A 51,782-nucleotide genomic window follows, 5' to 3' on the forward strand; every position below is an offset into this window, starting at 1 on the left:
TCGGCGTCCGGCTTCATGGCGTTGACGAACCCGCCGTCGGCGACGAAGTAGTCGACCACCTTGCCGGCCACCGGAGCGCGGTTGACGTGCACGTCCAGCACCGACAGGAAGACCGCGATCCGCAGCCACTCGCCGTCACCGAAGCGCTCGTCCGCCAGCCGCTGCACGGACAGCACCCGACCGTCCGCCGAGGCCACCACCGCCGACGGGTCCTCGGGAACGTCCCGCTCCGGGTCCCGGAAGAACGCGGCCACCGGCGCGGCGGCCAGCGCCGGCAGCAGCCAGAGCTTCGACTTCGGCCGCGCGACCCGGGCCAGGGCGGCCAGGCCGAGCGTGATGCCCGCGGCGGCCACGCCGTTCGAGTCGATGTGCATGCCCCGGGTCAGCGGCACGCTCGACGGCCGGTACGCCGGGGACAGGGAGGCCGCGAGCGCGACCGGCGCCGGGGCGAAGCGCAGGTGGTGCACGCGTACCGGCGGGGTGTTGCGCAGCACCAGGTCGGTGCGTACGCCGTGCAGCACGCCCTGCCGGTCCAGCTCGCCGTCGGCGCCCTCGGTGCGGAACAGCGGCGCGGAGACGCTCAGCACCGCGCCCTCGGCGAGGTACTTCACCAGCCCGTCGACGGCGGCGCGCGCCTCTTCCGCGGTGCCGGTGAACGGCTCGGCGACGATCACCACCGCGGCGGCGTCCGCCTCGGCGAGCGTGTCGGCCACACGTACCCGGTCGGCGACCCAGCGGCCCTGCGCGGTGACGTGTTCGCGCAGCGCCGCCGCCGAGGCGCCCTCCGCCGGCACCACTGTCAGCCGGTCGCCGGGGAGCAGCGCCTCGATCGCGGCGGCCAGCACCGCGGACTCCGGGGTCGCGCCGACCAGCAGGCCGGCCTTCGGGTCGTTGCGCCGGGCGAACTCGCTGACGAGCGTGCGGGCGGCGCGCTCGCCGATGCGGACCGCACCGGAGGGACCGGTGACGCGCACGGCGGGGGACTGGGTCATGTCGGACGGGCTCCTGACGAGATAGCGAACGGACGGGCAGCTCCGGCGACCCGACCGGCGGCTCCGGTGAGTCGAGGGGCGCGGGCCGGCCGGCGGAGGTGAGATCTCCGCCGACCAGCATAGGCCGCGTCCGAAGGGCGCCGCAGTGGCGCGGTCAGGCCGGTTCCCCCGGCGTACGGCGCTGCTGAACCGGTTCGTCGGCCGGTTCGTCGAGCGGCGGCAGTTCGCGGGTGGCCGGCTCGGCGGAGTCGGTGGTCGCCTCGGTAACCCATTCGTCGGCACCGTCGGTCGTCGCCGTGCCGCCGGCCGGGGAGCCGTACGGCGCGGCGACGGTGACCTCCGGTGCGGGCGGGGCGGGCTGCTCCGGGGCGCGGCCCGAGCGCAGCGCGCCGACCAGTCCGAGCAGTCCGATCACCACCAGCCCGCCGGCCAGGAACCAGCCGACCGGCGGTACGGAGAGACCGAGGATCCGGGCCAGCAGCCACCAGACGGACAGGCCGAGGAACAGGAGTCCGAAAGCGAGCGACACGAGGTCGGTACGGTGCGCCTTCACCGGGTCACCTCCAGCTTGCCGGCGTTCACGTGGACGTAGAGGCGCAACTTGCCGCCACCGGGACCGTCGGGGCCGACGTCGGTGGTCTCCCACTGAGGGCCGCCGAGCCCGCCGTTGCGCTGGCCGAAGACCGTGGCGTCACCGGCGTTCACGTCGGCCACCGTGGTCACGTCGACGTTCGGCGGTACGACGACCGTCGCGTTGCCGAGGTTCACGTCGACCGTCACCTGGACGTCCTGCTTGTCGAAGTCGATGCCGCGCAGGTCGAGCGTCGCGTCACCGAGGTTGTTCTCGTACCGGCTGGCCAGGTCGCGCAGGTCGGTCGGCGCCCAGGTGACGTTGCCGTCGATGCCGCGTACCCGGTCGTAGGACTCGGCGACGGTGGCGATGCCGAGCGCCGCCGCGGTCACCAGGCCCAGCGCGATCAGCCAGCGGGCCCGGCCGAACCAGGTGCCGACGAGCAGGCCGAGGCCGATGGTCGCGAGCACTGCGGCGAAGTAGCCGGCGGCGCCGACCGGGAAGACGTCGAGCAGGTCGAGCATGGCCACCACGCCGAGCGCCAGGAAGATCAGCGAGAACGTGATCGCGCCGAGCGGCGAGCGCTCCTTGGGCCGCTTCGGTGGTCGCGGCGGCCGGACCGGTGGCGGGACGGGCGGGACGGGCGGTGACCCGGCGTAGGGGCCGTGCGGGGCGAACGGCGGCCGGTAACCGCGGGGCGGCAGGGGTGCGCCCACCGGCGCGGGCGGCGGCACGGCGGCCGGCTCGTCCAGCCGGGCGCCCGAGTCCCGCGCGCCCGGCCAGGCCGGGTTCCCGCCGTACGCGGGCCAGGAGGCGGTGTCGGCGACCGCGCCGGTCACGTGCCGCATCGCGACGGTTGTCGGCTCGGCCGGGGCCGGCCGGGTGCCCGCAGCAGCGGGCCAGCCCGGCGCGGGCAGCGTCGGGTAGCCGGTCGTGGGCCCGGAGAAGCCCTCCGGCGTCGCCGGGTTGCCCGGCTCACGCTCCGCGCCGGACGTCGCCGGGTCCTCCGGCTCGGCGGCGGACACCGTCGGGTAGCCGGGCTCGGACGCGGACACCGTCGGGTAGCCGGGCTCCGCGTGGGTGGCGGGCAGCGTGCCAGGGCGTGCCGGCGGCACGGCCGGTCCGGCGGGCGCGCCGGTCCACGGCGCCGCGGGGGGAGCCGCGGTCCAGGTACCCGGCGCCGGGGCCTGCGGTGCGGGCCAGGCCACCGGCGGCACCGGACCCGGCGGGGGACCGTGCGGCGGCACCGGCTGAGCCGGGCGCTGCGCCGGTCCGCGCTGATCGCGGTTGAGCAGGAGCGCGCCGCCGATCAGGATCACCGCGCCGAGCAGGATCGCCCGGAACCCGTCGGTCACGACGTAGGCGAAGCCGAGCGCCACCACGATGCTGAGCACGATCACCGTGATCGGGGACATGCTGGACCGGCCCCGGCCGAGCATGGCCTCCAGCGGCGAGGCGGTGTCGCCCTCGCCGGGGACGATCAGCCAGCCGGCGATGTACACGATGATGCCGATGCCGCCGAAGAAGCCGAGCACGGCCAGCAGCACGCGCCACAGCACCGGGTCGGTGTTCGTGGCCCGGCCGATGGCGGCGCACACCCCGGCCAGGTAGCGGCCCTGGCGAGGGCGTACCAGGCCGTACCGGGTGGTGAAGCCGGCGGCGCCGGGCGGTGGGGCGTACCCACCGGGTGGCGGACCGGCGAACGGCGTGCCGCCGGGCGGCGGGGGCGCCTGGTCGGTGGTGGGCGCCGCTCCCGGCGGGGGCGGCGGCGGGGTGTCCTGTGCTGCCGCCCAGGGGCGGGGCGGACGGGCAGCGTCCTCGTTCATGGCTTCGATACTGCTGCCCCGGCCGCCCGAGCAGCCTCCGGACCCGACCCTGACCCCACCCTGAGATCCGGCGCGGGTGAAACTCCGGGGCGTCCCCGTGGTCCGGGGTGTCGCCATCGTGTGACGATCTGAGCGTCGGCGCCGCCGGCACACCCACCTCGACCTGGGAGCCTCCGATCAGCAGCACCCCCGCCCCGCACGCCCCGCGCCTCTACCGCGCCACCGAGCACCGGCTGGCCGCCGGGGTGGCCGCGGGCATCGCCGAGCACCTGGGCATCCCGGTGCTGCGGGTCCGCGTGGCGTTCATGGTGCTGCTCGGGCTGAGCGGTCTCGGGCTGCTGCTCTACGCCGCCTTCTGGGCGGTGGTCCCGCCCCGGCCCGGCGACACCGCCGCCCCGCCCCGCCGCGACCTCGCCCAGTTGCTGCCGTTCGTGGTGATCGGGCTCGGTGTGCTGCTGCTCCAGGTGGTCGCGTTCAACTCGGTGGGCGCGGCCGGCACCGCCGGCTGGCTGGTGGCGATCATCGCGGTCGGCGCGGGCGTCATCTGGCACCAGGCCGCCCCGGAGCGCCGCCGGCAGTGGGGCGACTCGGCGGTGCCCTGGCTGGGCGCGGTGGTGGAGGAGAGCGACAGGCGCGCGTTCGTGCTGCGCTTCATCGGCGGCGGCGTGCTCGTCGCGGTCGGCATCATCGGCGTGGCCGCCGTCTACTCCCCGGCGCAGAACTTCGACGCGGTGCTCAACGGCGTGATCTTCGCGCTGGTCGGGCTGGCCGGCGTGGGTGTGGTCACCGGTCCGGTGCTCTGGCGCACCTGGAACCAGCTCCGGTCCGAGCGGGAGGGGCGCATCCGGGAGCAGGAACGCGCCGAACTGGCCGCGATGGTGCACGACCAGGTGCTGCACACGCTGGCCCTGATCCAGCGCAACGCCAGCGACGTCAAGACGGTGCAGCGGCTGGCCCGTGGTCAGGAACGGTCGCTGCGCAACTGGCTCTACAAGCCGACCGCCTCGCCCACCGAGCGCTTCGCGGCCGCCCTGGAGCAGGCCGCCGCCGAGGTGGAGGACACCTTCGCCATCACCGTCGAGGCGGTGGTGGTCGGCGACCGGGAGACCGACGAGCGGGTGGGCGCGATCGTTGCCGCCGCCCGGGAGGCCCTGGTCAACGCGGCCCGGCACGCCGGTGTGCAGACCGTGTCGCTGTACGCGGAGGTGGAGCCGGAGCAGGTGAGCGTGTTCGTCCGGGACCGGGGCAAGGGCTTCGACCCGGATACGGTGGAGAATCACCGGCACGGCGTCCGGGGCTCGATCATCGGACGGATGAAGCGGCACGGCGGCCGGGCGGAGATCCGGTCCGAGCCGGGGGAAGGGACCGAGGTCCGGCTGATCCTGCCGATCAGCGGCTCCGGCTCCACGGCGGAAAGGGACAAGTGACATGTCCGAGCAGGAACCGGTCGAGGGTACGGCGCCGCGCGGGCCGCTGCGGGTGTTCCTCGTCGACGACCACGCGATGTTCCGGGCCGGCGTCCGCGCCGAACTGGGTGCGCGGGTGGACGTGGTCGGCGAGGCCAGCTCGGTGGCCGAGGCGGTGACCCGGATCGCGGCCAGCGCGCCGGACGTGGTGCTGCTCGACGTGCACATGCCCGACGGCGGTGGCCGCGCGGTGCTGGAGGCGATGCGGCGTACCCACCCGCAGGTGCGGTTCCTGGCGCTGAGCGTCTCCGACGCCGCCGAGGACGTGATCGGCCTGATCCGCGCCGGCGCGCGGGGGTACGTCACGAAGACGATCTCGCCGGAGGAGCTGACCGACGCGATCCGCCGGGTGGCCGACGGCGACGCGGTGTTCAGCCCGCGGCTGGCCGGGTTCGTGCTCGACGCGTTCGCCTCCCGGCCGGACGCGCCGGTGGCCGACCCGGAGCTGGACCAGCTCACCAACCGCGAGCGCGAGGTGCTGCGGCTGCTCGCCCGGGGGTACGCGTACAAGGAGATCGCCAAGGAGCTGTACATCTCGATCAAGACGGTCGAGACGCACGTCTCCAACGTGTTGCGCAAGCTCCAGATGTCGAACCGGTACGAGTTGTCCCGCTGGGCCGCCGACCGCCGGCTGGTCTAGGACCGGCCGCCACCCTGGGCGCGGCCTCGACGGCCTCATCCACCGAGGTGGTCGCGTCGCCCGCTCAGTCGGCATGGCATCATCCGGACGGACAGAAAACGCGACAGTCGTACGCCCACGAGGAACGGCCGCATCGGCGCGGTGAACGTCACAGCTCTCCTGTGGCAGGGACATCTGTCGACCTCTTGCTGCCCGTTCCTCCTGTTCAGGGCCTTGTCGTCCGCACACTTTGTGATCTTTTCTCAAGTATCGGCAACGCGGCGACCAACTAACGGCTTGATAACGGCACCTTCACGGAAAGGGCCGGTTGGTGTCACAGTGGCAGCACCTCACCCCCCGGTGTGAGGCACTTCGTCGGGCCTGTCGAACACGCGACGCCGTCTTTTGCGTCGTCGCGCGGTCGCCGACCCTGCGCGGTGTCTCGTCCAGGGTGTGGCGCCCGGCGGATCGGTACCCCTGGGGTGTCCCGAATTCCTCTGCGGTAACCGGTGTCCTGTGGTTCGGGCCGCCGGTGGTGTCACCCCCCAAAGACGTGCGTGAAACTCACGACGGAACCAGGTTAGAAAGAGGAGGCCCCTCGTAATGAGAGTCTCGAAGCGGGCGAGCGGCGCGCTCGCGGTGGGCGCGGCATTCGCGCTCGTCGCGTCCGGCTGCTCCAGCGGGAACAACGACGGTGGCGACGCCGGCGCCAACAAGGACGGCGCGATCGTCATCGACGGCACCCAGCCGGAGAACCCCCTGGTTCCGGCGAACACCACCGAGACCGGTGGTGGCAAGGTCATCGACTGGCTGTGGAGCGGCCTGGTCGAGTACCCCAACAACGGTGGGGCGCCGCAGAACCTGCTGGCCGAGTCGATCGACACGACCGACTCGAAGGTCTTCAAGATCAAGATCAAGCAGAACACCAAGTTCCACGACGGCACCACCGTCAAGGCCGAGAGCTTCGTCAAGGCCTGGAACTGGGCGGCGTACGGCCCGAACGGCGCGCAGAACGCCTCCTTCTTCGCCGACATCCAGGGCTTCGACGACGTCTACACCGAGGACCCGGACGGCCCGGACGGCCCGAAGAAGGCTCCGGAGCCCAAGGCCAAGGACATGTCCGGCCTGAAGGTCGTCGACGACTGGAACTTCGAGGTCACGCTCTCCGCGCCGACCTCCGTGTTCCCGACCAAGCTCGGCTACAGCGCCTTCATGCCGCTGCCGGACGCGTTCTTCTCCGCCGCCCCGGCCGACTTCGGTAAGAAGCCGATCGGTAACGGCCCGGTCAAGCTCGTCTCGTGGCAGGACGACGTCGAGATCAAGCTGTCCCGCTTCGACGACTACAGCCTGCGCGACAAGATGAAGATCAAGGACGTCACCGTCAAGATCTACCAGGACGACACGGCGGCGTACAACGACCTGCTCGCCGGCAACCTGGACTTCCAGCAGCAGGTTCCGGTCTCCGCGCTGGCCGGTGAGAAGTGGAAGACCGACCTGGGTGAGCGGGCCATGCCCACGACCACCCCGTCGACCGGCATCATCGCCTTCCCGATCTACGACAAGCGCTTCCAGAACCCGAAGCTGCGCAAGGCGATCTCGCTGTCCGTCGACCGGCAGTCGATCACCGACAAGATCTTCTTCGGTAACCGCAAGCCGGCCGACAGCTGGGCCAACCCGCTGACCCCGGGCGCCGAGCCGGGCAACTGCACCGCTTGCAAGTTCGACGTGGACCAGGCCAAGCAGCTCCTCGCCGAGGCCGGTGGCTTCCAGGGCAAGCTGACCCTGTCGTACAACGCGGACGCCAGCCACAAGGAGTGGATGGAGGCCGTCGCCCAGCAGATCAAGACCAACCTGGGCATCGACGCGGTCGCCGTCGGCGTGCCGACCTTCGCGGTCTTCCGCGCCAACATCAACGCCTACAAGATGACCGGCGCCTACCGGGCCGGCTGGCAGCAGGACTACCCGGACGTCGAGAACTGGATCAACCCGCTCTACGTCACCGGTGGTTCCTCGAACGACGGCAAGTACAGCAACCCCGAGGTGGACCGTCTCGCCAAGGAGGCCTCCGCGGCCCCCAGCCTCGAGGAGGCCCACAAGAAGTTCGCTGAGGCCGTCAAGCTGATCGACCAGGACGTCCCCACCATGCCGATCTACTTCGGTGGCCAGCAGTCCGGCTACTCGGAGAAGATCAAGAAGCTGGAGCTGTCCAACGTCGGTGAGCTCGACATCACCTCGGTCGAGCTCTGATCCGAACGGTCTGACCCCGGGTCGGGCTCGCCTACCGGTGAGCCCGGCCCGGGGCCGTTCCGCGAGGGGGTGTACAACGAACCCCTCGCACGTTGTCGCCGTCGCGTCGGCCTACCCGGCGCTCCCTGTCTGGAGGACCACCCCATGGGCCGTTATCTCTTGAGACGGCTGCTGCAACTCGTGCCGGTGTTCATCGGTACGACGTTCCTGATCTATTGGCTCGTCTGGTCCGTGCCCGGTGACCCCTTCGCCGGCAAGTGCGGTGACCGAGGTTGCCCGCCGAACTACCGGGCCATGATGACCGAGAAGTACCATCTCGACGACTCGATCTGGGTGCAGTACGCCAGCTACATGAAGAACCTTCTCCAGGGTGACTTCGGTATCACGTTCGGCGGTCGCGAAATCAGCGACATCATCGCCACGTCGTACCCGAACACCCTGAAGCTGGCGGTGGTCGCCCTCACCATCGAGGCCGTGATCGGTCTCGGCGCGGGCATCCTGACCGGTCTGCGTCGCAACGGCTTCCTGGACAACCTGGTCCTGGTCTCCACGCTCTTCCTGATCGCCCTGCCGGTCTTCGTCATCGGCTTCGTGCTTCAGTGGCTGCTCGGCGTCAAGTGGGGCATCATCAACCCGACCGTCTCCAACGAGATGCGGTTCAGCGAACTGATCGTGCCCGGTTTCGTGCTCGGCAGCGCCTCGATGGCGTACGTGGCGCGTGTCGCCCGGACGAGCATCGCCGAGAACCGGCGTGCCGACTACGTCCGTACCGCGATCGCCAAGGGCCTGCCCATGCGCCGCGTGGTCGGCGTGCACCTGCTGCGCAATTCGCTCATCCCGGTGGTCACCCTGCTCGGCACCGATCTCGGTGCGCTGATGGGTGGCGCGATCGTGACCGAGGGCATCTTCGGCATCAACGGCATCGGCCGCCAGGTGCTCCGCTCGATCGTCACGAAGGAGAGCGCTACCGTTGTGGGCATCGTGGTGGTGTTGGTGCTCGTCTATCTCATCATGAACCTGGTGGTCGACCTGCTCTACGCCGCCCTCGACCCGAGGATCCGCTATGAGTGACCGCCGCAGCGAACGAATCGTCCCAGCAGTCTGCGCGGGTAACCACGCCCGCGCCGAGCGCAACGAGGTGCGGGCATGAGTGACCCGAGTACCGCGTCGATCGTGACGACGCCGCCCGCGACCATGCCCACCGAGGCCGGGTCGGGCGCGCCCACAAACGCCGGCCTGCCGGAGAGCGCGAAGCAGCACAAGCCCCGCGGTCTGCTCGGCGACGCCTGGATCGACCTGCGCCGCAAGCCGCTGTTCTGGATCTCGGCGTCGTTCATCCTGCTGTTCATCCTGATGGCCGCCTTCCCGTCGTTGTTCACCTCCGGCGACGCGGTGAACGGCACGCTGGAGCGCAGCCGGGTCGAACCGTCCTCCTCCGCCTGGTTCGGCTACGACGTGCAGGGTCGCGACGTCTACGCCCGGGTCATCTACGGCGCCCGCGCCTCGATCGTGGTCGCGGTGGTCTCCACCCTCCTGACGCTGTTCGTCGGTGGCGCGATGGGCATCATCGCCGGCTACCGCGGCGGCTGGGTGGACGCGCTGCTGTCCCGGATCGCGGACATCTTCTTCGGTCTGCCGTTCGTGCTCGGCTCGATCGTCATCCTGACCACGTTCAACGGGTCCGGCACCGACAACGGCGAGTGGACGATCATGGGCCTGGTGATCATGTCCCTGAGCGTGCTGACCTGGCCGGTGGTGATGCGGCTCATGCGCTCCTCGGTGCTCTCCACCAAGGAGGCCGACTACATCGTCGCGGCCCGCGCCCTGGGCGCGGGCACCGGCCGGATCATCCTCAAGCACCTGCTGCCGAACTGCCTGGCACCGCTGCTGGTCTACGGCACGATCCTGGTGGGCTCGTTCATCGGCGCGGAGGCCACGCTCTCGTTCCTCGGCATCGGCCTGAAGAACCCGGTGGTTTCCTGGGGCATCATGATCAGCGAGGCGCAGAACTACATCCGGGTCTCGCCGTTCCTGCTGTTCTTCCCCGCCGCGTTCCTCGTCACCGCCGTGCTGAGCTTCGTCATGCTCGGCGAGGCGGTCCGCGAGGCCCTCGACCCGAAGCTCCGATAGGGGAACTGAGTTGTCCGACATTCTCGTGTCCGAGCAGTCCGCGCCGGGCGCCGACGGATCCGGCCGCCCCTCGGGCCGCCTGCTCGAGGTCGACGACCTTCGGGTGGAGTTCCGCACCCGGGACGGCGTCGCCAAGGTCATCAACGGAGTCACGTACCACGTCGACGCGGGGGAGACCCTCGCCGTGCTCGGCGAGTCCGGCTCCGGCAAGAGCGTCACGGCGCAGACCATCATGGGCATCCTGGACACCCCGCCCGGGTTCGTCACCGGCGGCGAGGTCCGCTTCCACGGCAAGGACATGCTCAAGCAGTCCGCCGAGCAGCGGCGACGGATCCGTGGCGAGGGCATCGCCATGATCTTCCAGGACTCGCTCTCGGCTCTCAACCCGGTTTTCACCGTCGGCTTCCAGATCGCCGAGCAGTTCCGCATCCGGCGCGGCATGAGCCGCTCGGACGCCAAGAAGCGCGCGATCGAGATGCTCGACCAGGTGAAGATCCCCAACGCCAAGGGCCGGTTCAGCAACTACCCGCACCAGTTCTCCGGTGGTATGCGGCAGCGCGCCATGATCGCCATGTCGCTGGCGCTGGACCCCGAGGTGCTCATCGCCGACGAGCCGACCACAGCGCTGGACGTGACAGTGCAGGCCCAGATCATGGACCTGCTCGGCGAGCTGCAGCGGGAACGGCAGATGGGCATGATCCTGATCACCCACGACCTCGGCGTGGTCGCCGACGTCGCGGACCGGATCGCGGTCATGTACGCCGGCCGGATCGTCGAGGAAGCCGACGTCTACGAGCTGTACCGCAAGCCTGCGCACCCGTACACGCTGGGCCTGCTCGACTCGATCCCCCGGATGGACGAGAAGGGCCAGGAGCTCCGCACCATCAAGGGCCTCCCGCCGAACCTGATGAACATCCCGCCGGGCTGCGCGTTCAACCCGCGTTGCCCGATGGCGCAGCCGGTGTGCCGGGAGAAGGTCCCGCCGCTGCTGCAACTGGGTAACGGCCGGGCCAGCGCCTGCCACTTCGCCGAGGAGCTGGTGAACCGTGACTGAGCACATCATCGAGGTTCGTGACCTGGTCAAGCACTACCCGGTGACCCGGGGTGTGGTGTTCAAGAAGACCATCGGCCAGGTCAAGGCCGTCGACGGCGTCTCGTTCGATCTCAAGGCCGGCGAGACGCTCGGAGTGGTCGGCGAGTCCGGCTGCGGTAAGTCGACGCTCGCCCGGGTGCTGATGAACCTGGAGAAGCCGACCTCCGGTTCGGTCCTCTACAAGGGCCAGGACATCTCGAAGCTCTCCGGCGGTGCGCTGCGGCGACTGCGCCGGCAGATCCAGCTCGTGATGCAGGACCCGTACACCTCGCTGAACCCCCGGATGACCGTGGGTGACCTGATCGGCGAGCCGTTCGAGATCCACCCCGAGGTGGCCCCGCGCGGCAGCCGGCGTGGCAAGGTCAAGGAGCTGCTCGACCTGGTCGGCCTCAACCCGGAGCACATCAACCGGTACCCGCACCAGTTCTCCGGCGGCCAGCGGCAGCGCATCGGCATCGCCCGGGCGCTGGCGCTGCGGCCCGAGGTGATCGTCTGCGACGAGCCGGTGTCGGCCCTGGACGTCTCGATCCAGGCCCAGGTGATGAACCTGCTGGAGAAGCTCCAGGCCGAGTTCGGGCTGTCCTACGTCTTCATCGCCCACGACCTGTCCGTGGTGCGGCACCTGTCCGACCGGGTCGCCGTGATGTACCTGGGCAAGATGGTGGAGATCGGCACCGAGGACGAGATCTACGAGCGGCCGACCCACCCGTACACCCAGGCTCTGCTGTCGGCGGTGCCGGTGCCGGACCCGACCGTACGGGAGAGCAAGGCGATCATCCGGCTCCAGGGCGACGTGCCCTCGCCGGTCAGCCCGCCCTCGGGCTGCCGGTTCCGCACGCGGTGCTGGAAGGCGCAGGACATCTGCGCCCAGGAGGCGCCGCTGCTGGAGATCCGGCCGGGCTCGGATCACCCGAGCGCCTGCCACTTCGCGGAGAAGCGGGAGATCGTCGTCACCCACGAGGTGGCCTGATCCGAACCGGACCGCCTGCCGGCGTCAACTACGACGCAGGCAGGCGGTTCGTCGTCTCCACAGCCGTCACAGCGGGCCGCGGCCGGCGCGCAGCAGCAGGAGCGCGAGCTGGGTGCCGTCGGCGCCGAGCTCGGCCCGGAACCGCTCCAGGATCTCCCGCTCGCGGGAGAGCACCAGCCGGGTTCCACCGGACGCCATCCGGGTCGCGCCGACCTCCTGGGAGAGCGCGGCCCGCTCCTGCCAGAGCGCGATGAGCGTACGGTCGATCTCGTCGATCCGCCGCCGGATCTCGCCGATCCGCTCCGCCGCCGCCGCGTCGTCGGTGCCGGTCCGGGCAGCGGCGGCCCCGGTCGGGGCGCCGTCGGCCGGCCGGTCGTGCCGCGCCAGGCTGCCGCTGGGCTCCACCACGTCAGTCATCATCGTCGTCCCTCTCGGGGCTCGGGCCCGGTACCCGGATCCCGGAACGAAAACGCCCCGGGCTCTGGGGAGCCCGGGGCGTTTCGCAGGTCAGTGATCAGGCGCGACCCACGGCTGCCGGACTCCCGGTGCCGTAGTAAAAGTAGAAGCGCTGATCGAACACGCGTCGAGTATGCCGACCACCCGGGCGCGCGCGCAAGAAGACGCACCAACAGGTGAGACGTGCCGGTGCGCCGACCGGCGGCGCGGGCGGGGAAGTGTCCGCCGGGCGGCATAGACTCGGGCTGCGATGCATCCTCTCTTCGACATTCCCGCGTCCCCGCCCGCGCCGGAGTCCCGGCCGACCCCGCCGCGCCGCCCCGGACGCCCTGGGCCGGACCCGGGTGCCCTCCTCGACGGCCTGAACGGCCCCCAGCGGGACGCCGTGACCCACGCCGGCTCCCCGCTGCTGATCGTGGCCGGCGCCGGCTCCGGCAAGACCCGGGTGCTCACCAACCGGATCGCCTACCTGCTCGCCGCCCGCGACGTGCATCCCGGCGAGATCATCGCGATCACGTTCACGAACAAGGCCGCCGGTGAGATGAAGGAGCGGGTGGCCGCGCTGGTCGGCCCGCGCGCCCGGCTCATGTGGGTCTCGACGTTCCACTCGGCCTGCGTACGCATCCTGCGGGCCGAGCACGAGCACGCCGGCCTGAAGTCGACGTTCTCGATCTACGACGCGGACGACTCGCGCCGGTTGATGCAGATGGTCGTCCGCGAGCTGGATCTGGACCCGAAGCGCTACCCGGCCCGGGGCCTGGCCGCCCAGGTGTCGAACCTGAAGAACGAGCTGGTCGACCCGGAGGAGTTCGCCTGCCGGGCCAAGGGGCCCAACGAGCGGGCGCTGGCCGAGGCGTACACGCTCTACCAGCGGCGGCTGCGCGAGGCGCACGCGCTGGACTTCGACGACCTGATCATGACGACGGTGCATCTGCTCCAGTCGCACCCGCACGTGGCGGAGAGCTACCGGCGCCGGTTCCGGCACGTGCTCGTCGACGAGTACCAGGACACCAACCACGCCCAGTACGTGCTGATCAAGGAGCTGGTCTCCGGGACCGAGGGGATCCCGCCGGCCGAGCTGTGCGTGGTCGGCGACGCCGACCAGTCGATCTACGCGTTCCGCGGCGCGACCATCCGCAACATCCTGGAGTTCGAGCGGGACTTCACCGACGCCCGCACGATCCTGCTGGAGCAGAACTACCGCTCGACCCAGACCATCCTCAACGCGGCGAACGCGGTGATCGACCGCAACACCTCCCGCAAGCCGAAGCGGCTGTGGAGCGACGCCGGGTCCGGTGAGCAGATCGTCGGGTACGTCGCCGACACCGAGCACGCCGAGGCCGACTGGGTGGCCCGGGAGATCGACCGGCTGGTCGACGACGGCGAGACCCGCCCGGGCGACGTGGCGGTGTTCTACCGCACCAACGCCATGTCCCGGGTGTTCGAGGAGGTGTTCATCCGGGTCGGCCTGCCCTACAAGGTGGTCGGCGGGGTGCGCTTCTACGAGCGCAAGGAGGTCCGCGACGCGCTCGCCTACCTGCGCGCCGTGGTGAACGACGACGACACGGTCAGCCTGCGCCGGATTCTCAACACCCCCCGCCGGGGCATCGGCGAGCGGGCCGAGGCGTGCGTGGAGGCGCTGGCCGCGCGGGACCGCATCTCCTTCGGCGCCGCGCTGCGCCGGGCCAAGGACGCGCCGGGCATCTCCACCCGGGCGGCGAACGGCATCGCCGAGTTCGTCGCGCTGCTCGACGCGGCGCGGGAGATGGCCGACACCGGCACGCCGGAGGAGGTGCTGGAGGCGGTGCTGACCCGCTCGGGCTACCTGGCCGAGCTGGAGGAGAGCCTCGACCCGCAGGACGCCGGCCGGGTGGACAACCTCCAGGAACTGGTGAGCGTCGCCCGGGAGTACACCGAGCGGATCGAGGCGCTCGGCGCCGACGACGAGCGGGCCACCCTGGCCGGCTTCCTGGAGCAGGTGGCGCTCGTCGCCGACGCCGACCAGCTCCCGTCCGACGATCCGGACCACCAGGGCGTGGTCACCCTGATGACTCTGCACACCGCGAAGGGCCTGGAGTTCCCGGTGGTCTTCCTGACCGGCTTGGAGGACGGCGTCTTCCCGCACCTGCGCTCGCTCGGCGACACCCGTGAGCTGGAGGAGGAGCGGCGGCTGGCGTACGTGGGCATCACCCGGGCCCGCCAGCGCCTCTACCTGTCCCGCGCGGTGACCCGGTCGGCCTGGGGCGCGCCCGCGTACAACCCGCCGTCGCGGTTCCTGGAGGAGCTGCCGCCGGAGCTGGTCCGCTGGGAGCGCACCGAGGGGTCGTACACCTCGTGGGGTGGCGGAGGCGGCGGCGTCGGCGGCCGGGCGGACCGGCTGGGCCGCGGCGGCTTCGCCGGCGGCACGCCCAAGGCGACCGAGCTGGCCAAGCGGCTGGGCGTGGACGCCAGCCGGCTGTCCACCGCGAGCGAGCTGAAGCAGGCCCCGAAGGTCTCGGCCGGCGACCGGGTCAACCACCAGCGGTACGGCCTGGGCCGGGTGCTGGCGGTGGAGGGGGCCGGGCCGGGCGCCCGTGCGCAGATCGACTTCGGCGACCAGACCATGTGGCTGGTGCTGCGGCACGCCCCGATCGACAAGCTGTGAGCGTCGGGCGGTCCTGACCGGCCCACTCAACCCCCGGACGCGGCCGGGCCGCCCGGCGGCGGCTCGGCCACGCCGACGGACCACCTCGCGTCAGCAGGCCACGCCGACGCCCCGTGCGCGCAGGAACGGCGCCGGGTCGATCTGGCTCCACATCGCGCCCTGGTGCACCTCGAAGTGCAGGTGCGGGCCGGTGGAGTCGCCGGTGGAGCCCTCGTAGCCGATGACCTGACCGGCGGTGACCTTGTCGCCCACGCCGACGGCGAGCCGGCTCTGGTGGGCGTAGTGGGTCAGGTAGCCGTTGTGGTGGTCGATGAAGACGGAGATGCCGTACCCGTCGCCCACGTCACCGGCCTTGACCACGGTGCCCGCCGCGGCGGCGTGGATCGGCGTGCCGGCCGGCATGGCGAAGTCGATGCCGGCGTGCTGGGTGCCCCAGCGGGGCCCGTAGCAGGAGGTGATGCCGGCGCCCTTCATCGGGATGACCCAGGCCGGCTTCTTCGCCGCTGTCGTCCTCTTGGGCTTCGGCTTGGGTTTCGCGGTCGCCGTCTTCTTCGGCTTCCTCGGCGCCGGGGTGGTCGCGCTCGCGCTCGGCGAAGGGCTGGCCGGAACGGCGGACGGGGTGACCGGCTCGCGGGCCGAGCGGTCGGCGCGGGCGGCGTCGTCGGCGCGGGCCGCTACGCCGAGGTCGACGGCGGCCGGCGTCGGGGCGGTGGTGACGACCACGCCGCCGATGCCGAGGCCGAGCAGGGCCACCGCGCCGGTGACCACGTAGACGGTACGCCGGGCGGGGCGCGGGCGCCGGGGCCGGGCGGGGGCGTTGTCCGGGGTGGGGCTGCTGTGCTGCACGGGATCCTTCATCGGTTCGAGGGGCACGTGACCTCGAAATACTGGTGTCGGCGCAGCTCGCAGCGGGTATCGGGGGTGCGGAGGCGGCGGCGTGGGCCGTCACGGCGCGTCCGGTTTCCCGCCGCGCGACCGCTTCGGTCGAAGAGTCGATCTTCGACCACCGTGGTCCCACTCACACTCGCGGATGTGACGTGGGATACATCGGCACAGACGAAACCGCCCGGACCGTGCGGTCCGGGCGGTTAAGAGGCGTTACGGAGCGTCAGGAAGCGGCTGCGTCGCTGTAGAACTCTTCGAGTTCGAGCTGGATGTTCACGCCGCGGTCCTTGAGGTATGCCACCGGGTCCTGCGGCTGGCCCTTGACATGGATCTCGAGGTGCAGGTGGGAGCCGTAGGAGTGGCCGGTGTTGCCGACCAGGCCGAGCTGGTCGCCGGCCTTCACCTCCTGGCCTTCCTTGACCGTCACGGCGGAGGAGTGGCCGTAGATGGCCTCGCTGCCGTCGGCGTGCTTGACGATGACGGCGTAGCCGTAGCCGCCGAACCAGCCGGCCTTGGTGACCGTGCCGGCGTGGATCGCCTTGTAGGGCGTGCCTTCCGAGGCGACCAGGTCGACGCCGGTGTGCAGCTTGCCCCAGCGCATGCCGTAGGGGGACTTGAAGTCGTAGCCGTGCAGCGGCAGGAGCCACGGGTCCTGCTCGGCGGCCTTGCTGTCGGAGCGGTCGGAGCGGGAGGCGGCGTCCGCGCTCTTGCCACGGTCGGCGGCGTCCTGGCTGGCGACCGAGGCCTGCCGGAGCTCGTCGAGGACCGACGGGTTGACGCTCTTGGCGTCGGGGAGGGCGTTCGCGCCGATGGCGACGATGCCGGCGCCGACGAACGCGGTGGTGACCACCGCCGCGTAGCGGCTCCGCGGTGGGGTGGGTACGCGGCGGCGGCCGCGATAGCGATCGGGCTCAGACGACAGGCGCTGGCGCACGCACACCCTCCGTTGTCGGGGATCCGATGCGACTCCGGACCGTTCGGTGGAGCTCGGTGGAAACTCCGGTGTCGCGTCGTCACCCGTCCGTGGACCTGATGACAACCGTGGTCACGTTAGCCAACAGCCACTCCTGTCACAAGCCGAAGCGCCGAACTGCTGATTCGTTATGTCCAATTCTATCCGATCTTGTTATATCTCGTGTCGCCGGTCGGATGCCTGTTGACTGCCCATTCGTCGCGGACAGTGACCGAACGGCGGAGGTGTCCGGCTTTCCGCGTGGGGGCATGGGCGGTAGAGGGACGGGCCCGGTTGTGGGACGGTTCCGGCCCGGCTTCCCGCCTCCCGTCCGGCCGGGTTACCGTTCGTTCAGGTCAGGAGTGCCGGTGAAAGGTGTGCGCAGATGAGCTCTCGTATCCGGGTCGTCGTCGCGAAGCCCGGCCTTGACGGCCACGACCGGGGGGCCAAGGTGGTCGCCCGCGCCCTGCGCGACGGGGGCATGGAGGTCATCTACACGGGCCTGCACCAGACGCCCGAGCAGATCGTCGAGACCGCCATCCAGGAGGACGCGGACGCAGTCGGCCTGTCGGTGCTCTCCGGCGCGCACATGACGCTGTTCAAGCGCGTCGTCGAACTGCTCGGCGAGCGCGACGCCACCGACATCGTGGTGTTCGGCGGCGGCATCATCCCCGACGCCGACATCCCGGAGCTGGAGCGGCTCGGCGTCGCGAAGATCTTCACCCCGGGCGCGACCACCGGCTCGATCGTCGAGTGGGTCCGGGAGAACGTCGCCCAGCCGGTCGGCTGACCCGCCGCGTCTGCGGCCTCGCGTTCCCTCCCCCGGGCACGGGGGAGGGGCCGGACGCACCCCTCACACGCCCGGCCCCTCTATGCACGATGCCCCGCCGCCACCCCTCGACCGACAGGGCATCGGCCGCTCCCGTCGTCGCGCTTGACCAGCGCGCCGACATCACACTCAACGAGGCCCCCGACGGGCGGTTACGCCCCGGGCCGGACATCCCCCGGACGGCTGACGCCCGCCCGCGCCGACGCGGCGGTGACCGGGCCGGCCGAGCCCGGCCTGTGCATTACCGCACACCGCGCACCCGCTCGGTTGCCGCCCGTTCCCATCTCGTTAGGCTGCGGCAAATGGCCTGTCTCATCTGATGACAGGCGTCAAACTGATTTCCGAAGCTGGTGGCGGCGCGACGGCGCGCCGCGGAGACGGGACGGGACGCGCAATCGTGGACCTGTACGAGTACCAGGGGCGGGACCTCTTCGAGCGGCACGGCTTGCCCGTGCTCGCCGGCGGCGTCGCCACTACCCCGGAAGAGGCCCGCGCGATCGCCGAACGCCTCGGCGGCCGGGTGGTCGTCAAGGCGCAGGTGAAGGTCGGTGGCCGCGGCAAGGCCGGCGGCGTGAAGCTGGCCGAGGGCGCGGAGGAGACGGTGGCCCGGGCCACCGACATCCTCGGCATGGACATCAAGGGTCACACCGTCCACAAGGTCATGATCACCGTGACCGCGGACGTGGCCGAGGAGTACTACTTCTCCTATCTGCTCGACCGGGCGAACCGCACCTTCCTCTGCATCGCCAGCGTGGCCGGCGGCATGGACATCGAGCAGGTCGCGGCCGAGACCCCGGACCGGGTCGTGAAGGCGCCGATCGACGCCAACACCGGCGTGGACGAGGCCAAGGCCCGGGAGATCGTCACCGCGGCCGGTTTCCCGGCCGAGATCGCCGACCAGGTGGTCGACGTCGCGGTCAAGCTCTGGCAGGCGTTCGTGGCCGAGGACGCCACGCTCGTCGAGGTGAACCCGCTGGCCACCACCAAGGACGGCAAGCTGCTGCTCCTGGACGCCAAGATCACCCTGGACGAGAACGCCGCGTTCCGGCACCCGGACCACGAGGCCCTGGTCGACCAGGCGTCGGTGGACCCGCTGGAGCAGGCCGCGAAGGCCAAGGACCTCAACTACGTCAAGCTCGACGGCGAGGTCGGCATCATCGGCAACGGCGCGGGCCTGGTCATGTCCACGCTCGACGTGGTCGCGTACGCGGGCGAGCGGCACGGCGGCGTGAAGCCGGCCAACTTCCTCGACATCGGCGGCGGCGCGAGCGCCGAGGTGATGGCGAACGGCCTGGAGATCGTCCTGTCCGACCCGTCGGTCAAGAGCGTCTTCGTCAACGTGTTCGGCGGCATCACCGCCTGTGACGCGGTGGCGAACGGCATCGTGCAGGCGCTGGCGCTGCTGGAGCAGCGGGGCGAGAAGGCCACCAAGCCGCTCGTCGTGCGCCTCGACGGCAACAACGCCGAGGCCGGTCGGGCCATCCTCGACGGCGCGGCCAACCCGCTGATCCAGCGGGTCGACACCATGGACGGCGCGGCCGAGCGGGCCGCCGAGCTGGCAGCTGCGGGGGTCTGACAATGGCTATCTGGCTGACCAAGGACTCCAAGGTCATCGTGCAGGGGATGACCGGTTCCGAGGGTTCCAAGCACACCCGGCGGATGCTCGCCGCCGGCACCAACGTGGTCGGCGGCGTCAACCCGCGCAAGGCCGGCACCACTGTCGACTTCGACGGCACCGAGCTGCCCGTCTTCGCCTCCGTCGCGGACGCGATGAAGGACACCGGCGCGGACGTCACCGTCATCTTCGTGCCGCCGCAGTTCACCAAGGCCGCTGTGGTCGAGGCGATCGACGCCGGCATCGACCTGGCCGTGGTGATCACCGAGGGCGTGCCGGTGCACGACACCGCCGCCTTCTGGGCGTACAACCAGTCCAAGGGCGAGCGGACCCGGATCATCGGCCCGAACTGCCCGGGCATCGCCTCGCCGGGCGCGTCCAACGCCGGCATCATCCCGGCCGACATCACCGGCTCCGGCCGGATCGGCCTGGTCAGCAAGAGCGGCACGCTGACCTACCAGATGATGTACGAGCTGCGCGACATCGGCTTCTCCACCTGCGTCGGCATCGGCGGTGACCCGATCATCGGCACCACCCACATCGACGCCCTGGCCGCCTTCGAGGCGGACCCGGAGACCGACGCGATCGTCATGATCGGTGAGATCGGTGGCGACGCCGAGGAGCGGGCGGCCGAGTTCATCAAGGCCAACGTCACCAAGCCGGTGGTCGGCTACATCGCCGGCTTCACCGCCCCGCCCGGCAAGACGATGGGCCACGCCGGCGCCATCATCTCGGGCTCGGCGGGCACCGCCGACGCGAAGAAGGCAGCGCTGGAGGCGGTGGGCGTCAAGGTCGGCAAGACCCCGACCGAGACCGCCAACCTGATGCGGGAGCTCATGTCCGGCCGCTGAGCGGTCGAGTGACGCGCCGAGGGGGCCGACCGGGTTACCGGTCGGCCCCCTCGCGCTCAGCGGTACCAGTACGGGTAGTACGAGTTGCCCCGGGCGCGCACGACGGCGCTGGCGATGATGTTGATCACGCCGAACGCGACGCCCAGCCAGCCGAGCAACTGCGACCTGCGGTTGCGCCGGGCGTCACGGATCGACAGCGCGCCGAAGACGATGCCCAGGATGCCGCAGCAGAACAGGCCGAAGACGATGCCGAGGACGCCCCAGAGCGTGGTCCGGTCGCGGCCGGCGGCCGGTGGCGGCGGTGGCGGCGGATACGGAGCGTGCACGGCTTCCTCCGGACGGTCGGCGCCGCGACGGGAACGGTCGCGTCTGAGGCCGAGGCTAGACCGGATCACCGCCGCCGGGCCGGGGTTCGGCGAACTCGCCGCGCTGCCGACCCGGTATCGGACTGCCGTCCTTCGCGCGGCGTGCCAGAGTAGACACGATGTCACGCGTCACCCCTGATCAGCCCCGCCGTCCGGCCACCGGTCCTTCGGCCGGCGTCCGGCCGCCCGGCCGCGCCCGTCCGGCCGCGCGGGTGCCCGCGCCCCGATCGGGTGAGGAGCCGCGCAGCCGGGCTCCGCTACCGGTCGCCGCCGGGGTGGCCGCGCTCTGGGCGGCGCTGACCTCCTGGCTGCCGGTCTCCGCCGTGCTCGGCCTCGCCCAGCTCAGCGAGGACGCCGGGTCGTTCGGCGGCGCGTTGCGCGCCGGCCTGGTCGGCTGGCTGCTCGGCCACGGGGTCCCGTTGCAGACCACCGCCGGGCCGCTGGGCCTGGCGCCGCTCGCGCTCAGCGCGCTCGCCGTCTGGCGGCTCACCCGCGCCGGGGTGCACGTCAGCCGGGCCGTCGGGGCACGCGGGGTGGGCTCGCCCCGCCAGGCGCTCACCGTCGCGGTCGCCGTCGGCATCGGGTACGCGCTGCTCGGTGCGCTCGCCGCGCTCGCTGTCGACGCGGGTGGCCTGCGGGTCTCCCCGGTCACCGCCGCGCTCACGTTCGCCGCGTTCGGCGTACCGGCCGCCCTGGTCGGCGCGCTGCGCACCACAGGCGTCTGGGCGCTGCTGGCCACGCGCTGCCCCCCACCGGTGCGCGACGGCCTGCGTACCGGACTGGTCGCGGCGCTGCTCCTGTGCGGCGCGGGCGCCGGTGCGGCCGGGCTGGCGGTGGCCACCGGCGGCGGCGACGCGGCCGACATGATCGGGGCGTACCGGACCGGGGTGGCCGGTCAGGCGGGCATCACGCTGGTCAGCCTCGCCTACGCGCCGAACGCCGTCGCCTGGTCGGCCAGCTACCTGCTCGGTCCCGGGTTCGCGGTCGGCACCGACAGCGCCGTACGCACGAGCGAGGTCTCCGTCGGCGCGCTGCCGGCCGTACCGCTGCTGGCCGGCCTGCCGCGCGGGCCGATGGACGGGCTGGGTGGCGCGTTGCTGGCCGTGCCGGTGCTGGCCGCGATGGCGGCCGGCTGGCTGCTGGCCCGGCGGCTGCTGCGCACGGCGGCCGAGGAGCGGGCCGAGGTGGGCTGGCCGGCGCTGCTGCTGCCGGCAGCGCTCGCCGGGCCGGTCGCCGGCGCGCTGCTCGGACTGTTCGCGGCGGCCTCCGGCGGGCCGCTCGGCGGCGGCCGGCTGGCCGAGATCGGCCCGTCGCCGTGGGCGGTGGCCGCGGTGGCCACGCTCGTGATCGGCGTGGGCGCGGTGCTCGGCGCCGCCGCCACCCGCACGCTCGCCCGCGCCCGCTGACGCGCGGCGCCTGGCGGGGCCGGAATACGCGTCAGGGGCGCCCACCGGTCGGCGGACGCCCCTGAACGGGGACGATCAGGGCTGGGTCGGCAGGCCGATGTTGGCGACCACGCCCAGGATGATCAGGATGATGCCCAGGCCGGCGCCGATCGCGCCGCAGATCAGACCGGTCTTGGCCTGACCGTCGTTGTTGGCGAGCCCCTGCGCGGCCTTCTGGCGGCCCAGGTAGCCGGTGATGACCGCGGCGATACCGAGCGGGATGCCCAGGTAGAAGCAGCAGACCATCGGGATCGAGGCGATACCGAGGATCATCGAGACGAGACCCAGCGTGTTGCTCGGGGCCTGGCCCGGCCCGGCCGGGTAGCCGGTGCCCGGGTACTGCGGCGCGGCGCCGTACGGCTGCTTCTGCGCGTACGGGTCCTGGCCGTAGGCGGGCTGACCCGAGGTGGGCTGGCCGTACGGCTGGCCCGAGATGGGCTGCTGTCCGTACTCCGGCTGCTGTCCGTACTCCGGCTGCTGCCCGTACTGCGGCTGCTGGCCGTACTGCGGGGCCTGCGGCGGCGGGGCGTACGGGTCATGCGGCTGACTGGTCGGATCCTGGTTCGGCTGCTGGCCGTACGGGTCCTGTCCGGGGTAACCGGGCTGCATGTCTGGGTGCTCCTCAGATCGGTTCGGGTTGTCGGTCAGTTCGTGCTGCTGCCACCGACGAGACCGGCCAGGCCGCCGAAGAGGCAACACACCACGATGATGCCGATCCAGATCAGGCCGACGATGAGGGCCCACTTGGACCACTTCTTGGACTCGGCGGCGGCGGCCTGGGCGCCGGCGTAGTCACCCTGCTGGATCAGCGGGTTGACCTTCGACGCGTTGATGATGGCCGGGATCGCGAGCGGCCAGAACAGGAAGATCGCGACGATGGACATCGTCATGTTGTTGTCGATCTGCTGCGGCTGCTGCGGGGGGTATCCGGGCTGCATGCGAAGACTCCTCGGTCCGACGGCACGCGGCGTGCCGGGTTCTACGTGGGGGTGCGGGCCGGGCGCGAGACCGGACACCGAGCGACCGGCAGCGTACCGCGATCGTGCCATCGGCGAGGTCAGCCGATGGGCTGCCGCCCCGTAACCGAGCCGCCTGACCTGCCCGATAGGGTTGCCCGGTGACCGAGCCCGCGTCCGTCGCCCGCCTCGTCGTCCTCATCTCCGGCTCCGGCAGCAACCTCCAGGCGCTGCTGGACGCCACCGCCGACCCCGGGTACGGCGCCCGGGTGGTCGCCGTCGGCGCCGACCGGGACGGGATCGCCGGCCTGGACCGGGCCGCCAACGCGGGTGTGCCGTCCTTCGTCGAGCGCGTCAAGGACCACCCCACCCGCGTCGACTGGGACAAGGCGCTCACCGCGCGGGTCGCCGAGCACCGGCCCGACCTGGTCATCAGCGCCGGTTTCCTCAAGCTGGTCGGCCCGGAGTTCCTGGCCGCGTTCGGCGACCGCTACCTCAACACGCACAACACGCTGCTGCCGGCGTTCCCCGGCATCCACGGCCCCCGCGACGCGCTGGCGTACGGCGTGAAGGTCACCGGGGCCACCCTGTTCTTCGTCGACGCCGGCATGGACACCGGGCCGATCGTGGCCCAGGTCGCCGTGCCGGTGCACGACGACGACGACGAGGACGCGCTCACCGAGCGCATCAAGTCCGCCGAGCGGCGCCAGCTCGTCGAGCAGGTCGGCCGCCTGGTTCGTGAAGGTTGGACGATCACCGGCAGAAAGGTCACCATCCCGTGAACGCCACTGAGGACGCCGGCCGCCGCCCGATCCGGCGCGCGCTGGTCAGCGTCTACGACAAGACCGGCCTGGCCGAGCTGGCCCGCGCTCTGCACGAGGCCGGCGTGGAGATCGTGTCGACCGGGAGCACCGCGTCGACGATCTCCGGCGCCGGGGTGCCGGTGACGCCGGTCGAGCAGGTCACCGGCTTCCCGGAGATCCTCGACGGGCGGGTCAAGACGCTGCACCCGACGATCCACGGCGGCCTCCTCGCCGACCTGCGCAAGGACGCGCACGCCGCCCAGCTCGACGAGCACGGCATCGCCGGCATCGACCTGCTGGTCTCCAACCTCTACCCGTTCCAGGCCACCGTCGCCTCCGGCGCCGACGCCGACGAGTGCGTGGAGCAGATCGACATCGGCGGCCCGGCGATGGTGCGGGCCGCGGCGAAGAACCACGCCTCGGTGGCGGTGGTGACCGACCCGGCGGCGTACCCGGCGGTGGTCGCCGCGCTCGCCGACGGCGGCTTCACGCTGGCCCAGCGCCGGGCGCTCGCCGCCCGCGCGTTCGCCGACATCGCCGACTACGACGTCGCGGTGGCCGACTGGTTCGCCACCACAGTGGCGCCGGCGCAGGACGGCTGGCCGCAGTTCGCCGGGCTGGCGCTGCGCCGCCAGGCGGTGCTGCGGTACGGCGAGAACCCGCACCAGGCGGCAGCGCTCTACACCGACCCGGGCGCGCCGGCCGGGCTGGCCCAGGCCGAGCAGTTGCACGGCAAGGAGATGTCCTACAACAACTACGTCGACGCGGACGCCGCCTGGCGGGCCGCCAACGACTTCCCGGACCAGCCGGCGGTGGCGATCATCAAGCACGCCAACCCGTGCGGCATCGCGGTCGGCGCGGACGTGGCCGAGGCGCACCGCAAGGCGCACGCCTGCGACCCGGTCTCCGCGTTCGGCGGCGTGATCGCGGTGAACCGGCCGGTCGGCGCGGCGATGGCCGGTCAGGTCGCGGAGATCTTCACCGAGGTGCTGGTGGCGCCCGGCTTCGACGAGGCCGCGCTGGAGTTGCTGCGGGCCAAGAAGAACCTCCGCCTGCTGCGGGCGCCCGCGTTCGCCGTACGGCCGGCGGAGTGGCGGCAGGTCAGCGGCGGCGTGCTGGTGCAGACGCGGGACGCGGTCGACGCGCCCGGCGACGACCCGTCCGGCTGGACGCTGGCCACCGGCGACCCGGCCGACGAGGCGACGCTGCGCGACCTGGCGTTCGCCTGGCGGGCGGTCCGCGCGGTGAAGAGCAACGCCATCCTGCTGGCCCGCGACGGCGCCACCGTCGGCGTCGGCATGGGCCAGGTGAACCGGGTGGACTCGGCGCGGCTGGCGGTCAGCCGGGCCGGTGACGAGCGGGCCCGTGGCTCGGTCTGCGCCTCGGACGCGTTCTTCCCGTTCGCCGACGGTCCGCAGATCCTCATCGACGCCGGGGTACGGGCGATCGTGCAGCCCGGCGGCTCGATCCGCGACGAGGAGACCATCGCGGCCTGCAAGGCGGCCGGCGTGACCATGTACCTCACCGGCACCCGGCACTTCTTCCACTGACCGGTCGGGCCCTGCCCGTCCGGGTGCGTCAGTCGTCCACACGGCGGACGCACCCGGACGCCGGGCCGTTGCCCGCCGACGGAGGCGGTTGCTAGCGTGTGCGCGGCGACGATCGATCGTCTCCGCTGTCTGTGAGCCCGGCAGGTGTGCCATGCGCGTTCGCGACCGGTTGATCGCCGTCGTCGTCACGCTGGCGTTCGTCCTGGCCGGGCTGGGAGCGGCGGCCGCGCCCGCCGTCACCGCACCGATCGTCGCAGCGCTCGCCGACGCGCCGCCCGCCGCGGCCGCCGCCTCGGCGAGCGGAACGAGCCCTGTCGCGCTGCGTGGCACGTACCCCGGAATCTCCCGGCCGGAGCTCGTCGCCGGGCCGTGGCACGAGCACGGCGGCGGCCTCGGCTACACCGACGGCCCGGACGACCCGGCCCCGGCCGCGCTCCCGCGCGTGGCCGGCCCGGTCGTGCCGGAGCCGGTCGCGCCCGCGCCCCGACCGCCGGTCGTGCCGCTGCCGCCGCGCGGCCCGCTCGCCGCGCGCGCCCCGCCGGCCGCCTGAGCGCACCGAACCCGCAGCCCGCGCCGGGACGCCGCGCTCGCGCCGTACCGGAACCGCCGCGTCGACCCGGCGGTTCCGCCGCGAGCTGCCGTGCGCCGGTACGGCGGCGCGCCTCACGCCGCCGGGCCCTCTCGGGTTCGTCCGGGTCCGCCGTCCGCACGCGTGCCCGCATCGGAGGCCCCGCCCCCTCTTCCTCCGGGGGACGGGGCCTCCGTCGTCACGCCTCGGCGCGTACCTCGGCGAAGTGGCAGGCGCTGGGGTGCGGGTCCGCCGCGCGGGGCACCGCCTGCGGATCCTGCGTCGCGCAGACCTCCTCGGCCTTCCAGCAGCGGGTCCGGAAGTGACAGCCGGACGGCGGCTCGGCCGGGCTGGGCACGTCGCCGGTGAGCCGGATGATGGTCCGCCGGTCGCGGGCCTCCGGGTCCGGCACCGGCACCGCCGACAGCAGCGCCTGGGTGTACGGGTGGGTAGCGCGCTGGTAGATCTGCTCCTCGGTGCCGATCTCCACGATCCGGCCCAGGTACATCACCGCCACCCGGTCGGAGATGTGCCGCACCACCGACAGGTCGTGGGCGATGAAGATGTACGACAGCCCCAGCTCGTCCTGGAGCTGCCCCAACAGGTTGATCACCTGGGCCTGGATGGACACGTCGAGGGCCGACACCGGCTCGTCGCAGACGATGATCTCGGGCCGCAGCGCCAGCGCCCGGGCGATGCCGATGCGCTGCCGCTGGCCGCCGGAGAACTGGTGCGGGTAGCGGTTGACGTGCTCCGGGTTGAGCCCGACCACCTCCAGCAGCTCCTGCACCCGCTGCCGCCGGCTGCGCTTCGGCGCGACCTCCGGGTGGATCTCGAACGGCTCGCCGACGATGTCGCCGACCGTCATTCGCGGGTTCAGCGAGGTGTACGGATCCTGCATCACCATCTGCATGTTGCGGCGCAGCCGGCGCAGGTCCGCCCCGGTGGCCCGGAGCAGGTCGCGTCCCTCCAGCGTGACCCGCCCGGCGGTGGGCGTCTCCAGGCGCATGAGCAGCCGGGCCAGCGTCGACTTGCCGCAGCCGGACTCGCCCACCACGCCGAGCGTCTCGCCGCGCCGCAGCTCGAACGAGACGCCGTCGACGGCCTTGACCTGGCCGATGGTCTTCTTGAACAGCACGCCCTGGCTGATCGGAAAGTGCTTGACCAGGTGGTCGACGGCGAGGAGCGTCTCGCCGCGCACCTTGGCGGGTTCAGCCGTCGCGGTCATCGTGCACCTCCTGGGCGAAGTGACACGCGCTGGTCCGCCCGTCGCCGAGCACCAGGTCGTGCGGCACCTCGTCCACGCAGACCGGCTGGACGTACGGGCACCGGGGGTGGAACGGGCAGCCGGACGGGATCGCCATCAGGTTCGGCGGCAGCCCGCGGATGCTGGACAGTGCCTGGCCGCGCACGTCCAGGCGCGGGATCGACTCCAGCAACCCCTTCGTGTACGGGTGAGCCGGCGCCCGGTACAGCGCGTGCACGCCGGCGTGCTCGATGATCCGGCCCGCGTACATGACCGCGATCCGGTCCGCCACGCCGGCGACCACGCCCAGGTCGTGGGTGATCAGGATGAGCGCCATGCCGAGATCCCGGCGCAGGTCGGCCAGGAGGTCCATGATCTGCGCCTGCACCGTGACGTCCAGCGCGGTGGTCGGCTCGTCGGCGATCAGCACCTTCGGGTCGAGCGCCAGCGCCATGGCGATCATGACGCGTTGCCGCATGCCGCCGGAGAACTGGTGCGGGTAGTCGCCGAGCCGCTTCGCCGCCGCCGGGATCCGGACCAGGTCCATCAGCTCGACGGTGCGCCTGCGCGCGTCGGCGCGGGACATGCCGGCCCGCTCGCGCAGCGACTCGCCGATCTGCCAGCCGACGGGAAAGACCGGGTTCAACGCCGACAGCGCGTCCTGGAAGATCATCGCGATCTCGGCGCCGCGGACCTGCCGGCGCTCCTCCTCCGGGCGGGTGAGCAGGTCCCGCCCCTGGTAGAGGATCTGCCCGCCGCGCACGTACGCGGGCGGAGTGTCCAGGATGCCCATGATCGCCTGCGCGGTGACGGACTTGCCGGAGCCGGACTCGCCGAGCACCGCGAGCGTCTCACCGGCGTCCAGGTGGTACGTCACCCCGTTGATCACCCGGGCCACGCCCTCCCGGGTACGGAACTCGACGTGCAGGTCCCGTACCTCAAGCAGGTGCCCGCCCGGCGGGGTGGGTGAGGCCGGCGTGGGCCGGACCGCGTTCTGAGACATGAACGGTCACCGCAGCTTCGGGTCGAAGGCGTCGCGGATCGCGTCGCCGAGCATGATGAAGGCGAGCACGGTCAGGGCGAGGAACGTCGACGGCACGATCAGCGGGGTGGCCGACTCGCGCATGTGCACCCGGCCGGCGTCGATGTCGATGCCCCAGGAGATGGTCGGCGCCTTGAGGCCGATGCCGAGGAAGCTCAGCGTCGCCTCGGCCGCGATGAAGGACCCGAGCGCGATGGTGAGGACCACGATGGCCGGGGCGAGCGCGTTCGGCAGGATGTGCCGCCACATGATCCGGCCGTTACCGGCCCCGAGCATCCGGGCGGCCGCCACGTAGTCCTGCTCCCGGGCGGTGATCACCGAGGAGCGGACCACCCGGGCCGCCGTGGTCCACCCGAGCAGCGCCAGGACGAGGATCACCGCGAACAGCCGTACCGTGTCGCCGCTGGTGCTCACGCGCTTGAGCAGCACGATCGCGGCCAGCAGCAGCGGGATGCCGAGCACGATGTCGATCACCCGGGACAGCACCGCGTCGACCCAGCCGCCGAAGTAGCCGGCGAGCATGCCGACGACCAGCGCGATGACGCCGGTGATCAGCGCGGAGAACGCGCCGACGAGCAGCGAGGCGCGAGCGCCGTAGACCGCCCGGGCGAACGTGTCGCAGCCCTGGAAGTCGTACCCGAAGATGGCCCCGCCGGACGGTCCGGCGTGCTGCCGGGACAGCACGCAGTCACGCGGGTCGTTGGCGGCGAACAGCCCGGGTGCGACGGCCATCGCGGCGACCAGCACCACCAGCAGCAGGCTGATCCAGAAGACCGGGTTGCGGCGCAGGTCCCGCCAGGCGTCCCCGGCCAGGCTGCGGGCCCGGTCCGGCCGCCCGGCGCGGCCGGGCGTGCCCGGTTCGCCGGAGACGCCGCGCCGCGCGGCCTGGTTCTCGGTCGCCGCCACCGTCTCGAAGTCGCTCACGGCCGCACCTCGCTGCGCTCACTCATAGCGGATCCTCGGGTCGAGGACGGCGTAGAGCACGTCCACCACCAGGTTGGACAGCAGGTAGACCACGACGAGCACGCTGACGATGCCGACCACCAGCGGGCCGTCCTCGGTGCGGATGCCGCGGAACAGGTTGAAGCCGACGCCGGGGACGTTGAACACGCCCTCGGTGATGATCGCGCCGCCCATCAGGTTGCCCAGCTCGACGCCGAGGAAGGTGATCACCGGGATGAGTGAGTTGCGCAGCACGTGCACGCCGACGATGCGGCGCCGCCGCAGCCCTTTGGAGCGGGCGGTGCGGACGTAGTCGGCGCGCAGGTTCTCGGTCACCGAGGTACGGGTCAGCCGCAGCGCGGTGGCCAGGGACAGCGAGCCGAGCACGATGCCGGGCAGCAGCAGCGCGTAGAAGGACGGCTGGGCCCCGGCGGTGGGCGGGAAGACCGGCCACCGTACGCCGAGGAAGTACTGGGCCAGCGGAGCCAGCACGATGGTGGGGATGCCGAGCACCAGCAGCGTGAGCACGAGCGTGGCGTGGTCGAACACGCCGGAGCGGCGGATGGCCGCGATCACGCCGGCGGTGACCCCGAAGATCACCGTCACGGCCATCGCGATCACGGCCAGCTTCACGGTGACCGGCCAGGCGGCGGCGAGGATGTCGCTGATCTGCCGCCCGGTCAGCGACTGCCCGAGGTCCCCCTGGACCAGGCCGCCCAGGTAGTCGAAGTAGCGGTAGAAGAAGCCGCCGACCCCCGTCGCGTCCAGGTGGTACTTCTCGGTCAGGTAGGCCCGCTGCGCCGCGGTCACCGGCCGCTCTCCGGCGAGGGCCTGGATCGGGTCGCCCTGCCCGGCGAACATCAGCGCGTAGACGATCAACGTGGTCCCGAAGAACGCGAGGACCATCTGGAGGAGTCGCCGCAGGATGAAGCGGAGCATGCTGGCAAGTCTGCCGAAAACAGGGTAAATGCGGGCCAATGCCAGGGCCGGGCCACCCGGTGGGGGTGGCCCGGCCCGTCAGCGGGGTGTCAGGCGATTTCGATCTTCAGCAGGTCCACCCGGTCGAACAGGTCCACGTGGACGTTCTTGACCTTGGTCGAGTGGCCGAAGTTGTTCTGCCCGTACCGCAGCGGGATCACCGGCATGTCCTGCGCCAGCAGGTCCTCCGCCGCCTGGTACTTCTTGATCGCCTCGTCCTCGGTGGCCGCGCGGGCGCCCTCGGCGAGCAGCTTGTCGAACTCCGGGTTGCTGTAGCCGTAGTAGTTCGACGAGCCGGTGCTGCTGTACAGCGGGCCGAGGTAGTTCTCCATGGACGGGTAGTCCATGACCCAGCCCATCCGGAACAGGCCGACCGGCTGCTTCTGCTTGACCTTGGTCAGCAGGTCCGCGAACTTCGGCTCGGCGGTGCCGACGCAATCCACGCCCAGGTTGGCCTTGAGCTGGTTGCAGGTGGCGTCGACCCAGTCCTTGTGGCCGCCGTCGCCGTTGTAGGACAGCTCGATCTTCTTCGGGCCGCCCGCGGCCTCGTACGCCGCCTTGGCCTTGACCGGGTCGAACGCGCCGGCCGTGCCGATGGTGTTCTCCCGGTAACCCGCGACGACCGGCGAGACGAACGAGCGGGCCGGCTGCTGCGAGTCCTTGAAGATCGACTTGGTGATCTCGTCCCGGTCGATCGCCATCGAGATCGCCTTGCGCACCTCGGGCTTGCTGAACTCCTCCTGGAACGTCGGGAAGGCCAGCACCTGCAGCGACGAGGCCGGGCTCTGCAGGAAGCGGTCGCCCAGGTCGGTCCCGGCGGTGGACAGGTTCTCGGTCGGGATCGTCTTGATCACGTCGAGGTTGTCCGACAGCACGTCCGCGTACGCGGCGGTCGGCTGCTGGTAGATGCGGAACTCGACGCCGCCGACCTTGGGCTGCTGACCCGGGAACGCGTCGTAGCGCTCCACCTCGACCTTGGCGTCGTGCTGCCAGGTGCCCTTCATCTTGAACGGGCCCTGGCCGATCGGCGCCTGCTCGTAGCCCTCGGCCAGCACGCCCGGCGCGGAGAAGGCCGCCTCGGGCAGCGGGTAGAAGGCGGTGTAGCCGAGCATGGACCTGAAGTCCACGTACGGCTCGGTGAGCGTCACGGTGAAGGTCAGGTCGTCGACCTTCTTCAGGCCGCTGAGCGTCTTGGCCTTCGGGCTTTCGCCCTGCAGGTCGTCGTAACCGGCCACCTTCTCGAAGAAGTAGCTGGAGTTCTGGCCGTTCGGCGCGTACGCGCCGTAGTTCCAGGCGTCGATGTAGTTGTCGGCGGTGACCTGCTCGCCGTTGTGGAACGTGTAGCCGGGCTTCAGCTTGATCGTCCAGACCTTGTTGTCCGACGTCGTCACCGAGTCGGCCGCCACCTCGTGCGGCTTGTTCGCGTCGTCGTAGTCGACGAGCGGGCTGAAAAGGGCCGACAGGACCTGGGAGCCGCTCGTCTCGTTGGTGTTTGTGGGCACCAGGTGCTGCGGCTCGGCGATCTCGATCCGCACGGCCGCGTCGGAGTCGCCGGTGCCGCCGCCGCTGCCGCCCGAGCCGCAGGCCGTCAGGCCGAGCGTCACCGCGAGCGGGAGCGCGGCCCAGGCCGCGAGCCTACGAACACGCATGGGGGTCTCCTCATCTCCTCGCGCTGCGCGGTCGTCCCGACGCTGGGTGACTCTGCGCAACGAGTCGTAACGGTAGGTCGCGATTCGGCCGGTCGACAACATTGGCGTGGTCAATCGATGACAGATCGTGCTCGCCGCGCGTGGCCGAAGGTCGCCTCAGCGTGCTAGATAGGCCACTAGCTGGCCGTATGTTCGTCCTCGGCTGGTCGGGTGGGGTGTTGCCCGGGGCGTCTGGGGTGGTTGTCTCGTCCGTCCCGTGCATGCCCGCCGGGGTGCGGCAGGGCCTCCCTGTCGCCGTGACTAGTTACCCTCCGTGACGTACGGCACGTTGCGGAACGTGATCGTGGGCCGTGGTCGTCCGGCACCGGCGGCGGACGTGAGACGATCACGACGTGACGGCGACGATCCTGGACGGCAAGGCCACCGCGGCGGAGATCAAGGACGAGCTACGAGACCGGGTCAAGGCGCTGGCGGAACGCGGCATCACCCCGGGCCTCGGCACGGTGCTGGTCGGCGAGGACCCCGGCTCCCAGGCGTACGTCAACGGCAAGCACCGCGACTGCGCCGAGGTCGGCATCGCCTCGCTGCGCGTCGCGCTGCCGGCGGATGCCACCCAGGAGCAGCTCGACACGGCACTGGCCGAGCTGAACGCCGACCCGGCCTGCCACGGCTACATCGTCCAGCTCCCGCTCCCCGGGCACCTCGACACCCAGCGCGCGCTGGAGTCGATCGACCCGGACAAGGACGCCGACGGGCTGCATCCGGTCAACCTGGGCCGGCTCGTCCTCGGGTACGACGCGCCGCTGCCCTGCACCCCGCGCGGCATCGTGGAGCTGCTGCGCCGGCACGACGTGCCGCTGCGCGGCGCGAACGTCGCGGTCGTCGGCCGGGGCAACACGGTCGGCCGCCCGCTGGGCCTGCTGCTGACCCGGCGCAGCGAGAACGCGACGGTGACGCTCTGCCACACCGGCACGCTCGACCTGGCCGCGCACACCCGTGCCGCCGACGTCGTCATCGTCGCGGCGGGCGTGCCGGGCCTGCTCACCGCCGACATGGTCAACCCGGGTGCGACGGTGGTGGACGTCGGCATCACGCGGGTGATCGGCGAGGACGGCAAGGGCCGCTACACCGGCGACGTCGACCCGGAGGTCGCCGAGGTCGCCGGCAAGCTGGTGCCGATGCCCGGCGGCGTCGGGCCGATGACCCGGGCGATGCTGCTGACGAACGTGGTGGAACGGGCCGAGCGGGCGGGCTGACACCCAGGCAGGTCATAACCGTCCGCCCCTGACCCGATCGGTGCCAGGATGGCTGATACGGTCCGGAAAACCGACTGGGATCAGGGAGTGGGACGACCATGGGTAAGAAGGTCACTGTCGTCGGCGCCGGCTTCTACGGCTCGACCACCGCACAGCGCCTGGCCGAGTACGACGTCTTCGACACCGTCGTGATCACCGACATCGTGGAGGGCAAGCCGGCGGGCCTCGCGCTGGACCTCAACCAGTCCCGCGCGGTCGAGGGCTTCGAGACCAAGGTCGTCGGCGTCACCACCGGCCCGAACGGCGAGGGCTACGACGCCATCGAGGGCTCGGACGTCGTCGTCATCACCGCCGGCCTGCCGCGCAAGCCGGGCATGAGCCGGATGGACCTGCTGGAGACCAACGCCAAGATCGTCCGGCAGGTCGCCGAGAACGTCGCCAAGTACGCCCCGAACGCCGTCGTCATCGTGGTGTCCAACCCGCTCGACGAGATGACCGCGCTGGCCCAGCTCGCCACCCAGTTCCCGAAGAACCGGGTGCTCGGCCAGGCCGGCATGCTGGACACCGCCCGCTTCACCAACTTCGTCGCCGAGGCGCTGAGCGTACCGGTGAAGTCGGTACGGACCCTGACGCTCGGCTCGCACGGCGACACCATGGTCCCGGTGCCGTCCAAGAGCACCGTGAACGGCAAGCCGCTGCGTGACGTCATGCCGGCCGAGCAGATCGAGGAGCTGGTCGTCAAGACCCGCAACGGTGGCGCCGAGGTCGTCGCGCTGCTCAAGACCGGCTCGGCGTACTACGCCCCGTCCGCCGCCGCGGCCCGGATGGCGAAGGCCGTGGCCGAGGACTCCGGCGCCGTCATGCCGGTCTGCGCCTGGGTCGACGGCGAGTACGGCATCTCCGGCGTCTACCTGGGCGTCGAGGCCGAGATCGGTGCCGAGGGCGTGAAGCGGGTCGTCGAGACCGACCTGGACGCCGACGAGCTGGCCGCGCTGAAGGAGGCCGCCGAGGCGGTCCGCGCCAAGCAGGGCGACGTCGCCAGCATGTGACACCCGAACACTGCGCCTGAAGGCCCGCCGGCTCCCGCCGTCGGGCCTTCACCGTCCCGTCCGCGGCGGCGGGTGGGGGGTGAAGGGGGCGGTCAGGTGGGGAGTGGCCAGGACGGCGGGGGAGAGGGTTGCCAGCAGGTTCTGCCGGGAGTGGCGGGCCCTGTCCGGGTCCACCTCGTGGGCGTACGCCAGGTCCGGTTCCACCAACTGGATGGCGTGCACGAGCAGGTCGCCGGTGATCAGGAGACGGTCGTCGTCCGCCTCGACCAGCACCGACTGGTGACCCGGCGTGTGCCCGGGCGTGTGCAGCAGCCGTACCCCGGGGGTGAGTGACGTCGCACCGTCGACCACCCGCAGCCGGCCGGCGGCGCGCAACGGCGCCAGCAGCCGGGCCGGCAGGTCCGGGTGGAACAGCTCCAGCGCGTCCACCTCGGCGCGCTGGACCAGGTGGTCCGCGTTCGGGAAGAGCGGACCGGCCCAGCCCACGTGGTCGGTGTGCAGGTGGGTGAGGACCACGGTGCGGACGTCGGCCGGATCGATCCCGGCGGCGGCCAGCTCGGCGGGGAGCCGGCCCGGCACCGGCGCCCAACTCGCGGCGAGCGAGTCGGCCGGGCCGATCCCGGCGTCGACGAGCGTGACCGGCCCGTCGCCGACCCGCACGGCGAACGCGCGGAACCGCAGCCACCACCGGCCGTCGTCGGTGACCGCGCCCAGGTCGAGCCGGTCGGCCGCCTGCCAGTGCGTCTCGGTGGCGTCGGGAAAGGCCTCGCCGCGGGGCTGGAAGAAGGGCCCCTCGCCGTCGGAGAGCGCGGTGACCGTGATAGACCCGAGGGTGCGGTTGTGCGGCATCGGCAGATGATGCCAGCGGGTCGCGGTGCGACGCAGCCCGCTTTTCCGGCGGTCCACCCGGGCCGCCTGGGGACTGCCGGCCAGTTTCCAGTACGCTCGTACTGCTTGAGCACGTGTCCCCCGAGAGGAGCGCCGGCCGATGGCGAAGATCAAGGTAAACAACCCGGTCGTGGAGATCGACGGCGACGAGATGACCCGGATCATCTGGAAGCAGATCCGGGAGCAGCTGATCCTGCCCTACCTCGACGTCGACCTGCACTACTACGACCTGTCGATCCAGCACCGTGACGCCACCGACGACCAGGTCACGGTCGACGCCGCCAACGCCATCAAGGAGCACGGCGTCGGCGTCAAGTGCGCCACCATCACCCCGGACGAGGCCCGGGTGGAGGAGTTCGGCCTGAAGAAGATGTGGCGGTCGCCGAACGGCACCATCCGCAACATCCTCGGCGGCGTGGTCTTCCGCGAGCCGATCATCATGTCGAACGTGCCGCGGCTCGTCCCGGGCTGGACCAAGCCGATCATCATCGGCCGGCACGCGCACGGCGACCAGTACAAGGCCACCGACTTCGTCGTTCCCGGCCCGGGCAAGGTGACCATCACCTACACCCCGGCCGACGGCAGCGCCCCGATGGAGATGGAGGTCGCCAACTTCCCCGGCAGCGGCATCGCCATGGGCATGTACAACTACGACGAGTCGATCCGGGACTTCGCCCGCGCCTCGTTCCGGTACGGCCTGGACCGCAAGTACCCGGTCTACCTGTCGACCAAGAACACCATCCTCAAGGCGTACGACGGCCGGTTCAAGGACCTCTTCGCCGAGGTCTTCGAGAACGAGTTCAAGGCCGAGTTCGACGCCGCCGGCATCACCTACGAGCACCGGCTGATCGACGACATGGTCGCCGCCGCGCTCAAGTGGGAGGGTGGCTACGTCTGGGCCTGCAAGAACTACGACGGTGACGTGCAGTCCGACACCGTCGCGCAGGGCTTCGGCTCGCTGGGCCTGATGACCTCGGTGCTGCTCTCCCCGGACGGCCGCACCGTCGAGGCCGAGGCCGCGCACGGCACCGTCACCCGGCACTACCGGCAGTACCAGAAGGGCGAGAAGACCTCGACCAACCCGATCGCCTCGATCTACGCCTGGACCCGGGGCCTGGCCCACCGGGGCAAGCTGGACGGCACCCCGGCGGTCACCGAGTTCGCCGACACGCTGGAGAAGGTCATCGTGGACACCGTCGAGGGCGGCCAGATGACCAAGGACCTCGCGCTGCTCATCTCGCGGGACGCCCCGTGGCTGACCACCGACGAGTTCATGAACGCGCTCGACGAGAACCTGGCCCGCAAGCTCGCCGCCTGAGTGTAAGGAAGGGCCCCTTCTTAACGCCTCGCGTTGTAGAAGGGGCCCTTCCTCTACCGCAGGCGTTAAGAAGGGCCCTTCCTTTCACGCGGCGCGCAGCAGCTCGGCGGCGCGTTCCGGGGCGATGTCGTTGATGAACACGCCCATGCCGGACTCCGACCCGGCCAGGTACTTCAGCTTGTCCTTGGCCCGCCGGATGCTGAACAGCTGCAGGTGCAGGTGGCCCAGCTCCCGGTCGATCCGTACCGGCGCCTGGTGCCAGGCCGCGATGTACGGCATGGGCATGTCGAACAGCCCGTCGAAGCGGCGCAGCAGGTCCAGGTAGAGCGGCCCGAACGCGTCGCGCTCGGCGTCGTCGAGCGCCGGGATGTCCGGCACCGGCCGGTGCGGCGCCACGTGCACCTCGAACGGCCAGCGCGCCGCCGCCGGGACGTACGCCGTCCAGTGCTCGTTGCTCGTCACCACCCGCTCCCCGGCGGCCCGTTCGGCGGCCAGCACGTCGGCGTAGAGGTTGCCCCCGGTGCGCTCGGCGTGCCGCCGGGCGGCGGCAAGCATGGTGCGGGTGCGCGGCGTGACGAACGGGTACGCGTAGACCTGCCCGTGCGGGTGGTGCAGCGTCACCCCGATCTCCACGCCCCGGTTCTCGAACGGGAAGACCTGCTCCACGCCGGGCAGCGCGCTCAGCGCCGTGGTGCGGTCGGCGAGCGCGTCGAGCACCGTCCGCACCCGGTGCGGGGAGAGCCGGGCGAACGAGGCGTTGTGGTCGTCGGTGAAGCAGACCACCTCGCACCTGCCGAGTCCGGGGCGTACCGGGGTGAACGGCGTGATCTCGGCCGGTTCGTCGGCTACCCGCTGGCTCAGCGACGGGAACCGGTTCTCGAAGACCACCACGTCGTAGTCGGGTGCCGGGATCTCGCTGTGCCGCTCGCCCCGGGACGGGCAGAGCGGGCACTGGTCGGCCGGGGGCAGGAACGTGCGGGTCTGCCGGTGTACCGCCACCGCCACCCACTCGTCGGTCAGCGGGTCGTACCGCAGCTGTGAGGCGGGCGGGGGCGGGGGCAGGTCCCGCCGGTCCGGCTGGTCGCGGACCGCGTCGTCCCGCTCGTCGAAGTAGATCAGCTCGCGGCCGTCGGCCAGCGCGATCTGCGTACGCTTCACTCCGCCCCCCTCGTCGTGGGCACCGTCACCAGCTCGCCCACCCTGTCGTCGAGTACCCGTCGGGCCCCGGGTGCCAACCGGTCGTCGGTGACCAGCACGTCCGCCGCGTCCAGGGGCACGATCGACGAGATGCCGACGGTGCCCCACTTGGTGTGGTCGGCGAGCACCACGAGCCGGTCCGCCGCTGCCACGAGCGCCCGGTTCGTGTCCGCCTCCATCAGATTGGGCGTGGTGAAGCCGGCCCGTTCGCTGATCCCGTGTACGCCGAGAAACAGCAGGTCCAGGTGGAGCGCGGCGATCGCGGCCACGGCGAGCGGGCCGACGAGCGCGTCCGACGGCGTGCGTACGCCGCCGGTGAGCACCACCGTCTGGTCCGGCCGGCCGCCGACGTGCAGGACCTCCGCCACCGGCAGCGAGTTGGTGACCACTGTGAGGCCGGGCACGTCCACCAGCCGCCGGGCCAGTTCGGCCGTGGTGGTGCCGGCGGAGAGCGCGATCGCGGCGCCGGGCCGGACCAGCCGCGCGGCGTGCTCGGCGATCGTGGCCTTCTCGGCGGACTGGCGGACGGACTTGGCGTGGAAGCCGGGCTCGTCGGTGGAACCGGGACCGGCCGGCGTCGCGCCCCCGTGCACCTTGGCGAGCAGGCCCTGCTCGTGCAGCGTGTCCAGGTCGCGCCGGATCGTCATGTCGGAGACGCCGAACTCGGCCGCCAGCTCGGTGACCTGGACGCCGCCGGCGCGGCGCAGTCGTTCCAGGATCGCCGTCTGCCGCTGCCGCGCCAGCATCCCCGGCTCACCTCCGCGTCTCACCGACCGCGCGGACACTCGACGCGGTCGAACGTGTTCCAACAAAGACGAACACTACCGCGCAGCGAGGGGTGAGGCGAAACCGCCGCCGTCCGGAAGGCCGGACGGCGGCGGTCGACGTGCTGGGTGCCGGAACACGGCCGGCGATCAGGCGATCAGGCGGACTGGAGGCGGGGCTCCACCCAGCCCGTCTCGGTGAGGTGCTCCATCACCTTCCCGACGGCCTCCTCGACGCTGAGCTCCGAGGTGTCGACCACCAGGTCGGCGTCGGTGGGTTCCTCGTACGGGTCGTCGATGCCGGTCATCCCGGTGATCAGGCCGGCCCGGGCGCGGGCGTACAGGCCCTTGCGGTCGCGCTGCTCACAGACCGCCAGCGGCGTCGCCACGTGGACCAGCAGGAAGCCCGCCCCGGCCGTCTCCGCCATCTCCCGGGCGGTGGCGCGAGCCGCCGCGTACGGCGCGATCGGGCAGCAGATGCCGACGCCCCGGTGCCGGGCGATCTCCGCGGCCACCCAGCCGATCCGGCGCACGTTGAGATCCCGGTCGGCCTTGCTGAACCCCAGCCCGGCGGAGAGTTCCCGCCGCACCACGTCGCCGTCGAGCAGCGTGATCGTGCGGTCGCCCTGCTCGCGGAGCACGTCGGCGAGCCCTCTGGCGATCGTCGACTTGCCCGAGCCGGACAGGCCGGTCAGGAAGATCACCAGGCCCCGGTGCCGCCGCGGCGGACGGGCCCGGGTCAGTTCCTTCGCCACCGCCGGCGGGGTGTGCCACTCGGGCAGCGGGAAACCCCGGTCCAGCAGGTCGTCGATCTCCCGTGTGCTCAGCGCCAGCCGGCGGTTGCGCGGCGGGATGTCCTCGCGCCAGCGCCACTGGCCGTCCCGGTTGTCGTAGGCCAGCTCGCGGGGCACCAGCACGCGCAGGCCGGCGCCGGAGAGCATGCCCTCGGTGGAGAGCAGGTGGGTAACCCCGTACGCGCCGGCGACCCGGGCCCGCAGCAGCGCGTCGCTGATCTCGTCGCGCCGCCGGACCAGCGGCGCCGCCACGAGCGTCGCCGGGGGCATCCGGTCGCGGGCGGCGAACACGCTGCGCACCAGCGCCTCGGCCGGCAGGCCGCCGATCGACTCCTCACCCACCGGGATCATCACCAGCAGGTGCGCGCCGAGCGTACGGGCCGCGTGCGCGATCTGCGCGAGCTGCGGCCGGTGCAACGGGCGGTCGGCGAACACGCCGAGCACCCGGCCCGGCGGCAGCAACCCGCGTACCTCGTCGGGGCCGCGCCGCAGCCGCTGGAACGGCCCGTGGCCGCCGTCGCCCAGGCGGCGCACCGCGCCACCGACCCCCACCATGCCCTCACGGCCCGGCCAGACGTCGGTCACGTCCATCGCCGCCACCGGCGCGCCCTCACCGTCGGTGAGCACCACCGCCCGGCGTGCCGGGTCCGCCGGGTCCAGCCCGTCGGCGAGCGCCGCCGGAACCTGGAGCGTCACCGGCACCGGCCACGACGTGCCGTCGGCCAGCCGGCCGCGCCGCTTCAGCGAGGCCAGGTCGGCCCGGCTCATGAAACCGGTGAGCGGCGCGTACGCGCCACTCAGCAACAACTGGAGATCGGCCAGCTCAGCGGGTCTGGGCGCGTACGACGGCGCATCCCGCAGAACGTCCTCGGGCAGCAGCCACCCGTTGCTCATCGAACCCCCAACTCACCGGCCGGCACACAGTTTCGCAGCCCACCGGCGATCGGTCGAGAGCGCCACCCGGCCTCCCGGTGATCGCGTGTCCGGCGACAGTGCCGAGGACGAGCCGGGTCACCGAATCCTTACCGGCCGGCCCCGGCCGGTCGATCGTGCGAACGGCTGCCGGCGCGCGCCGACCGGCCGACCGCGCGGTCCCGCAGTCGCCGGACCGCGTGGCGGATCCGGGACCGCAGCCGGCGCGCGTCCTCCACCCGGGGCGGGCCGCCGTCGGCCGCGCAACGCACCACCAGCGGCAGGCGGGTGTCGAGCGCCCAGCCGGCCTGGACCACCCGGGCCCGCACCTCCCAGGTGCCCCGGGTCCGGCCGCCGGCGAGCGCCGCGAAGTCGACGGTCGCGGTGCTGCGGTGCCGTATCCGGCCGTCGTCGACCCGCTCGGTGCTGGTGCCGACCGGCAGGAAGAACTCCTCCCGGGTCTCCCGGCGGCGGACGACGAGGTCGGTCCTCGCCCCGCCGGCCCGCAGCACGGCCCCGGCCGGCGCCGTGTTCGCCAGCGGAAGCACCGGCAGCCCCTGGTCGTCGAAGCGCAGCGGCTCGTCCCCCGCGGCCAGGTGGGCGGAGACGGAGACGGCCAGCGCCCGCCCCCGCACCCGCCACGTGTCGACTGTGGCGTGCGCCCGGACGCTGGCCTCCCACTCCGCCAGCCGGCGCAGATCCGCCATCCGCCCCTGCCCGGCGAGGTGTGCGATCACCTGGAAGATCGGCGGCAGCCCGGCGACCGCCTCCGGCGCGAAGCGCTCCTTGAGGAGCTGACCCACCTCGCCGGCCACCTGGTCCGCCCACTGCTGCGGCGCGCTCAGCAGGGCCTGCCCGCGCAGCCGGCTCAGCATCTCCTTGCGCAGCCAGCGCCGGTGCAGCCGGAGGCGGGCCGTGGCGGCCGGCCGGTGCTCGTCGACGATGTCCAGCGCCGAGCGCAACGCCGCGTAGTACTCGGCCGGGTCCATCCGGGTGGCGGTGACGTTGCCCGCGTCCACCCGGCGGACGTGGTGGTAGCAGGGGTGGTCGGCCAGCACGCAGACGTGCCCCGCGAGCAGGTAGGCCGCCGCCATCAGCCGGTGGTCCTCCAGGCGGCGGGGGTGACCCTCCGGGAACCGCAGCCCGTGCTGCTCCAGGAAGGACCGCCGGAACAGTTTGTGACAGGTCATGCTGTCGGCCAGCGGCGCGTCGGCGAGCGTGGCGGCGAACCGGTTCTCCCGGAACAGTTCCCGCGGGACGCCCCGCCGGTGCCCGACCATCCGGCCGATGACGATGTCCGCGTCGTGGTCCCGGGCGCAGGCGTGCAGGCGGGCCAGCGCCTCGTCGCCGAACCAGTCGTCGTCGTCGGCGAAGAAGACGTACTCGCCGCGCGCCTGCTCCAGGCCGCAGTTGCGCGGGTGCGACGGCCAGCCCGAGTGCTCCAGGTGCAGCACCCGCACGTGCGGGTCGGCGGCGGCCAGCTCGTCCAGCCGCTGCGGCGTACCGTCCGTCGACCCGTCGTCGGCGAAAACCACCTCGTATTCACCGGGCGGCAGGCCCTGCCGCGTCAGCGAGGCGACGAGCGGATCGATGTTGGCGCCGCAGTTGTACGTGGGCACCACCACGCTCACCGCCGGCCGGTCCGTGCCGTCGCTCATGCCGCCCCCCGTCGATTCGCCCACATACGGTGGCAGCTTCCCCGCCCGGCCGCTACCCCGTCCCCGCCACCTAGGGGAGCGAGCGGTCGAGGATCAGGGGATCGCCGGGGTCCGGACGGGCTCGGGCGCAGCTCCGGAGTTCTACGCTGAACGGCGTGACACTGCTCGCGACCGAGTCGCTGACCAAGACGTACGGAGGCCGGGTCACCGCGTTGACCGACCTCACTGTGTCGGTCGAGCCGGGGATCATCGGGCTGGTGGGCGCGAACGGCGCCGGCAAGTCCACTCTGATCAAGATCCTGCTGGGTCTGCTCCCGCCGACCAGCGGTCGGGTGCAGGTGCTCGGCCTCGACCCCACCACCGACCCGGCCGCGGTCCGCGCCCGCGTCGGCTACATGCCCGAGCACGACGCCCTCCCGCCCGACCTGTCCGCCGCCGAGCTGGTGACCCACCTGGGCCGGATCAGCGGTCTGCCGCGCACCGTCGCCCGGGAACGGGCCTCCGAGGCGCTGCGCCACGTCGGTCTGCACGAGGAACGGCACCGGGCTGTCGGTGGCTACTCCACCGGCATGAAGCAGCGGGTCAAGCTCGCCCAGGCGCTCGTACACGATCCCGACCTGTTGCTGCTCGACGAGCCGACGAACGGCCTCGACCCGGCCGGCCGGGACGCCATGCTCGCGCTGATCCACCGGATCGGCACCGAGTTCGGCATCTCGGTGATGGTCTGCTCGCACCTGCTCGGTGAGGTCGAGCGGATCTGCGACACGCTCGTCGCCATCGACGGCGGCCGGCTGCTGCGCGCCGACCGGGTGGCCGCCATGACCACCGCCACCGACGTGCTCGCCGTCGAGGTGAGCGAGGGCACCGAGGAACTGGCCGCCCGGCTCGCCGCGCTCGACCTGCCGGTGAGCCGCGACGGGCGGCTGCTGCTCGTCCCGCTCGCCGACGACGCCACCTACGACCAGATTCTCGGCGCGGTCGCCGAGCTGGACCTGCCGCTGCACCGGCTGGACCAGCGGCGGCACCGGGTGGCCGAGCTCTTCGCCACGAGGGAGCCCAGCCATGTCTGACGCGACCGGGGTCATCCACGACATCGGCTACCAGCGCTACACCGGTCCGCGGCTCGGCCGCCGGCAGGTCTTCGGCGCGCTCTACCTGCACGGGGTGCGTACCGTCTTCGGGCTGGGCCGCAGCGCCAAGGCCAAGATCTTCCCGTGGCTGGTGGTCTCCGTGGTCACCGTGGTGGCCGCCGGGGTGACCGCGGTGCGCAGCCAGATCGGCGAGGTGGTGATGACGTACGCCCAGTTCGCCGACGCGATGAGCTGGCTGGTCATCTTCTTCACCGCGGTGGCCGCGCCCGAGCTGGTCTCCCGCGACCTGCGCAGCGGCGTGCTGCCGCTGTACTTCTCCCGCCCGCTGCCGCGCGGCGACTACGCCCTGTCGAAGCTGCTGGCGCTGGTGACCGCGCTCTGGCTGCTGCTCGGCGGCCCGCAACTGGTGATGTTCCTCGGCGCCGCGTTCACCACGAACCGGGGCGTACGCGGGGTGTGGGACGAACTGCTCGACCTGCTGCCCGGCCTGCTCTACGCCGGGCTCTGGGCAGTGGTGTTCGCCTCGATCGCCCTGCTCGTCGCCTCGCTCACCGGCAAGCGCGCGTTCGCCGCCGGTGGCATCGTGGCGGTCTTCCTGATGACCACGCCGGTGGTCGGCGTGCTGTCCATCCTCCCGTCGGCCACCGTGAACGAGCTGGCCTTCCTCGTCTCCCCGCCGACGCTCGTCGGTGGCGTGGGCGCCTGGGCGCTCGGCGACGCGCTGACCCAGGGCCAGGGCGGGGGCATGCCGATCGGTGACTTCGGGCCGGTCTACGCCGCGGTCGCCGTGCTGCTGGTCGCCGTCTGCGTCAGCCTGCTGCTCCTGCGATACCGGAAGGTGGCCGCCCGATGACGGCGATCAGCACCCAGCCGGCGGCCGGCACGCCCGGCGCCACGACGAGCACGCTCGACCTGGCGGGCGTCTCCCGCTGGTACGGCAACGTGGTGGCCGTCAACGACGTCACCATGCGGCTCGGCCCCGGCGTGACCGGCCTGCTCGGCCCCAACGGCGCCGGCAAGACCACGCTGCTGCACATGATGGCCGGCTTCCTGTCCGCGTCCCGGGGCACCGTGACGCTGGACGGCGAGCCGACCTGGCGCAACCCCGCCGTCTACCGGCGGCTGGGTCTGGTCAGCGAGCGCGAGGCGGTGCACACGTTCCTCAGCGCGTACGAGTTCGTGCTCGCCAGCGCGAAGCTGCACGGGCTGCCCGACCCGGAGACGGCGACGCGGCGGGCGATCGAGCTGGTCGAGATGGAGGACGCGCAGACCCGCCGGATCGGCACCTACTCCAAGGGCATGCGGCAGCGCACCCGGGTCGCCGCCGCGCTGGTGCACGATCCGCAGGTGCTGCTGCTCGACGAGCCGTTCAACGGGATGGACCCACGCCAGCGGCTGCACATGATGGCGCTGCTGCACCGGCTCGGCGACGCGGGACGGACCATCCTGTTCAGCTCGCACATCCTGGAGGAGGTCGAGCAGGTCTCCGGCACGGTCCAGGTGATGGTCGCCGGCCGGCTGGCCGCCTCCGGCGACTACCGCACCATCCGCCGCCTGATGACCAACCGGCCGCACGTGTTCGCGGTCCGCTCCACCGACGACCGGGCGCTGGCGGTGGCGCTGATGGCCGAGGCGTCGGTATCCGGCGTCGAGCTGGGCCGTAGCGGTCTGACCGTCAAGGCCGGTGACTACGGCGCGTTCACCCGGGCCCTGCCCCGGATCGCGCTCCGGCACGGCATCCGGGTCCGGCAGCTCCTGCCGGAGGACGAGTCGCTGGAGAGCGTCTTCTCGTATCTGGTGGAGGCATGATGTCGACAGTCACCTGGATCACCGCGCGCGGCCTGTTCGGCCGGAGCCGGTTCCTCATGCTCCTGCCGCTGCCGCTGGTCCTCATCGGCCTGGCGGTGCTCTGCCGGTCGCTCGGCGTCGACCCGGGTCAGTGGGGTCCGCCGGTGCTCGTCGGCCTCGGCCTGGCGGTGGTGCTGCCGGTGGTCTCCCTGATCGTGGGCACCGGCGTGCTGGGCGCGGAGATCGACGACGGGACCATCGTGCACATCCTCACCAAGCCGCTGCCGCGCTGGCAGATCGTGCTGCCGAAGCTGGCGGTCGCGGCCGGGGTCAGCGCGGTCACCGTGGGCGTCCCGATCTACGTCGCGGGCGTGCTTGCCGATTCGGTACGCCTCGGACTCGCCCTGGTCGCCGCCTCGGCGGCGGGCGCGCTGGCGTACTCGGCGCTGTTCCTGGCGCTGAGCCTGGTGACCCGGCGGCCGGTGCTGCTCGGCCTGGTCTACGTGCTGATCTGGGAAGGGCTGCTGGGCCGGTTCGTCGGCGGTACCCGGGTGCTGTCGATCCAGCAGTGGGTGATCGCCCTGGCCGACCGGATGGCGCCGACGCCGTTGCTCGGCACCAGCGTCTCGGTGCCGGTCGCGGCCGTCCTCACCGCCCTGGTGGCGGTCGGGTTCACGGTGCTGGCGATCGACCGCCTGCGCTCGTTCAGCGTGGCCGGCGAGACGAGCTGACCTCGGACGGGGCGGCCGGCATGACGCCGGCCGCCCCGCACGGTCAGAACGCGCAGGCGATGACCAGTTCGGTGGTGCGGTCGGGCAGCAGGTCCAGTTTGGCGATCCGGCCCGCCGAGCGTAGGTCGTCGGCGACGGCGCCGAGCTGGTCGAGCACTGCCGCCGGTCCGAGCGCCTCGGCCAGCGGCACGTCCGCCTTCATCGACAGCTTCCGTTCCGACTTGGCGCGGCGCACCTGACCCAGCGCGTCCGCGGCCAGCCGCAGCAGCTCCGGGTCACCCGGCGCGGCCATCGCGCGGCTCACCTCGTACGTGGTCGGCCACGGCGAGCGGTGCACCGAGCCGTACCGCCACCACGACCAGACCTCCTCGGTGACGAACGGCAGCACCGGCGCGAACAGGCGCAACTGCACCGACAGCGCGGTCGCCAGCGCCGCCCGGGCCGAGTCCGCGGCCGGCCCGGCGCCGTAGGCGCGCTCCTTCACCAACTCGATGTAGTCGTCGCAGAACCGCCAGAAGAACGCCTCGGTGGCCATCAGGGCGGCGGTGTGGTCGTACCCGTCGAAGGCGGACGTCGCCGTCCCGACCACGCCGGACAGTTCGGCGAGCATCGCGGTGTCCAGCGGTTGGGTCACCGGGGCCCGCAGCGCGTCGGCGGCGCCCAGCCCGAGCGCGAACCGGGACGCGTTGAGCAGCTTGGTGGCCAGCCGGCGGCCCACCTTGACCTGGGCCGGGTCGTACGCCAGGTCCGTGCCCGGCTTGCCGCTGGCGGCCCAGTAGCGGACCGCGTCGGATCCGTTCTGCTCCAGCAGCGCCATCGGCGTGACCACGTTGCCCTTGGACTTGGACATCTTCTTGCGGTCCGGGTCGAGGATCCAGCCGGAGAGCACAGCGGTGTGCCAGGGCAGCGCGCCGTGTTCCAGGTGGGACCGGGTCACCGTGGCGAACAGCCAGGTCCGGATGATGTCGTGCCCCTGCGGGCGCAGGTCCATCGGGAAGACCCGGCCGAACAGGTCCGGATCGGTCTCCCAGCCGCCGACGATCTGCGGGGTCAGCGACGAGGTGGCCCAGGTGTCCAGCACGTCCGGGTCGCCGGTGAAACCACCCGGCTCGCCACGCTGCGACTCGTCGTATCCGGGCGGCGGCTCGCTCGTCGGGTCGATCGGGAGCATCGCCTCGTCCGGTGTGAGAGGGTGGGACCAGTCCGGCTCGACAGCGTCGTCGAGCCGGTACCACACTGGCACCGGCACGCCGAAGAACCGCTGTCGGCTGACCAGCCAGTCGCCGGTGAGGCCGCCCACCCAGTGCTCGTACCGGTGCCGCATGTGCTCCGGCACCCAGCGCAGCTCCCGCCCCCGGGCCAGCAACTCCTCACGCAGGCCGGCGTCCCGGCCGCCGTTGCGCAGATACCACTGCCGGGTCGACACGATCTCCAGCGGCCGGTCGCCGCGCTCGTAGAACTTCACCGGATGGGTGATCGGCCGCGGCTCGCCGACCAGGTCGCCCGCGTCGGCAAGCAGCTCCACCAGCGTCCGCCGGGCGCCGTTGACGCTCTGCCCGGCCAGCGCCGCGTAGGGCTCCGCCGGCACGCCGGCCGGCGGCTCCGGCAGCAGCCGCCCGTCCCGGCCGATCACCACCCGGGTGTCCAGCCGCAGCTCCCGCCACCAGGTCACGTCGGTCAGGTCACCGAACGTGCAGACCATCGCGATGCCCGTGCCCTTGGCCGGGTCCGCCAGCGGGTGCGCGCGCACCGGCACCTCGACCCCGAACACCGGGGTACGCACGGACGCGCCGACCAGGTCCGCGTACCGCTCGTCGTCGGGGTGGCAGACCAGCGCCACGCAGGCCGGCAGCAGCTCCGGCCGGGTGGTGTCGATCAGGACCTCGCGCCCGGCCGGGCCGGTGAACCGCAGCCGGTGGTACGCGCCGGGCCGCTCCCGGTCCTCCAGTTCCGCCTGCGCGACAGCGGTGCCGTACCCGACGTCCCAGAGCGTCGGCGCCTCGGCCTGGTACGCCTCGCCCCGGGCCAGGTTGCGCAGGAACGCGCGCTGGCTGGCCGCGCGGGCCGCCGACCCGATGGTCGTGTACGTCAGCGACCAGTCCACCGACAGCCCGAGCCGCCGCCACAGCGTCTCGAACGCCTTCTCGTCCTCGACAGTGAGCAGCTCGCACAGCTCGATGAAGTTGCGCCGGGAGATCGCCGTCGGGTTCTTCCGGGCCGCGTCGTCCACCGGCGCGCCCGGCGGGCGCCAGTCCCTGTCGTACGGCAGCGCCGGGTCGGGGCGCACGCCGTAGACGTTCTGCACCCGTCGCTCGGTGGGCAGCCCGTTGTCGTCCCAGCCCATCGGGTAGAAGACGGTCCGCCCGCGCATCCGCTGGAACCGGGCCACCGTGTCGGTGTGGGTGTACGAGAAGACGTGCCCCATGTGCAGTTCGCCCGACACGGTCGGCGGGGGAGTGTCGATCGCGTATACGTCCGAGCGCTCCTTCGTACGGTCGAACGCGTACGTGCCGTCGGACTGCCAGCGGCGAGCCCAGGTCTCCTCGAGGCCGTCCAGGCTCGGACGCTCGGGGACGCCGCCGCGGGCGCTGATCGTCGTGTCGGTCATCAGCCGATGGTAGGGATTCGGGCCGTGCCGCTCCACGGCTTTGCCGTGCTGAGCGGCGTGCGGCCCTTGACGGGTCGTGTAGGCATCGCACCGTCCACGATGCCGAAAAGGCGCCATGATCGCAGCCATCGGCGCCGGCCTGGCGATCGGCGCCGGTCTGGTACTGGTCGCCGCCGACCCGTCGGACGCCCTCGATCCGGAGCCCGGCCGGGCGGCCGCCGTGCTGGCGTCCGGCGCGGCCGCGATGACGGTGTCCGCCGTGGCTGGCCCCGGCCATGCCGCTGCTCCGCAGTGTCACCCGGGGCATGGCCGTACCGGCGCCGGATGCCTGTCAGCGCAGGGAGTCGCGCCACTGCCGGTGCAGGGCGGCGTAGCGGCCGCCGGCCGTGACGAGCCGGGCCGGCGGGCCGTCTTCCACGACCCGTCCGCCGTCGAGCACCAGCACCCGGTCAGCGGTTTCCACAGTGGACAGCCGGTGGGCGATGACGAGCGCGGTCCGGTCGCGCAACACCTGGTGCAGCGCCCGCTGCACCAGGCGTTCCGTCGGCACGTCGAGCGACGAGGTCGCCTCGTCGAGGATCAGCACCCGGGGGTCGGCCAGGAACGCCCGGGCGAACGCCACGAGCTGCCGCTGCCCCGCCGAGAGCCGCCCGCCGCGCCGGTGCACGTCGGTCGCGTACCCGTCGGGCAGCGCGGCGATGAACTCGTGCGCGCCGATCGCCCGGGCCGCCGCCACCACCGCCTCGTCGTCGGCGTCGGGGCGGCCGAACCTGACGTTGTCGGCCACGGAACCGCTGAACAGGTGGGTCTCCTGGGTCACCAGCACCACCGCCCGGCGCAGCTCGGCGTCGGCCAGGTCGCACAGATCCACCCCGTCCAGGCACACCGACCCGGCGTCCGGGTCGTGGAAGCGGGCCAGCAGCTTGGCGACTGTGGACTTCCCGGCGCCGGTCGGCCCGATCAACGCCACGGTCTGCCCGGCCGGCACGGTCAGGTCCAGGCCGGACAGGATCGGCGTCTGCCGGCGGTAGCCGAAGGAGACCGACCGAAAGGTCACCGCGCCGCGCGGCGGCCCGGCGGGCAGCGGCACCGGCCGGACCGGTTCGGGCACCGCCGGGCGTTCGTCGAGCACCCCGGCCAGCTTCTCCAGCGCCGCGGTCGCCGACTGGAGCGAGTTGTAGAACTGGCTCAGCTCCTCCATCGGCTCGAAGAAGCGGCGCAGGTAGAGCAGGAACGCGGCGAGCACGCCCACCTCCACGTCGCCGCCCAGCACCCGCCACCCGCCGTACCCGAGCACCACCGCCGCGGTCAGGTTGCCGATCAGCCGGATGCCCGGCGAGTAGATCGCGATCAGCCGGAACGCGCGCAGGCTGGAGCGCCGGTAGTCGTCGTTCACCCCGCCGAAGATGTGCTCGTTGCGCTCCTCCCGCCGGTACGCCTGCACGGCCCGGATCCCGCGCAGCGACTCGACGAAGTGCACGATGACCAGCGCCACCGCCTCCCGGGTGCGCCGGTACGCCCCGGCCGACGCGTGGGCGAACCAGCGCGACAGCACGAACAGGAACGGGAACGCGAGCAGCGTCACCGCCGCCAGCGGCAGGTCCAGCCAGAGCAGGATGCCCGCCACCGACAGCACGGAGAGCCCGGCCATCGCCAGCTTGTCGATGCCGCCGTCGACCAGCTCGGCGATCGACTCCAGGTCGCTGGTCAGCCGGGACACCATCCGGCCGGACGTGTAGCGCTCGTGGAACCCGACGTCGAGGCGGAGGAAGTGCCCGTACACCCGGCGGCGCAGGTCGAGCAGGACGGCCTGGCCGATCCGGGCGGCGAGGGTGAGGAACGCGCGCCGGGCCGCGTACTCGACAGCGGTCGCGGCCACGAACGCGGCGGCCACGGCGATCAGCGGGCCGGGACCACCGGACCGCAGCGGCCCGATGCCCCGGTCGATGCCGAGCATGACCAGGTACGGCCCGGACATCGCGGCGGCGTTCTGGGCCAGCAGCAACGCCACCGCCAGGCCGAGCGTCCGCCGGTGCGGGCGCAGCAGCCGCCGCAGCAGCAGCCGGCTGCGGGCGCGCAGCCGGGCCACCGCCTCCGGGGAGGAGTCCTCGGCCCGGCTGCGGTCGGCGTCCGGATCGCTGGCCCGCCCTCGCCAGTGGGACAGGTCGTCATCGTCGCCGTGGCGTTCGCCGGTCGCACCGTCACCGTTCGGCGCGTCGCGCGGCCGGGGCACCCGCGGCACACGGCCGGTCACGAGCGCACCAGTCCGACGCCGCCGGTCCGGCGCTCCGGCTCGGCGGACAGCACCGCCCGGTACGCGGGCACCCGGGCCAGCAGATCCGAGTGGGTGCCGACGGCGGCGATCCGGCCGTCGTCGAGCAACGCCACCCGATCCGCCAGCGCCACTGTCGAGGGGCGGTGCGCCACCAGCAGGGTGGTGGTCGCGGTCTCCCGCAGCACCCGGCGCAGGGCCGTCTCGACGAGCGCCTCGGTGTGCACGTCGAGCGCGGAGAGCGGGTCGTCGAGCACCAGCACCGCGGGCCGGCCGAGCACCGCACGCGCCAGCGCGAGCCGCTGCCGCTGCCCGCCGGACAACGACAGCCCCTGCTCACCGACCCGGGTGGCCAGCCCCCACGGCAGCCCGTACGCGAACTCCGCCTGGGCCAGCGCCAGCGCGGCCCGGACCTCGTCCTCGCTCGCGTCCGGCCGGCCCAGGGTGAGGTTCTCCCAGACCGACATGGAGAACAGCGTCGGCTCCTCGAACGCCACGGCGACCAGTCGGCGCAACGAATCCAACCGCAGGTCACGCACGTCGTTCCCGTCGAGTGTGAGCCGGCCGCCGGTCGCCTCGTGCAGCCGGGGGACGAGCGACAGCAGCGTGCTCTTGCCGCAGCCGGTGACGCCGACCAGCGCCATCGTCTCGCCCGGTTCGACGGTCAGGTCCAGGTCGCGCAGCACCGGCGCGGACGTGCCGGGATAGCGGAAGCGGACCCCCTCGAAGCGGAGCCGGCCGCGTACCTCGCTCCGGTCGAGCGGCCGGGCCTGCGGGCCGTCCACGATGGTCGGCGGCGTGTCCAGCACCTCCTGGATCCGGTCGGCGGCGGTCGCGGCCTCCTGACCGTTTGCGATGATCCAGCCCAGCGACTGTACCGGCCAGATCAGCATGAGCTGGAGGCTGACGAACGCGACCAGCTCGCCGATGGACAGGGCGCCGTCGGCGACCGCCGCGGCGCCGGCCACCAGGACGGCGCCGAGCGTCAGGTTGGGCACCAGGTCGAACAGCGCGGACGTACGGGCCAGCAGCCGGGCCTTACCGATCCCGGTGTCGTGCAGCCGGCGCGCGCCGACGGCGAACCGGGCCGCCAGTTCCGGCCCGCGCCCGTACGCCCGCATGGTGCGTAGCCCCAGCGCCGTCTCCTCGACCAGTGTGGCGACGTCGCCCTGCTGGTCCTGCATCCGGCGCGACGCCGCGTGGTAGTGGCGCGCGAAACGGCGGCTGATCAGGAACAGCGGTACGGCGCTGGCCGCGACCAGCAGTCCCAGCCACGGGTGCAGCCGGATCAGCAGCGCCACCACTGCCGCGTAGGTGACCAGGTTGAGCACCAGGAACAGCAGCCCGAAGGAGAGGAACCGCCGGATCACCGACAGGTCGCTGGTGATCCGGGACAGCAACTGACCGGACTGCCAGCGGTCGTGGAAGGAGGCCGGAAGCCGCTGCAGGTGGGCGTAGATCTCGGCGCGGATGGCGGCCTCCATGCCCACCGAGGACGACGACTGCGTCCAGCGGCGAATGAAGATCAGGACCGCCTCGGCCATGCCGAGCAGCAGCGCCAGGCCACCGAGCCGGAGCAGCCCGGCCTCGTCGTGCCGGGCCACCGGCCCGTCGACCACCCGCTGCACCACCAGCGGGACGGCCAGGCTCGCCGCGGGGGGGGGGGGGGGCGCCCCCCCCCCCCCCCGGGCCCCCCCGCGCGCGGGGGGGGGGGGGGGGGGGCGCCCCCCCCCGGGGGGGTGGGGGGGGGGGGGCGGGGGGGGGGT

The 51,782-nt window shown here is 72.3% G+C and carries 44 protein-coding genes (1 of these 44 running past the window's edge); 22 read left to right on the plus strand and 22 right to left on the minus strand.

The features are described from left to right. The 3 genes from ACFYON_RS07175 to ACFYON_RS07185 form a co-directional block, all read right to left on the minus strand. Positions 1 to 992, minus strand: partial view of a phosphatidylserine decarboxylase gene (locus tag ACFYON_RS07175; RefSeq protein WP_357711102.1) — the 5' portion only. It extends 256 nt beyond the left edge of the window; the window shows 992 of its 1,248 coding nt (coding positions 1-992); its start codon is at positions 990 to 992; its stop codon lies beyond the left edge, outside the window. Positions 993 to 1,146: 154 nt separating this feature from the next. Next, a complete protein-coding gene (locus tag ACFYON_RS07180; RefSeq protein WP_354870816.1) occupies positions 1,147 to 1,545 on the minus strand; it encodes a hypothetical protein in 399 nt (132 codons plus the stop codon). Continuing rightward, positions 1,542 to 3,389 (minus strand): PspC domain-containing protein, encoded by a 1,848-nt coding sequence (locus tag ACFYON_RS07185; protein ID WP_354870647.1) that lies wholly within the window; start codon positions 3,387 to 3,389, stop codon positions 1,542 to 1,544. The genes ACFYON_RS07180 and ACFYON_RS07185 overlap by 4 nt, the downstream gene beginning before the upstream one ends. 176 nt (positions 3,390 to 3,565) lie before the next feature. Here ACFYON_RS07185 and ACFYON_RS07190 point away from each other — a divergent pair, with 176 nt between their 5' ends. From ACFYON_RS07190 to ACFYON_RS07220, 7 genes are all read left to right on the plus strand, one after another. After that, positions 3,566 to 4,816, plus strand: coding sequence for a PspC domain-containing protein (locus ACFYON_RS07190; RefSeq protein ID WP_354870799.1), 1,251 nt, complete (start codon positions 3,566 to 3,568; stop codon positions 4,814 to 4,816). A 1-nt stretch (position 4,817) separates the two neighbouring features. Further along, the gene (locus ACFYON_RS07195) at positions 4,818 to 5,495 is read left to right on the plus strand and encodes a response regulator transcription factor (RefSeq protein ID WP_354870650.1); all 678 of its coding nucleotides are present in this window, start codon (positions 4,818 to 4,820) and stop codon (positions 5,493 to 5,495) included. A gap of 582 nt (positions 5,496 to 6,077) precedes the next feature. Further along, complete coding sequence (locus ACFYON_RS07200; RefSeq protein WP_354870652.1) at positions 6,078 to 7,721, plus strand: ABC transporter substrate-binding protein; 1,644 nt, start codon at positions 6,078 to 6,080, stop codon at positions 7,719 to 7,721. A 144-nt stretch (positions 7,722 to 7,865) separates the two neighbouring features. After that, complete coding sequence (locus tag ACFYON_RS07205; RefSeq protein WP_354870654.1) at positions 7,866 to 8,792, plus strand: ABC transporter permease; 927 nt, start codon at positions 7,866 to 7,868, stop codon at positions 8,790 to 8,792. A 75-nt stretch (positions 8,793 to 8,867) separates the two neighbouring features. Next, a complete protein-coding gene (locus tag ACFYON_RS07210; RefSeq protein ID WP_354870657.1) occupies positions 8,868 to 9,851 on the plus strand; it encodes an ABC transporter permease in 984 nt (327 codons plus the stop codon). A gap of 25 nt (positions 9,852 to 9,876) precedes the next feature. Further along, positions 9,877 to 10,905, plus strand: a complete 1,029-nt coding sequence (locus ACFYON_RS07215; RefSeq protein WP_354870801.1) for an ABC transporter ATP-binding protein — start codon at positions 9,877 to 9,879, stop codon at positions 10,903 to 10,905. Then, entirely contained in the window at positions 10,898 to 11,914 is a 1,017-nt protein-coding gene (locus ACFYON_RS07220) for a dipeptide ABC transporter ATP-binding protein (protein WP_354870660.1), read from the plus strand. The genes ACFYON_RS07215 and ACFYON_RS07220 overlap by 8 nt, the downstream gene beginning before the upstream one ends. A 66-nt stretch (positions 11,915 to 11,980) precedes the next feature. Here the strand turns inward: ACFYON_RS07220 and ACFYON_RS07225 are convergent, their stop codons facing one another. Further along, a complete protein-coding gene (locus tag ACFYON_RS07225) occupies positions 11,981 to 12,334 on the minus strand; it encodes a chorismate mutase (protein ID WP_354870662.1) in 354 nt (117 codons plus the stop codon). Between the two features lie 286 nt (positions 12,335 to 12,620). Here ACFYON_RS07225 and pcrA point away from each other — a divergent pair, with 286 nt between their 5' ends. Continuing rightward, positions 12,621 to 15,014: a DNA helicase PcrA gene (gene pcrA / locus ACFYON_RS07230; RefSeq protein ID WP_355014823.1), complete on the plus strand. Its 2,394-nt coding sequence runs from the start codon at positions 12,621 to 12,623 to the stop codon at positions 15,012 to 15,014. A gap of 90 nt (positions 15,015 to 15,104) precedes the next feature. On the opposite strand, the gene ACFYON_RS07235 is transcribed toward pcrA, so the two are convergent. Together ACFYON_RS07235 and ACFYON_RS07240 are read right to left on the minus strand one after the other, a co-directional pair. Continuing rightward, complete coding sequence (locus tag ACFYON_RS07235; protein WP_387188763.1) at positions 15,105 to 15,860, minus strand: M23 family metallopeptidase; 756 nt, start codon at positions 15,858 to 15,860, stop codon at positions 15,105 to 15,107. A 262-nt stretch (positions 15,861 to 16,122) separates the two neighbouring features. Beyond that, positions 16,123 to 16,833: a M23 family metallopeptidase gene (locus ACFYON_RS07240; RefSeq protein WP_354870668.1), complete on the minus strand. Its 711-nt coding sequence runs from the start codon at positions 16,831 to 16,833 to the stop codon at positions 16,123 to 16,125. Between the two features lie 403 nt (positions 16,834 to 17,236). On the opposite strand from ACFYON_RS07240, the gene ACFYON_RS07245 reads away from it, so the two are divergent. The 3 genes from ACFYON_RS07245 (at position 17,237) to sucD (ending at position 20,146) form a co-directional block, all read left to right on the plus strand. Beyond that, on the plus strand, positions 17,237 to 17,641 hold the full coding sequence (locus ACFYON_RS07245; protein ID WP_354870670.1) for a cobalamin B12-binding domain-containing protein: 405 nt from the start codon (positions 17,237 to 17,239) through the stop codon (positions 17,639 to 17,641). A gap of 436 nt (positions 17,642 to 18,077) precedes the next feature. Further along, on the plus strand, positions 18,078 to 19,256 hold the full coding sequence (sucC, locus tag ACFYON_RS07250) for an ADP-forming succinate--CoA ligase subunit beta (protein ID WP_354870673.1): 1,179 nt from the start codon (positions 18,078 to 18,080) through the stop codon (positions 19,254 to 19,256). 2 nt (positions 19,257 to 19,258) lie between these two features. Continuing rightward, the gene (gene sucD, locus ACFYON_RS07255; RefSeq protein WP_354870676.1) at positions 19,259 to 20,146 is read left to right on the plus strand and encodes a succinate--CoA ligase subunit alpha; all 888 of its coding nucleotides are present in this window, start codon (positions 19,259 to 19,261) and stop codon (positions 20,144 to 20,146) included. Between the two features lie 56 nt (positions 20,147 to 20,202). Here the strand turns inward: sucD and ACFYON_RS07260 are convergent, their stop codons facing one another. Continuing rightward, positions 20,203 to 20,472 (minus strand): DUF4190 domain-containing protein, encoded by a 270-nt coding sequence (locus ACFYON_RS07260; protein WP_354870678.1) that lies wholly within the window; start codon positions 20,470 to 20,472, stop codon positions 20,203 to 20,205. A gap of 158 nt (positions 20,473 to 20,630) precedes the next feature. Here ACFYON_RS07260 and ACFYON_RS07265 point away from each other — a divergent pair, with 158 nt between their 5' ends. Then, the gene (locus ACFYON_RS07265) at positions 20,631 to 21,917 is read left to right on the plus strand and encodes a DUF6350 family protein (RefSeq protein WP_354870681.1); all 1,287 of its coding nucleotides are present in this window, start codon (positions 20,631 to 20,633) and stop codon (positions 21,915 to 21,917) included. 75 nt (positions 21,918 to 21,992) lie between these two features. Here ACFYON_RS07265 and ACFYON_RS07270 read toward each other — a convergent pair whose 3' ends face one another. After that, a complete protein-coding gene (locus ACFYON_RS07270; RefSeq protein ID WP_354870684.1) occupies positions 21,993 to 22,565 on the minus strand; it encodes a DUF4190 domain-containing protein in 573 nt (190 codons plus the stop codon). Between the two features lie 35 nt (positions 22,566 to 22,600). Beyond that, positions 22,601 to 22,894, minus strand: coding sequence for a CD225/dispanin family protein (locus tag ACFYON_RS07275; protein ID WP_354870687.1), 294 nt, complete (start codon positions 22,892 to 22,894; stop codon positions 22,601 to 22,603). A 179-nt stretch (positions 22,895 to 23,073) separates the two neighbouring features. Between ACFYON_RS07275 and purN the strand changes: the two genes are divergently transcribed. From purN to ACFYON_RS07290, 3 genes are all read left to right on the plus strand, one after another. Beyond that, positions 23,074 to 23,694, plus strand: coding sequence for a phosphoribosylglycinamide formyltransferase (purN, locus tag ACFYON_RS07280; protein WP_354870690.1), 621 nt, complete (start codon positions 23,074 to 23,076; stop codon positions 23,692 to 23,694). Beyond that, on the plus strand, positions 23,691 to 25,265 hold the full coding sequence (purH, locus tag ACFYON_RS07285; RefSeq protein WP_354870693.1) for a bifunctional phosphoribosylaminoimidazolecarboxamide formyltransferase/IMP cyclohydrolase: 1,575 nt from the start codon (positions 23,691 to 23,693) through the stop codon (positions 25,263 to 25,265). Before purN ends, purH begins: the two co-directional genes overlap by 4 nt. A gap of 151 nt (positions 25,266 to 25,416) precedes the next feature. After that, positions 25,417 to 25,815, plus strand: coding sequence for a hypothetical protein (locus ACFYON_RS07290; RefSeq protein ID WP_354870695.1), 399 nt, complete (start codon positions 25,417 to 25,419; stop codon positions 25,813 to 25,815). Positions 25,816 to 26,032: 217 nt separating this feature from the next. Here the strand turns inward: ACFYON_RS07290 and ACFYON_RS07295 are convergent, their stop codons facing one another. From ACFYON_RS07295 to ACFYON_RS07315, 5 genes are all read right to left on the minus strand, one after another. After that, positions 26,033 to 27,061, minus strand: a complete 1,029-nt coding sequence (locus ACFYON_RS07295) for a dipeptide ABC transporter ATP-binding protein (RefSeq protein WP_355094237.1) — start codon at positions 27,059 to 27,061, stop codon at positions 26,033 to 26,035. After that, positions 27,045 to 28,082: an ABC transporter ATP-binding protein gene (locus tag ACFYON_RS07300; RefSeq protein ID WP_355094240.1), complete on the minus strand. Its 1,038-nt coding sequence runs from the start codon at positions 28,080 to 28,082 to the stop codon at positions 27,045 to 27,047. Before ACFYON_RS07300 ends, ACFYON_RS07295 begins: the two co-directional genes overlap by 17 nt. Positions 28,083 to 28,088: 6 nt before the next feature. Further along, on the minus strand, positions 28,089 to 29,045 hold the full coding sequence (locus tag ACFYON_RS07305; RefSeq protein WP_071097812.1) for an ABC transporter permease: 957 nt from the start codon (positions 29,043 to 29,045) through the stop codon (positions 28,089 to 28,091). An 18-nt stretch (positions 29,046 to 29,063) separates the two neighbouring features. Beyond that, positions 29,064 to 30,002, minus strand: a complete 939-nt coding sequence (locus ACFYON_RS07310) for an ABC transporter permease (protein ID WP_354870704.1) — start codon at positions 30,000 to 30,002, stop codon at positions 29,064 to 29,066. Between the two features lie 89 nt (positions 30,003 to 30,091). Continuing rightward, positions 30,092 to 31,690, minus strand: coding sequence for an ABC transporter substrate-binding protein (locus tag ACFYON_RS07315; protein WP_354870707.1), 1,599 nt, complete (start codon positions 31,688 to 31,690; stop codon positions 30,092 to 30,094). Positions 31,691 to 32,082: 392 nt separating this feature from the next. On the opposite strand from ACFYON_RS07315, the gene ACFYON_RS07320 reads away from it, so the two are divergent. Together ACFYON_RS07320 and mdh are read left to right on the plus strand one after the other, a co-directional pair. After that, positions 32,083 to 32,946 (plus strand): bifunctional methylenetetrahydrofolate dehydrogenase/methenyltetrahydrofolate cyclohydrolase, encoded by an 864-nt coding sequence (locus tag ACFYON_RS07320; RefSeq protein WP_354870709.1) that lies wholly within the window; start codon positions 32,083 to 32,085, stop codon positions 32,944 to 32,946. 98 nt (positions 32,947 to 33,044) lie between these two features. Continuing rightward, a complete protein-coding gene (mdh, locus tag ACFYON_RS07325) occupies positions 33,045 to 33,995 on the plus strand; it encodes a malate dehydrogenase (RefSeq protein ID WP_354870711.1) in 951 nt (316 codons plus the stop codon). A 48-nt stretch (positions 33,996 to 34,043) separates the two neighbouring features. On the opposite strand, the gene ACFYON_RS07330 is transcribed toward mdh, so the two are convergent. Continuing rightward, positions 34,044 to 34,844 (minus strand): MBL fold metallo-hydrolase, encoded by an 801-nt coding sequence (locus tag ACFYON_RS07330; protein ID WP_354870713.1) that lies wholly within the window; start codon positions 34,842 to 34,844, stop codon positions 34,044 to 34,046. Positions 34,845 to 34,983: 139 nt separating this feature from the next. On the opposite strand from ACFYON_RS07330, the gene ACFYON_RS07335 reads away from it, so the two are divergent. Continuing rightward, the gene (locus ACFYON_RS07335; RefSeq protein ID WP_387320640.1) at positions 34,984 to 36,201 is read left to right on the plus strand and encodes an NADP-dependent isocitrate dehydrogenase; all 1,218 of its coding nucleotides are present in this window, start codon (positions 34,984 to 34,986) and stop codon (positions 36,199 to 36,201) included. An 84-nt stretch (positions 36,202 to 36,285) separates the two neighbouring features. On the opposite strand, the gene galT is transcribed toward ACFYON_RS07335, so the two are convergent. The 4 genes from galT to ACFYON_RS07355 form a co-directional block, all read right to left on the minus strand. Next, the gene (gene galT / locus ACFYON_RS07340; RefSeq protein ID WP_387320642.1) at positions 36,286 to 37,359 is read right to left on the minus strand and encodes a galactose-1-phosphate uridylyltransferase; all 1,074 of its coding nucleotides are present in this window, start codon (positions 37,357 to 37,359) and stop codon (positions 36,286 to 36,288) included. Further along, positions 37,356 to 38,144: a DeoR/GlpR family DNA-binding transcription regulator gene (locus ACFYON_RS07345; RefSeq protein ID WP_387320644.1), complete on the minus strand. Its 789-nt coding sequence runs from the start codon at positions 38,142 to 38,144 to the stop codon at positions 37,356 to 37,358. The genes galT and ACFYON_RS07345 overlap by 4 nt, the downstream gene beginning before the upstream one ends. A 176-nt stretch (positions 38,145 to 38,320) precedes the next feature. Beyond that, the gene (gene cysC, locus ACFYON_RS07350) at positions 38,321 to 39,850 is read right to left on the minus strand and encodes an adenylyl-sulfate kinase (protein ID WP_387320646.1); all 1,530 of its coding nucleotides are present in this window, start codon (positions 39,848 to 39,850) and stop codon (positions 38,321 to 38,323) included. A 128-nt stretch (positions 39,851 to 39,978) separates the two neighbouring features. Further along, positions 39,979 to 41,526: a glycosyltransferase family 2 protein gene (locus tag ACFYON_RS07355; protein WP_387320648.1), complete on the minus strand. Its 1,548-nt coding sequence runs from the start codon at positions 41,524 to 41,526 to the stop codon at positions 39,979 to 39,981. 155 nt (positions 41,527 to 41,681) lie between these two features. Between ACFYON_RS07355 and ACFYON_RS07360 the strand changes: the two genes are divergently transcribed. The 4 genes from ACFYON_RS07360 to ACFYON_RS07375 are packed head-to-tail and all read left to right on the plus strand — an operon-like array spanning position 41,682 to position 45,136. Next, the gene (locus ACFYON_RS07360; protein ID WP_387320650.1) at positions 41,682 to 42,596 is read left to right on the plus strand and encodes an ABC transporter ATP-binding protein; all 915 of its coding nucleotides are present in this window, start codon (positions 41,682 to 41,684) and stop codon (positions 42,594 to 42,596) included. Then, positions 42,589 to 43,470 (plus strand): ABC transporter permease, encoded by an 882-nt coding sequence (locus ACFYON_RS07365; protein WP_354870728.1) that lies wholly within the window; start codon positions 42,589 to 42,591, stop codon positions 43,468 to 43,470. Before ACFYON_RS07360 ends, ACFYON_RS07365 begins: the two co-directional genes overlap by 8 nt. Continuing rightward, positions 43,467 to 44,426 carry an ABC transporter ATP-binding protein gene (locus ACFYON_RS07370; protein ID WP_387320652.1) on the plus strand — a complete coding sequence of 320 codons (960 nt, stop codon included), beginning with the start codon at positions 43,467 to 43,469 and terminating at the stop codon, positions 44,424 to 44,426. The genes ACFYON_RS07365 and ACFYON_RS07370 overlap by 4 nt, the downstream gene beginning before the upstream one ends. Then, on the plus strand, positions 44,426 to 45,136 hold the full coding sequence (locus ACFYON_RS07375; protein WP_387320654.1) for an ABC transporter permease subunit: 711 nt from the start codon (positions 44,426 to 44,428) through the stop codon (positions 45,134 to 45,136). The genes ACFYON_RS07370 and ACFYON_RS07375 overlap by 1 nt, the downstream gene beginning before the upstream one ends. Positions 45,137 to 45,179: 43 nt before the next feature. Here ACFYON_RS07375 and valS read toward each other — a convergent pair whose 3' ends face one another. From valS to ACFYON_RS07390, 3 genes are all read right to left on the minus strand, one after another. After that, positions 45,180 to 47,744: a valine--tRNA ligase gene (gene valS / locus ACFYON_RS07380; protein WP_387320656.1), complete on the minus strand. Its 2,565-nt coding sequence runs from the start codon at positions 47,742 to 47,744 to the stop codon at positions 45,180 to 45,182. A 331-nt stretch (positions 47,745 to 48,075) separates the two neighbouring features. Then, positions 48,076 to 49,908 carry an ABC transporter ATP-binding protein gene (locus tag ACFYON_RS07385; RefSeq protein ID WP_354870804.1) on the minus strand — a complete coding sequence of 611 codons (1,833 nt, stop codon included), beginning with the start codon at positions 49,906 to 49,908 and terminating at the stop codon, positions 48,076 to 48,078. A gap of 86 nt (positions 49,909 to 49,994) precedes the next feature. After that, a complete protein-coding gene (locus ACFYON_RS07390; protein ID WP_387320661.1) occupies positions 49,995 to 51,662 on the minus strand; it encodes an ABC transporter ATP-binding protein in 1,668 nt (555 codons plus the stop codon). Positions 51,663 to 51,782 lie beyond the last annotated feature (120 nt).

The organism is Micromonospora sp. NPDC005686 (genome assembly GCF_042871665.1).
Taxonomy (GTDB): domain Bacteria; phylum Actinomycetota; class Actinomycetes; order Mycobacteriales; family Micromonosporaceae; genus Micromonospora.

Bases quoted from the DNA above. Each gene is read 5' to 3' on its own strand.
- ACFYON_RS07185 (WP_354870647.1), bottom strand. From the start codon at position 3,389: ATGAACGAGGACGCTGCCCGTCCGCCCCGCCCCTGGGCGGCAGCACAG.
- ACFYON_RS07195 (WP_354870650.1), top strand. From the start codon at position 4,818: ATGTCCGAGCAGGAACCGGTCGAGGGTACGGCGCCGCGCGGGCCGCTG.
- ACFYON_RS07200 (WP_354870652.1), top strand. From the start codon at position 6,078: ATGAGAGTCTCGAAGCGGGCGAGCGGCGCGCTCGCGGTGGGCGCGGCA.
- ACFYON_RS07205 (WP_354870654.1), top strand. From the start codon at position 7,866: ATGGGCCGTTATCTCTTGAGACGGCTGCTGCAACTCGTGCCGGTGTTC.
- ACFYON_RS07210 (WP_354870657.1), top strand. From the start codon at position 8,868: ATGAGTGACCCGAGTACCGCGTCGATCGTGACGACGCCGCCCGCGACC.
- ACFYON_RS07225 (WP_354870662.1), bottom strand. From the start codon at position 12,334: ATGATGACTGACGTGGTGGAGCCCAGCGGCAGCCTGGCGCGGCACGAC.
- pcrA (WP_355014823.1), top strand. From the start codon at position 12,621: ATGCATCCTCTCTTCGACATTCCCGCGTCCCCGCCCGCGCCGGAGTCC.
- ACFYON_RS07245 (WP_354870670.1), top strand. From the start codon at position 17,237: ATGAGCTCTCGTATCCGGGTCGTCGTCGCGAAGCCCGGCCTTGACGGC.
- sucD (WP_354870676.1), top strand. From the start codon at position 19,259: ATGGCTATCTGGCTGACCAAGGACTCCAAGGTCATCGTGCAGGGGATG.
- ACFYON_RS07265 (WP_354870681.1), top strand. From the start codon at position 20,631: ATGTCACGCGTCACCCCTGATCAGCCCCGCCGTCCGGCCACCGGTCCT.
- ACFYON_RS07270 (WP_354870684.1), bottom strand. From the start codon at position 22,565: ATGCAGCCCGGTTACCCCGGACAGGACCCGTACGGCCAGCAGCCGAAC.
- ACFYON_RS07275 (WP_354870687.1), bottom strand. From the start codon at position 22,894: ATGCAGCCCGGATACCCCCCGCAGCAGCCGCAGCAGATCGACAACAAC.
- ACFYON_RS07290 (WP_354870695.1), top strand. From the start codon at position 25,417: ATGCGCGTTCGCGACCGGTTGATCGCCGTCGTCGTCACGCTGGCGTTC.
- ACFYON_RS07295 (WP_355094237.1), bottom strand. From the start codon at position 27,061: ATGACCGCGACGGCTGAACCCGCCAAGGTGCGCGGCGAGACGCTCCTC.
- ACFYON_RS07300 (WP_355094240.1), bottom strand. From the start codon at position 28,082: ATGTCTCAGAACGCGGTCCGGCCCACGCCGGCCTCACCCACCCCGCCG.
- ACFYON_RS07310 (WP_354870704.1), bottom strand. From the start codon at position 30,002: ATGCTCCGCTTCATCCTGCGGCGACTCCTCCAGATGGTCCTCGCGTTC.
- ACFYON_RS07315 (WP_354870707.1), bottom strand. From the start codon at position 31,690: ATGCGTGTTCGTAGGCTCGCGGCCTGGGCCGCGCTCCCGCTCGCGGTG.
- mdh (WP_354870711.1), top strand. From the start codon at position 33,045: ATGGGTAAGAAGGTCACTGTCGTCGGCGCCGGCTTCTACGGCTCGACC.
- ACFYON_RS07330 (WP_354870713.1), bottom strand. From the start codon at position 34,844: ATGCCGCACAACCGCACCCTCGGGTCTATCACGGTCACCGCGCTCTCC.
- ACFYON_RS07335 (WP_387320640.1), top strand. From the start codon at position 34,984: ATGGCGAAGATCAAGGTAAACAACCCGGTCGTGGAGATCGACGGCGAC.
- ACFYON_RS07345 (WP_387320644.1), bottom strand. From the start codon at position 38,144: ATGCTGGCGCGGCAGCGGCAGACGGCGATCCTGGAACGACTGCGCCGC.
- cysC (WP_387320646.1), bottom strand. From the start codon at position 39,850: ATGAGCAACGGGTGGCTGCTGCCCGAGGACGTTCTGCGGGATGCGCCG.
- ACFYON_RS07355 (WP_387320648.1), bottom strand. From the start codon at position 41,526: ATGAGCGACGGCACGGACCGGCCGGCGGTGAGCGTGGTGGTGCCCACG.
- ACFYON_RS07365 (WP_354870728.1), top strand. From the start codon at position 42,589: ATGTCTGACGCGACCGGGGTCATCCACGACATCGGCTACCAGCGCTAC.
- ACFYON_RS07370 (WP_387320652.1), top strand. From the start codon at position 43,467: ATGACGGCGATCAGCACCCAGCCGGCGGCCGGCACGCCCGGCGCCACG.
- ACFYON_RS07375 (WP_387320654.1), top strand. From the start codon at position 44,426: ATGTCGACAGTCACCTGGATCACCGCGCGCGGCCTGTTCGGCCGGAGC.
- valS (WP_387320656.1), bottom strand. From the start codon at position 47,744: ATGACCGACACGACGATCAGCGCCCGCGGCGGCGTCCCCGAGCGTCCG.